Raw genomic sequence first — 56991 nt, forward strand, 5'->3', positions numbered from 1 at the left:
AAGGAAGTAAGATCCCTGAAAGATGATCAGGTTGATAGGTCTGAGGTGGAAGTGTGGCGACACATGGAGCTGACAGATACTAATCGATCGAGGACTTAACCAATTTGAATGTATGCTTTCTGTTATCTAGTTTTGAGAGAATTTTTTAAAAAAACTCTTGCTTTTTCTGAAATACATAGTATAATAATACATGTCACTAAAACGTCTGGTGATGATGGCGAAGAGGTCACACCCGTTCCCATGCCGAACACGGAAGTTAAGCTCTTCAGCGCCGATGGTAGTCGGGGGTTTCCCCCTGTGAGAGTAGGACATCGCCAGGCAGACTTCATTCCGCAGTAGCTCAGTGGTAGAGCTATCGGCTGTTAACCGATCGGTCGTAGGTTCGAATCCTACCTGCGGAGCCATTTATGGAGAGCTGTCCGAGTGGCCGAAGGAGCACGATTGGAAATCGTGTAGGCGGTAACCCCGTCTCAAGGGTTCGAATCCCTTGCTCTCCGCCACTAATTATCAATACATAACAAACGAAAAAATACCAGGGCCCGTTGGTCAAGCGGTTAAGACACCGCCCTTTCACGGCGGTAACACGGGTTCGAATCCCGTACGGGTCACTTATATGATGGAGGATTAGCTCAGCTGGGAGAGCATCTGCCTTACAAGCAGAGGGTCGGCGGTTCGAGCCCGTCATCCTCCACCATTATCATCGCGGGGTGGAGCAGTTCGGTAGCTCGTCGGGCTCATAACCCGAAGGTCGCAGGTTCAAATCCTGCCCCCGCAACCAAAAAAATGGTCCGGTAGTTCAGTTGGTTAGAATGCCTGCCTGTCACGCAGGAGGTCGCGGGTTCGAGTCCCGTCCGGACCGCCATTTATAAAAAGGCTCGGTAGCTCAGTTGGTAGAGCAACGGACTGAAAATCCGTGTGTCGGCGGTTCGATTCCGTCCCGAGCCACCATTTGCCGGTCTAGCTCAATTGGTAGAGCAACTGACTTGTAATCAGTAGGTTGGGGGTTCAAGTCCTCTGGCCGGCACTCTAAATGATGGAGGGGTAGCGAAGTGGCTAAACGCGGCGGACTGTAAATCCGCTCCCTCAGGGTTCGGCAGTTCGAATCTGCCCCCCTCCACCATTTTATAAATAGGGGCATAGTTTAACGGTAGAACAGAGGTCTCCAAAACCTCCGGTGTGGGTTCGATTCCTACTGCCCCTGCCACTATATTATTTATTCATCTTCAGATTATGGCGGTTGTGGCGAAGTGGTTAACGCACCAGATTGTGGCTCTGGCACTCGTGGGTTCGATTCCCATCAATCGCCCCATATTATCATTGGGCTATAGCCAAGCGGTAAGGCAACGGACTTTGACTCCGTCATGCGTTGGTTCGAATCCAGCTAGCCCAGTTGCATTTTTTAAAAAACAACAGCATAAGATGTAATAAGTTCTTTTTACATGTTGCGGAAGTAGTTCAGTGGTAGAACATCACCTTGCCAAGGTGGGGGTCGCGGGTTCGAATCCCGTCTTCCGCTCCAAATTACGGCGGCATAGCCAAGTGGTAAGGCAGAGGTCTGCAAAACCTTTATCCCCGGTTCGAATCCGGGTGTCGCCTTTCTATTGCCGGGGTGGTGGAATTGGCAGACACACAGGACTTAAAATCCTGCGGTAGGTGACTACCGTGCCGGTTCAAGTCCGGCCCTCGGCACCAATTTAACTTTGGACGCACCATGTTAAATTGGTCATCAATTTTCACATTATAAAACATATATGAGAGTGATTTGCATATTGCAGGTCACTTTTTTTATATAATAAAAGCGTGAAGACTATCAATATAAGTTTCTTGCTTGTATCGTATATACTGCATTACCATTTGAAAAAACTTTACTAAAACCATTGACACCTTATAAAATGCATGTTATATTTATATACGTCGGTTGAACACGACGCATTACATGCCGGTGTGGCGGAATTGGCAGACGCGCACGACTCAAAATCGTGTTCCTTCTGGAGTGCCGGTTCGACCCCGGCCACCGGTATACAAAGGCTTCTACATATTGTAGAAGCCTTTTTTTTGTATGAAAATATCCTCCAAGGCTTGTGAAAACATGATACCTGCAGCAGGAGGAGCTGGATTCGGCGCACCGTGCTTATATTAAGGAAACACCGATTCGGCCGTGGAGTTTAATCTTTCCGATCGGCTGCTTTTGCTATTAACACTGTTTCTCAGCTGGTGGGGCGGCCATTCAAAAGCGATATGCTTGAGGTCATGTTAATCGCATTATTGGCAGCGGTTATTGCAGCATTAGCTCTTTTTATGTTTCAGCGCTTTCCTGCAGGCGAGCTTGTTACCCATTTTATTAAGGGCGGAAACGAATTGGTCAACGTTATTATTATGTTATCGCTGATTTGAGCCGTAACAGCAGTAGCTGAAAATCTGGGATTCTCGAAATATGTTACTTCTCATTTAACATCATGGATCCCTCATATGTTTATTGCGCCGTCTCTTTTTATACTGGGGGCTGTTATATCCTATTTTATCGGGTCATCCTGGGGGACTTGGGACGCTGGCGGTTCAGTTACATACCAGCTTATTATTAGCGATCGGGGCCGTGTTTGCGAGCGGAACATTTGGTTTGCTTCTCCCCTCAGTGATAATACGGTGTTGGGGATCAATGTTGTGAAGTATGCCCGTTCGAAGCTTGTTCCGGCGATTATCGCCGCGGGGATCTCCGTTATGTTATACGGTGCGTATTTCAGATAATAAATACTTTTTGAAGGCGTTATCCGAAATTGGGATAACGCCTTTTTAATGAGCTGTTATACTTGAGAAAAAAGAGGTGATGACATTGAAGCAGATTATTACAATGGGCGGCGGGGGGTTTTCAATGGAGCCGGATCATCTTGTGCTGGATCAGTATATTTTAGAGCAGTCGGCGCGGTCAAAGCCGAAAGTTTGTTTTTTGCCGACGGCAAGCGGAGATTCGGAGAATTATATCAGCAGGTTTTATCAGGCCTTTCAAAAGCTGTGGTGTGAGCCGGATCACTTGTCGCTGTTTAAACCGCCGGGTTCTGATCTCAGATCCTTTCTCATGAAGAAAGATATTATATATGTCGGCGGCGGAAATACGCGCAATATGCTTGTCTTATGGAAAGAGTGGGGGCTTGACCTTATTCTTCGTGAAGCTTGGGAAAACAGCATCATCTTGGCGGGTCTCAGCGCCGGAGCGATTTGCTGGTATGAAGAAGGAGTGACGGATTCAGCGGGGGATTTGCGAGAGTTAAGAGCTTTAGGATTTTTGCCGGGCAGCTTTTGTCCGCACTATGACGGAGAAGCGGAGCGCCGGCCGGTGTATCACCGCCTGATTTCCGAAAAGAAACTCAGGGCGGGCTATGCCGCTGATGACGGCGCTGCGCTTCATTATAAAGACGGTCAGCTGTTCCGGGCTGTCTCTTCCCGGGAAACCGCAAAGGGTTATCGGGTTTTTAATACCGAAGAAGGCGTTCGGGAAACAGAGCTTATGACCGTCCCGTTATCTGAATTTTGATAATATGCTTTTTTTTGTACACAACTTATGTTACGATGAGAGCGAAATCAATAGTTACTGGGGGTGCCCGTCTGAGCGGGCTGAGAGAGAAGCGGCGGCTTCTTAACCCTTTGGACCTGATCTGGTTCGTACCAGCGTGGGGAAGTAAAGGTTTTATTATTGTTGATGAAAACAATAATAGTTTCTTTCTGACTGCAAAACCGGGTTCTTCTTTGAACCCGGTTTTTTTGTGCTGGTGCTGAGCTTGGTTCTGTTATTCAAATGATAAAGGAGAGATTTGTATGCAAAATCAATCAGTACAGCAAGCGAACATTTCCATTATGTCGAGCTTTTCCGGCAGTAAAAAGGTTTATGCAGAAGGTTCTTCGCCCGACATACGAGTGCCGATGCGGGAAATCAGCCTTAGTCCGACAACGGGGGCGTTCGGGGAAGAGGAGAATGCGCCGGTCCGTGTTTATGATACGAGCGGATCGTATACAGACCCGGATGTACAGATTGATATTCATGAAGGTCTGGGGGCGCTCCGCACAAAGTGGATTACCGGGCGTGGAGATGTAGAAGAATATAACGGCCGGACCGTGAGACCTGAAGACAACGGCTATAAAAAAGAGGGCCGTGCCGCCGAATACCCCGGCCTGCAGCGGAAACCGCTTCGGGCCAAGCCGGGGAAAAATGTAACACAATTGCATTATGCGAGAAAAGGCATCATTACGCCGGAAATGGAGTTTATCGCAATTCGCGAGCATGTGTCTCCCGAATTTGTCAGAGACGAGGTAGCCAGCGGCCGGGCGATTATTCCTTCTAACGTCAACCACCCGGAAAGCGAGCCGATGATTATCGGCCGGAATTTTCATGTGAAAATTAATGCCAATATCGGCAACTCGGCTGTTACATCTTCTATCGAAGAAGAAGTCGAAAAAATGACGTGGGCGATTCGCTGGGGCGCCGATACGATGATGGACTTATCCACGGGAAAAGACATTCATACGACGCGTGAATGGATTATCCGCAACTGCCCCGTGCCTGTGGGGACGGTGCCGATTTATCAGGCGCTTGAAAAAGTTAATGGCATTGCCGAGGATTTAACGTGGGACATTTATCGTGACACATTGATTGAGCAGGCGGAGCAGGGCGTGGATTATTTCACCATCCATGCCGGCGTATTGCTTCGTTACGTCCCGTTAACGGCCAAACGCACGACGGGAATCGTATCCCGCGGCGGGGCGATTATGGCGCAATGGTGCCTGGCTCATCATCAGGAAAGCTTTCTGTACACGCATTTTGAAGAAATTTGTGAAATCATGAAGACCTATGATATCGCTTTTTCACTTGGTGACGGGCTTCGTCCGGGTTCGATTGCGGATGCCAATGATGAAGCGCAGTTTGCGGAATTGGAGACTCTCGGAGAATTGACGGAGATTGCGTGGAAGCACGATGTGCAAGTGATGATCGAAGGACCGGGTCATGTGCCGATGCATAAAATTAAGGAAAACATGGACAAGCAGCTGGAAATTTGTAAAGAGGCGCCTTTTTACACGCTCGGCCCATTAACGACGGATATCGCTCCGGGCTATGACCACATTACTTCAGCGATCGGCGCGGCGATGATCGGCTGGTACGGGACGGCGATGCTTTGCTATGTCACGCCGAAGGAGCATTTGGGGCTGCCGAATCGTGATGATGTAAGAGAAGGCGTCATTACGTACAAAATCGCGGCACATGCCGCAGACCTTGCTAAAGGGCATCCGGGTGCACAGATCCGTGACGATGCTCTGTCTAAGGCGCGGTTTGAATTCCGTTGGCGTGATCAATTTCATTTGTCACTTGATCCTGAAAGAGCAATGGAATATCATGATGAAACACTGCCGGCTGAAGGCGCAAAAACGGCTCACTTCTGTTCGATGTGCGGCCCGAAGTTCTGCAGCATGAGAATTTCTCAGGATATTCGTGATTATGCGAAGGAAAACGGACTTACTGAAGACGAGGCCGTCAATGAAGGGCTGAAAGAAAAAGCAAAAGAGTTTGCAGAGAAGGGAAGCCGCTTATATCAATAAAAGAAAAGATGAAGATGGAGTGTGTCCATCTTCATCTTTTTTAGAAAAACGGTGAACGGCGAAGCGGCGGAATGCTCTGCTCGAAGCGGAATATATTTTCCGGATCATATTTCGTTTTGATTTGACGGAGGCGGTGAACATTTTCTCCGTAATACGTTTGCAGCCAGTTTCTGATTTCTCTATCAGGCCAATTCACATAATCTCCCATCGTTTCTCTTGATAGGGACGTTCTCAGTCCTTCGATCCAGCGGACATTTTGTCTTTCTTCTTCAGCAGATGTCCAAGTTGTAATATATTCTTGGGCAATGATTGCGTTGCGATAGTAGAATGCCGTTTGGTCCGGAGCGATCCGTCCGGCCGCCCCGCCGAGAGATTGCTGCCAGACACTGGCGTTTTCGTTCGGAGCGTGCTCTAAATAGCGCTTTAAAGTGGATATTGCGCGTGTTGATAATGGTTTTTCAATAAAGGATCCTGACCGCTTCATCTTTTGCGGCTGATTGCCTCCCGGGCTGTTAAAAAAGGCTGCCGCTTTAATAAATGGCACTGTCTTGACCATGCCGCTTGTCGGTTTTCCCGCTTTCATTAACGGAGCCAGCAGTTCTTTCAGCTCCTCTTTTGTCCCGGTAAATTGACCGAGCGCTTCTATGCGGTTGACTTCCTTAGGCCAAAACTGAATTGATGAGGTAAGCCGGTTGTCTGTAAATGGAGCCCAGCGCTGCCACGTGTTAAATACTTCCTCAAAATCATTCCAGCCCCAAGTGACAGAAAAAACAGACACGCACGAGATCGGCACGGCTTTAAACATCATGGATGTGACAATGCCGAAGTTGCCTCCCCCTCCGCCCTGAGATGCCCAAAATAGATCAGAGTGCTTTGAGCGGTTGACCGTGATCAAGTCAGCACCCGCTTTTTCGTCCGCTATGATCATTTCGAGCTGGAGGAGACGATCGCAAGTCAGTCCGGCAGTCCTTGTTAAATATCCGATTCCTCCCCCGAGCGTCAGCCCCGTGATTCCCACATTCGCAATGGTTCCCGCAGGAAGGGTCAAGCCGTACCGCCAGAGTGTCCGGTAGACTTCCCCCAATTCGGCTCCCGCTTCAATCGAGACCAGCCGCTTATCCTCATTTACTCTTATTTTCTTCATTTCACTGAGATCAATGACTAGTCCGTCATTTAGCAGAGAAAAATTTTCGTAGCTGTGTCTTCCGCCTCTGATACGGAAAGGCACATTGTTCTCACGCGCCCATCTCACCGCATTGAGGGCGTCATGTTTGTTTTGACAAAACACAATGATGTCTGGATATCTTTGCAGGCTTAAATTGATATTGGTTCTTGCAGCATTATAGTCCGGGTCATCTTTTTTGACGATGCGACCGGTCAATGTTGTCTTTTCCACATTCTCACTCACTTTCACTTGTAATCTGCTATGTTTTCTAGCATATGCGGAAAAATGAGAGAGTGTATGAGGAAAACCCCCGGAAGGACACGATATTTTAAATTATAGTTGACAGGTAGGGATTGTATGAATTAACATAATCATTACATATTTCCAAACGATGGCTGATCGGATCACCGAAGGCTCTTATCTATTAAACAGATAAGGGCCTTTTTTGCGTGAAAGTCATTAAATGAAAAGCGGAGGGATGAAAAGTGGCGTTAAAAAAGGTATCACATGTGCGCAAAAAGAGCAAAAAACGGAAAAAGTACAGAAAACACACATTGAATTTCGAACTGCTTGTAGAGAAAAACAAACGGGAGATTATGAGAAATGAGGAACAGATGGAGCAGATTTATATAAAGATAGATGAAAAGCATGCGGGGGTTCGATAAAGATGAAGGGAAAATGGAGGATAAAAACAACGGTACTCGCGCTGTCGGTATCCATCATGTTATCAGGGTGCGCGTTAGGGAGTTCCGGGGAAGAACCGTCATCTGCGGCTGATAAAAAGGAAGAAACACGTATCGCCCATGTCAAGACAAAGGAATTTAAAGCTTCTCATCCGGCGGCGATTCCCGCTAAATCGAAAGCCAGAACTGACACTTTTGTTGCTGGGATTTCCGCGCCGGGCGGCGTGTTTCTGCCGTACTTCTACGAAAACGGCTGGGATGGAAATGCGACAGATCCTATTTTTGAACCGTTAGTCAAACTGGATAAAACGGGGAAGCCTGCTCCGGCTCTTGCGGAAAGCTGGAAAATTTCCAAAGATCAGCTAACATACACGTTCCGTTTAAGAAAAAATCTCGTTTTCAGCGACGGTTCACCGTTGACCGCAAAGGATGCCGCATTCACTTTAACACTGCTGCATGATCCTGCATACGCGGGCTATGAAGATATCACCACGGCTTATATTAAAGGCGGTAAGGCTTACAAAGAAGGAAAGGCAAAGACGATAGAGGGCATTCGCGTCCTTGATGACAGAACCATTCAAATTACGACTGAGAAAGTCAGTGCGAAGTCGCTGCTTCTTTTGGGCGGGCAGGTGCTGTCAGAAGCTTACTACGGGAAGAAATATCAATTCGGCAAACTGGACTATTTAAAAGAGCTTTATGCCAAACCGCTCGGAGCGGGACCTTACCAATTTACAGAATACCTTCCGGGACAGGAAATACGCTATCAGGCTAATGAACACTATTATGCCGGAAAACCGAAAACGGAAAAGCTGATTTATAAAATTATCGATCCGTCAACTTCCCTTCAGCTGTTTGAAACGGGTGACCTTGATTACGCTTCTTTCTCACCTGATGATGATACGGTTCAGCATTTAAAAAGTCTCGGTTTTGCCAATATAAGCGTATCTGTCGTGAATGATTACGGGCTTGTATACGTCAATCACAAGCGTCCGCCTTTTCAAGATAAGAAAGTGTCCCAGGCGCTTATTTACGGACTTGACCGTCAAAAAATCGTCGATGTCCGCTTTAAACGCTACGGAGAGGTCGCGAATGTTCCGGTGTCTCCGGTTTCGTGGGCTTATGATGACAAGGGTGTCAATCGGTACGCGTTTAACCCTGAAAAAGCCAAAAAGCTTCTTGATGAAGCAGGCTGGAAAACGGGCAAAGACGGTGTACGTGAAAAAAACGGCAAAAAGCTTGAAATCAGCTATTACACATCTAAAGCGGATGATGATTTCATCCCGATAGCGAAAGAAAATTATGCGGACATCGGAATCTCATTAAAACCGGAAGTGATGGATTTTAATACAGAAGTAGCGAAAATCAATGACAAACAATATGACCTTGCCGCCGTTTCCACCTCGCAGATTCTTGATCCGAATGACACGGTGGAAAAGCTGGCTTCCGGCCATCCCAATAATGTGACGGGGTATTCCAATCCGAAAGCGGACCGGCTGATAGAGAAAGGAGCCGGCACGCTTGATATCAGCGAAAGAAAAGAGATTTATCACCAGCTGTACCGGGAGCTCGGGGAAAACCCGCCTTACATTCTGATTCATTACCGTCAGAGCGCAAGGGCGGTCAGCGGAAAAATAAAAGGGCTTGAGCCTGACAATTATTCTGGAATCAGTTCAAGTCTCTCAAATGTCTCAATTCGATAGAACGGTTGGGCAAAATACCCGATGCATCCTGGGGATTTTGCCCTTTCAGCGGAAAGGAGGGGCTTTTTATGAAACGGTATGCCGCAGAACGATTCATTCAAATGCTTGTGATCTTATTCGGTACGTCCTTTATTATTTTTTTCTTATTCGCCATGCTGCCGGGCGATTATATTGATTCCAATGTAAATCTGACTCCGGAAAGAGCGAAGGAGTTAAAAGCGCTTTACGGGCTGGATCAGCCGATTTGGAAGCGTTATGTGACGTGGCTCGGAAATGTGCTCAGCGGAGATTTTGGGTTTTCTTTGAAATATCAGGAGAACGTCCTGTCACTGCTTCGGAAATATGTCTGGAATTCGTTTTTTGTCGCCTTTTTGGCGTTGCTTGTCACATGGTCAGCCGCGATGATCACGGGTGTCATATCCGCTGTCAGGAAATACTCATGGTTTGACGGGATCGTGACGTTTCTTGTTTTTGCTTCCATGGCGTTTCCGTCTTTTTTTATCAGCCTTCTGTTTATTAAGTGGTTTGGGGTGGATTTGAAAATATTGCCTGCCGGCGGGATGATTGATACCGGAAGCACGAGTACAGGTTTTTCGTACGTGCTTGAAGCCGCCAGGCATATGATTCTTCCGGTCGTGATTTTATCTATGCTCGGCATCGGCTCGCTGACAAGGTATTTCCGCTCCGGCATGCTGGACGTGATCAGACAGGATTATATCAGAACGGCGAGAGCGAAGGGATTGAAAGAGCGCACCGTCATCTGGAAACATGCGTTGAAAAACGCGCTCATTCCGGCCATCACCCTGCTTGCTTTTGAACTGCCGGGACTGTTTTCCGGAGCCATCATTATTGAACAGATTTTCGGGTGGCCGGGTGTCGGCCGTATTCAGCTTGAATCTGTGCATTATCGTGATTATCCGGTTTTGATGGCGTTTACCTTGTTTTTGTCTTGTTTAACGATTGTGGGGAACTTCTTGGCGGATATCGCTTATGCCGCGGTTGATCCGCGGGTCAGGCTGAAATAGGGGGTGTTCGGAATGAAAAAACAAAAAGGGGTGCCGCCTTCTCTTTGGAAGCAGACGTACCGCCGCCTGCTGCAGCATAAGCTGACGGTCATCAGTCTTCTTTTCTTATGTTTTATGTTTTTATTGTGCTTTATCGGGCCGTCTTTTTCTCCGTACATAACAGATCGGACGGATATTTCAAATGCCAATCAGCAGCCGGGGGTTCATCATTGGCTTGGAACCGACCAGTACGGGAGAGATGTGCTGACGAGGCTGATGCTGGCGGGGCAGATTTCTCTGACCGTGGGGCTTGCTTCAATGGTGCTGTCGCTTGTCATCGGCTCTTTACTCGGGGCTGCGGCCGGGTTTTATCGGGGAGCCGCTGATATGATCATTATGCGCATTGCTGATATGCTCATGTCCATCCCGGGCCTGCCGCTGCTTTTGATTTTGGCTGCGGTGATGTCGGAGTGGAAAGTGCCTTCTGAATACAGAATGTACCTGATTATGATGATGTTAAGCCTGATCGGATGGCCCGGTTTGGCGCGGCTTGTACGCGGACAGATTTTGTCGCTGAAGGAGCAGCCGTTTATGATGGCCGCGGAAGTTTTGGGGCTTAGTGATAAACGGAAAATCCTCTATCATTTGCTTCCCAACACATTGCCGTTATTACTGGTAGCGGCGACTTTGCATGTGGCGGGAGCGATGCTGAGTGAATCTGCGCTGAGTTTTCTCGGGCTTGGCGTTGCTCCGCCGACACCTTCTTGGGGAAACATGATGGAAGCGGCGAATCATTTTATGGATTTTACACTCCGCCCGTGGCTGTGGATTCCGCCGGGAACGGCCATTTTTTTGACCGTTGTGGCGATTCATCTGCTTGGAGACGGTTTAAGAGACGCTTTTGATCCTAAGGTAAAACGGCAGGTGAAAATGAAATGAAAAAACCGCTTTTAGAAGTGAGGCATTTGGAAACGGCTTTTTATACAGAGGAGGGCGCGGTAAAGGCCGTGGACGATGTCAGCTTTACGATACATGAGGAGGAAACGGTTTGTATTGTAGGAGAGTCCGGCTGCGGGAAAAGCATGGCGTCATTGTCCATTATGCAGCTTATTCCCGAGACGGGGAGAATCGAACGGGGAGCGGTGCATTTTTCCGGACAGAATCTGTTGGAATTGAAACCAAAAGACATGCAGAAAATCCGCGGCAGCGAAATCGGGATGATTTTTCAGGAACCGATGACATCTTTGAATCCGGTATTTACAATCGGTGAGCAGCTGACCGAACCGATTCGCGAACATTTGTTGCTGAGTAAGAAAGAGGCATGGCGGAGGGCCGTTGAACTGATCACGTTAGTGGAGATCCCGCATGCCGAGCAGGTTATGCACCGATATCCTCATGAGCTGAGCGGCGGCATGCTGCAGCGCATCATGACGGCTGTCGCGCTAAGCTGCGAGCCGAAACTGATCATTGCCGACGAGCCGACGACAGCGCTTGACGTAACCATTCAGGCGCAGATATTGGATTTATTGCGGGATATGAAAAAGCAATTTCGCACGTCTATTTTATTCATTACTCATGACCTTGGCGTGGTTGCTGAAATGGCTGATTATGTGATTGTCATGTATGCGGGAAAAATTGTGGAGGAAGGACCGGTTGCAGAGCTGTTTTCTGATCCGAAGCATCCGTATACGAAAGGGCTGCTCGCGGCCAAGCCGGTTATCGGTCAAAAAAGGGAGACGCTTTACACCATTCCGGGGCAGGTCCCCGAGCTTGCGGACCTGTCCGGATCGTCTTGTTATTTTGCGGAGCGATGTGAACACAGCACAGAAATATGCCGGAGATCGAGCCCGCATTTTACTGAATTCGGGAAGGGGCATCAGGCGGCGTGCTGGCTTTACAGAGAGGAGAAAGCAGATGAGTGATGTGTTGCTAGAGGTCAAGGGGCTGAAAAAATATTACAAGGAGCATGGGGGGATGAGAAAGACTCATAAAAAACCCGTAAAAGCGGTCGACGGCGTCAGTTTTACGATAGGAAAGGGAGAAGTGTTCGGCTTAGCGGGAGAATCGGGCAGCGGCAAGTCATCAATCGGCAAGACCATTTTGAGGCTTCATGAGAAAACAGGGGGAGAGGTGTTTTTTCAGGGGCGTGATGTGTTTCGGATGAGCCGGCGCGAGCTCAAAACTTTCAGATCGGAAGCGCAGCTCATCTTTCAAGATCCGTTCAGTTCTTTAAACCCCCGGCGCCGGATCGGAGAAGCCATCGGTGAAGCGATGATCGAGCATCAATTGGCGGTGAAGCGGAACGCGCGTGATAAAGCGGCGGAGGTTCTTGAAGCCTGCGGACTTTCCGCAAACTTCATCGATCGTTATCCGCATGAATTTTCCGGAGGGCAGCGGCAGCGGATCGTGATTGCAAGAGCGATGGCGCTCAAGCCGCAATTTATCATTATGGATGAACCCGTGGCGGCGTTAGATGTCTCCATCCAGGCGCAGATGATCAATTTGTTCAGCAGCCTTCAAAAACAGCACGGGCTGTCATATTTGTTCATTTCTCATGATTTAAGCGTGGTGGAGCACTTATGTACGAAGGTCGCCATTATGTATTTAGGGACGATTGTGGAATACGCGTCAAAGGAGGAGCTCTTTTCACGGCCGCTTCACCCTTATACGAAAGCGCTGTTATCAGCCGTGCCTGTTCCTGATCCCGGAGCGAAAAGGGAGCGGATAATTTTAAAGGGTGATATACCGAGCCCCTCTGATCCGCCTTCAGGCTGTAAATTCCGAACGAGATGTCCGGCAGCCGAGAAGATATGTGCTGAGAAAAGTCCGCCGCTGTCAGAAAAAGGGCTTCATCATTTTGCGGCATGCCACTTCGTGTAATTGAGAAAAAAACGGTTTTATTGATAATAAACAGGAAAAACCTGCCGGGCAGACCGGCAGGTTTTTTGATGTTATTTTGGTGACGGCAGTCCGAGTCCTTCGGCAACGCGTCTGCCGTATTCAGGATCAGCCTTGTAGAAGTGGCCGATCTGGCGCAGCTTAATTTCTTCTTTTTCCACAGGTTTCATCGCACTGACGATATTGGCGACAAGGCGCGCGCGCTCTTCCTCGCTCATCAGGCGGTACAGGTCGCCGGCTTGTGTGTAATGATCATGATGATTATAGCTTACACTGTCAGCGAAACCTGATACAGGATATGCCGCCTGTTTATCTTCAGGTGACTCTTTCGGGCCCCCGAAGCTGTTAGGCTCGTAATAGACGGAGCGGCCGCCGTTATCATCAAAACGCATTTGTCCGTCACGCTGATAGTTTTTCACTTCATTGCGGGAACGGTTGATCGGCAGCGCCTGATGGTTCGCGCCGACACGGTAGCGATGCGCGTCATGGTATGCGAACAACCGGCCTTGAAGCATTTTATCAGGTGAGACGTCCACGCCGGGGACTAATGTGCCGGGAGAGAACGTCGCCTGTTCTACTTCCGCAAAGTAATTTTCCGGATTGCGGTTCAGAACCATGCGGCCGACTTCGATCAGCGGATAGTCTTTTTGAGACCACACTTTTGTGACGTCAAACGGATCAAAGCGATATGTGTTTGCATCTTCTAACGGCATGATTTGAACATATAATTTCCATGCGGGGAAATCGCCGTTTTCAATCGCATTGAACAAATCTTCCGTATGGTAATCGGGATTTTCGCCCGCGATTTTTGCGGCTGTATTAACATCAAGGTTTTTCACGCCTTGCTCTGTTTTAAAGTGATATTTAATCCAGACGCCTTCGCCTTTATCATTTGTCCATTTAAATGTATGGCTTCCGAATCCGTGCATATGGCGAAGAGTCGCCGGAATGCCCCGGTCTGACATCAGAATGGTTACCTGGTGCAGGGATTCGGGTGACAAAGACCAGAAATCCCAAACGGCCGTCGGATTTTTCAGATGTGTTCTCGGATCTCTTTTTTGTGTATGGATAAAGTCAGGGAACTTGATGGCATCGCGGATGAAGAACACGGGTGTATTATTTCCGACGATATCGTAGTTTCCTTCTTCTGTATAAAATTTAACGGCAAATCCGCGCGGGTCGCGCACTGTGTCACTAGAGCCCAGTTCGCCCGCAACGGTTGAGAAACGGATGAAAAGCGGCGTGCGTTTACCGACTTCTGACAGAAAAGCGGCTTTCGTATATTTTGTAACGTCATTTGTGACTTCAAAATAACCGTGTGCGCCTGCGCCTTTTGCGTGAACGACACGCTCCGGAACTCGTTCTCTGTTAAAGTGCGCCAATTTCTCAAGCAGATGGACGTCTTGTATTAAAGCAGGACCGCGATCGCCGGCCGTCATTGAGTTTTGGTTATCTCCGACAGGAGCGCCCCAGCTGGTTGTCAATTTATTTGAACTCATGTGATCACCTCTTTAGATTTATAAGAACATAATATCACCTATCAGTAAAAAGTCAATATTATTTTATAATGATTATAAAATAATTATTTTTATTATCGGAAAGAAAGTTTGGGTTTAAAAGACCACTTGACTGACAGGAATAATGGGTTTAATATGAGAAAAAATAGAAACCGCTGACTTGGACACAAGAGGCTCTTATTCTTCACTGGATAAGGGTCTTTTTTTATTGTCAGGCGGTAAGGGAGGCGGCGATTGTATGCTTTTCCGGCAGCATTTTAAACCTGTCGATATTCACGGTCATCTGCCGTACAGCCTTAATTTCGGCAAAAACGATAAGACATTTTCCGATTATAACCGGGAGCGGTCGGAAAGAATGAATCTCACTTGGGATTTTCCTGATCCGCATGAGGCTGATGACGGGGAAATCCCTTTGATGACAAGATGGGAGAAAGAATTAGATAAGTACGGCATTGACGTGCTGAATTTTTTAACAGCAGAGAGCAATGACCGGATGGCGGCGTTTATTCAAGCCAATCCCGCGAGGTTTACCGGATTTGCATATCATCCTTTGGAACAAAAGGATGCGTATGAGGAGCTGAAAAGAGCGGTTGAAGAGCTCGGTCTGAAAGGATATAAACTGTTCGGGCCGCTGACAGACATCGAGTTTCATGATCCGTCGCTGAAAAAGCTGTGGACGTATTTGGCTGACAAAAGACTGCCTGTATTAATTCACTTCGGACTTTTAGGGAGAGCGGGGGGCATTGTCAGCCATCGCAACATCAACCCGCTCTCCATCTATCGCGTCGCGAGAGAGTATGCTGATATACCGTTCATCATTCCGCATTTCGGCGCCGGATATTATCAGGAACTGCTGCAGCTGTGCTGGAGCTGCCCGAATGTGTATATTGACACGTCCGGCTCAAATCAGTGGATGAGGTGGATGCCGTACCCGCTTGATTTGGAAATTCTGTTTCGGAAGACATCTGAATTAATCGGTGCTGAACGAATCATCTTTGGGACGGATTCAAACGGATTTCCGAGAGGTTACGTATACAGATATCTTCAGGAGCAGGTCCGGACCTGCCGGGAAATCAATATGCGGGAAGAAGACATAGAGAAGATTTTCGGAAACAATGCGCGGACATTGCTGAAAATCGACCAGCCGCAAAAGGAAATAAATACGTGATACAGCTGATGCGCTCTTTGGCAGGTTTATGCCGGAGGGCGCATTTTTAATTCTTACAAAAAACAGTTGACAAGTCGGAATAATTTGAATTAACATGATATTCAAATTTAAAAACAAACGGGCAGCTGATCGGACCGCCGAAGGCTCTCATCTCTACAAGCAACGGAGATGGGGGCCTTTTTGTTTTTCGATCGCATAGGGCAGGAAGAGAGGGGAAAAGACAGATGGCTGTAACCATCAGCATACAAGAAAAAGTGTTTGAGCATGAAGGACGGAAAACACCGGTGCTGAATGATATTGAACTGTCAATTGCATCAGGAGAATTTTTGACTGTCATCGGGCCGAGCGGCTGCGGAAAAAGTACGCTTTTAAAATTGATTGCCGGGCTTGATACCGATTATAAAGGCTCTGTCGCAATAAACGGCCGCCATGTGTCGGGACCGGGCATCCGACAGGGATTTATCTTTCAGGAGCACCGGCTGTTTCCCTGGCTGACGGTGAAACAAAACATCGCTGCCGATCTCAATATAAACGACCCGGCCGTTCGTCAAAAAGTGGATGATCTGATTGAGGTTGTCAGGCTGCAGGGAGCAGAGGAAGCTTATCCGCGCGAATTATCCGGCGGCATGTCGCAGCGGGTCGCCATCGCCAGAGCCCTGTTGCGTGAGCCCGAGGTGCTGCTTTTGGATGAACCGTTCGGAGCGCTTGACGCTTTTACGAGAAAACACTTGCAGGATGTGCTGCTTGATATATGGCGCGAGAAAAAAACGACGATGATTCTGGTTACGCATGATATTGACGAATCTGTCTATTTAGGCGATAAGCTGGCAATTCTCAGGGCAAAGCCCGGCCGGCTGCACAGTCTGGTGCCGATTCAGCTTCCGCATCCGCGCAATCGGACGTCAGCTGATTTTCAGGCCGTCCGGCAGAAGGTGCTTGCTGAATTTGAGAAAACGGAAGATCTCCGGTTTGCGGATGGATCAGGGATATAGAAAGGACGAAGCAAAGTGAAAAAAACGATCATTCTTTTAGCCGCAGCAGTCATGATGTTAGCCGGATGCAGTGCCGACGGAGCAGGCGGGAGCGGGAAAACGGTGAAAGAAATCCGGATCGGCATCCAGCAGAGTTTAAGCCCGCTTCTCATTGCCAAGGAAAAAGGCTGGTTTGAAGAAGCCTTCAAAAAAGACGGAATAAAGGTAAAATGGGTCGAATTCCAAAGCGGTCCTCCGCAATTTGAAGGTCTTGCCGCCGATAAGCTTGATTTTTCCCAGGTCGGCAATTCACCGGTCATTTCCGGCCAGGCGGCAGGAATTGATTTTAAAGAGATCGGGCTGTCTCAGGACGGATTAAAGGCAAACGGCATTCTCGTAAACAAGGGTAGCGGGATTCAGAGCCTGAAAGAATTGAAAGGTAAAAAAATCGCCGTAGCCAAAGGCAGCAGCGGCTTTGATTTCCTCTATAAAGCTTTAGATAAAGCGGGGCTTTCCGCCGATGACGTCACCCTCATCCAGCTTCAGCCTGATGAGGCGGTTTCCGCTTTTGAAAATAAGTCAGTTGACGCATGGTCCATTTGGGAGCCGTATTTGTCGATTGAAACGCTGCAGCACGGGGCGGAAATATTGGCGAACGGAGAAAGCACAGATTTATATTCTCCCGGTTTCACATTAGTCAGAACGGGATTTTCCAAAGAACACCCGGATGAGGTTGTCCGTTTTCTGAAAGTGTTCAATAAAGCAGTTACATGGCAAAAGGAACACAAAGATGAAGCCGTCTCCTTATATGCGAAAATCAAACATCTTGATCCGAAAGTCGTCAGAAACGTGCTTAACAATACTGAGCCTCTCAATGAACCGATCAATGATGATATTGTCAAAGCCCAGCAGGAAACCGCTGGTTTTCAATATCGAACAAAAGCGATTCGTAAGAAAATTCATGTAAAAGACGTTGTCGACAATTCATTTATTAAAAAAGCGCGTGAAACGGGGGATGGCAAGTAATGAAAGCAGAAGCACCAACGGCTGCCGGCGCAATAAGCCAATCAGAAAAGAAAGCTCTGGCAAGATCCCGGAAGTATTCATACCAATGGATGAAAGGGATTGTACTCCCGGCTGCGGTCATCGCAGTATGGCAGTTTATCGCAAGTCTGGGCATCGTCTCTGCAACGGTGCTCCCGTCACCTGTCGTCATCTTGCAGACGTTTCAGGAACTTCTTCTTTCAGGTGAGCTGTGGGGTCATTTAGAGATCAGTTTATACCGGGCGGCTGCAGGATTTCTGCTTGGCGCGGGCCTCGGACTTGTTTTCGGGCTGCTGGTCGGTTTCTCAAAGCGGACGGAAGCGTATCTCGATCCGTCTCTGCAAATGCTCAGGACGGTTCCGCACTTGGCGGTGACCCCGCTGTTTATTTTGTGGTTCGGATTTGATGAGACATCAAAAATTCTGCTGATCGCATTGGGGGCTTTTTTCCCTGTATACATTAATACGTTTCTCGGAATCCGCAGCGTGGACGCAAAGCTGTTTGATGTCGCCCGGGTGCTGGAGTTTAACTGGTATCAGCAGATGGCGAAATTGATTCTTCCGGCGTCTCTGCCGAATATCCTGCTCGGCATCCGGCTCTCTCTCGGTATTGCGTGGCTCGGCCTTGTGGTGGCGGAACTGATGGGATCGAGCGCGGGCGTCGGCTATATGATTATGGATGCGAGACAATTTTCACAGACAAATAAGGTGTTTGTCGGCATTATCATTTTTGCGGCTGTCGGCAAGCTGACAGATGCATTGGTCAGAATGCTCGAGCGGAAACTATTAAAATGGCGGAACAGTTATGAAGGGTAACCTATTAAAAAAGGAGAGATTCATATGGAGATTCTTTGGTTTATTCCGACGCATGGTGACGGCCGGTATTTAGGGACGCAAACGGGAGGGAGAACGGCGGATCATCTTTATTTTAAGCAAGTGGCACAGGCGGCGGACAGACTCGGGTATACGGGGGTTCTGCTGCCGACGGGGAGATCATGTGAAGACCCGTGGCTGACGGCTGCCGCTTTAGCGGGGGAAACGAGTGACTTGAAATTTTTAGTGGCGGTCCGGCCGGGACTGATGCAGCCGTCTGTCGCCGCGAGAATGGCGTCGACAATGGACCGGCTGTCAGACGGCCGTTTGCTCGTAAATGTCGTAGCGGGCGGAGATCCTTATGAACTGGCGGGAGACGGCATGTTTATCAGCCACGATGAACGTTATAAGGCGACTGAAGAATTTTTAACCGTCTGGCGCGGACTCATGCGGGGCGAAACGGTGACATATGAAGGGGACCATATCAAGGTGGAAAACAGCAACCTCCTGTTCCCGCCAAAACAGTCTCCGCATCCGCCATTATATTTCGGCGGTTCATCACAGGCGGGAATTGAGGCTGCGGCGAAACATACAGATGTCTATTTAACATGGGGAGAGCCGCCGGAGCAGGTAAAAGAAAAGATTGAAACTGTTAAAAAACAGGCTGCCAAGGAAGGAAGGACGATGCGTTTTGGCATCAGACTTCACGTGATTGTCCGGGAGACTGAGGAAGAGGCATGGGAAGCGGCTGAACGATTAATCAGCCATTTAGACGAAGAGACAATTGCGAAAGCGCAGGCTGCGCTCCGGCGCGCTGATTCATCGGGACAAAAACGGATGGCCGATCTTCATAACGGTGACCGCTCGAAGCTTGAGATCAGCCCGAATCTCTGGGCCGGCATCGGACTGGTCAGAGGCGGAGCGGGCACGGCGCTTGTCGGTGATCCGCAGACTGTCGCTGATCGAATTTTAGAGTATCAAGCACTCGGCATTGAGTCGTTTATCTTTTCAGGCTATCCGCATCTTGAAGAAGCTTATTATCTGGCTGAACTCGTGTTTCCGCTTCTGCCGTTTCAGAATGAGCGGACTAAAAAGCTTGAGCGCAGATTGGGTGAAGCAATGGGAAACGACCATTTTGCAAGAGGAAATAAAGCGACAGTCTGATGACGTCGCAAGGCGGATCATTGACGGCGGGTGCTTTCTGCGGATTCATTTCCGGGGAAATGCCGGCAGTGACGGCGGGTATTCACCCGCCTTTTTAAGCGCTTAGCTTGCACGATGCTCATCTGGATGATATGATACAAAGCGTAATTATTACGATTTGTAAGGGGTGCTGAAATGGCAAAAAAATCAAAAGTGATCAAAGAGCTCAAGCGGCAGAAGCTTGTTGAACAATATGCGGACATCCGAAGAGAATTAAAGGCGAAAGGCGACTGGGAAGCGCTGAGCAAACTGCCGCGTGATTCTGCTCCGGCCAGGCTTCATAACCGCTGTACGGTGACGGGGCGGCCCCGCGGATATATGAGAAAATTTAAACTGTCCAGAATCGCATTCAGGGAGCTGGCCCATAAAGGCCGGGTTCCCGGGGTGAAAAAAGCGAGCTGGTAACATAAAAAACTCCGGATCTGTCATGAACCGGAGTTTTTGCCGTGCTTATGAAAAGTGAAAACATAAGCCAAATGCTGAATCATCATCAGAATGAAAATCAAAAGAATCGGAAAAAAAGGAAGATGCGGCTGAATCAGCGGATAAAACAAAAGCAGAACGGCTGCGGCCGGCAATGAGAAGTAAACGGCGATATAAGAGGAACGGCAAGCTTTAGCCGTCATCATTCGTTCTCTTTCATCCTGTTCCTCAAATTCATCGGGCACAAGCCTGTGCTTTTTGCCGTTTCGTTTTTTCTTTTCGGCATAGATATACAATGCGGCACAAATGATAAACAGCAGAAACGGAGTGATATTCAGCTCAAATGAACTGCTCCCCTCCGTTTGGAAAAACTGAGCGATCCGCGGTGCCGCTTCCATAAAGGAAATAAGCGTCCAGCAGGCCAATCCGTAGAGTGCAAGGTGAAAACACGCTTTTCTTTTCAAACTCATTTTTTCTCCTCCTCCAGCCAGAAAACTTCCTCCATCGGCAGTGAGAAAGCCCGGCAGATGTTAAGAGCCAATAAGAGTGAAGGCACATAATCTCCTTTTTCAATCGCTGCAATCGTCTGTCTGGTGGCTCCGGCTTCTTTTCCGAGCGTTTCCTGAGAATAGCCGAATCTGGCTCTCAGCTCTTTTACTTTATTTTTCATCATCAGGGCGTACCTCAAGTTTTCTTCTTTTTTATATTGTATGAGATTCTTAACAAAATGTAAACCTAACTTAACATGTGGACAAAAAAAGAATTTTTTTCGACAAATTTTTTAACATTCCCTTGACGAAAAAAAAATATACATGTAATATTAGAAACATCAAATCGGTACTGACAAAAAAACTTTGATGCGGGTGTAGTTTAGTGGTAAAACCTCAGCCTTCCAAGCTGATGTCGTGAGTTCGATTCTCATCACCCGCTCCATACATACGTTATTAACGCAGTGTTTCGTTTCTCTGATAAACGAAGTATTGCGTTTTTTTATGTGAAAAAAGACACGAAGGCGTGTCTTTTTATGAAAGCCAAGAGACGGTATGCGTGCCTCCGTGAATTTGTTCAAACATTTTGGTTAAAGATGATAGCAGCTCATCCGCCGCGTCGGCATGAAATGAAGGCGGGAAAAAGATCAGCTGCAGCATTTTCTTTGTGCCGGTTGTTACAGGGCGGGTGTTGATATGTCCGGTAAGGCCGCCGAAAATGCCGCCAGAGTCGGAGAAAGCAAGTACGTGTTCTTTTTCTCCGATTGTAATCGAAATCGGTTCATCTATTTCTGCGGCGTCATACGCCATGATGGGCAATGAATATTTCAAGGAGAAAAAAAGTATGGTATCATGGGCTGAATTCACACTTTCAATGAATCGTTCCCGGGAAATATCGCCGAGCATAAGCTCCATCGGCGTTTTTTGTCCTGAAAAGGCGGGACTGAGCTGTTCCATCATACGCGCCCACTCTTTAACAAAAGGCTGCTCATCTATACCGCCGTCAGCATAATCAAAGTAAAGAGATTCTTGAAATAAACGGAGGCGGCCTTTCAGCATTTGCGGAGCAGGCCCGACTTCGATCTGTTCATATAAGACGGCTGCCGCTTTGATCCCCGGCACCCGTTCAGCAATAAGTGGATCTAAACTGATGTTCAAGTGTGTTCACTCCATTTCGGGATGATAAAACTCTATTATACCCGTGCGGGAGCCTGATCACAAAGAAAGGAGGCTGTGCAAAAAATGAATATTCATAAACTGAAAGAGGAATTAATCGAATACGCCAAAAGCATCGGAGTTGACAAAATCGGGTTTACAACGGCTGATACGTTCGACAGTCTGCGGGACCGGCTGATTCTTCAGGAATCACTCGGCTATTTATCCGGTTTTGAAGAGCCGGATATTGAAAAACGGGTTACTCCGTCTTTGCTTCTCCCGAAAGCCAAATCAATCGTCGCCATCGCCCTTGCTTATCCTTCCAAAATGAAAGATGCGCCGAGGAGCACGAGGGACGGGCGGCGCGGCATTTTTTGCAGAGCTTCCTGGGGGAAGGATTATCATGATGTGCTGCGGGAAAAGCTTGATCTGCTGGAGAATTTTCTCCAAAGTAAACATGAGGATATCCGCACAAAGTCAATGGTGGATACAGGAGAATTGTCCGACAGGGCCGTGGCTGAACGGGCGGGAATCGGCTTCAGCGCCAAAAACTGCATGATCACCACGCCTGAATACAGTTCTTACGTCTATCTGGCTGAAATGATCACCAATCTGCCCTTTGAACCGGATGTGCCGATTGAAGATATGTGCGGTACGTGCACAAAATGTCTAGACGCTTGTCCGACCGGCGCACTCGTCAATCCCGGACAGCTTAACGCCCAGCGCTGTATTTCGTTCCTGACCCAGACAAAGGGATTTTTGCCGGATGAGTTCCGCACGAAAATCGGAAACCGTCTGTATGGCTGTGACACGTGCCAGACGGTCTGTCCGATTAATAAGGGGAAAGATTTTCATCTTCATCCGCAGATGGAGCCTGATCCGGAAATCGCAAAGCCGCTGTTAAAGCCGCTTTTGACCATAAGCAACCGCGAATTCAAAGAAAAATTCGGACATGTATCGGGATCATGGCGCGGCAAGAAGCCGATACAGCGGAATGCGATTTTAGCTTTGGCTCATTTTAAAGATGCCTCGTCTCTTCCGGAATTAACGGCCTTGATGCACCAAGATCCGCGCCCCGTCATCAGGGGTACGGCCGCCTGGGCCATCGGGAAAATCGGTGATCCTGATTATGCGGAGGAATTAGAAAAAGCGCTTCAAAAGGAGCAGGATGAGGACGCCATACGGGAAATTGAAAAGGGACTGGAGCTGTTATCGGTTTCTGAGAAGACTAAAACCGGCCGGTCCTGACATATGTATAGAGAAAAAGCACTTGGCCGGAGTTCAAGTGTTTTTTCTTTATAAAATCGTATGGGGTGGAGCGCTTGAAGCATATTATTGAAGATTTAGCGGAGGCCCGGCTTCATTATTTAATCAACGGAACCGAGATGAGGCAGAATGGGCAGGCCGTCGATCTTGAGGTCCTGACGAGAAAAAAAGAGCTGTTTGAAAAACGGAAAGTTGACATCGTGAAAGCGAAGGCAAAAGCCGTCATTGTCAAAAGCAGTCTTGAGGACGACGGCACGTTATGCGTCATGTACACGATTCATTTCGAATATTTGTGCAAGGAGCATGACGGACACCTTTACTTAGAAGAGCAGATTGAGGAACGGACTGCATTTCTCTATGATGAGCTTTTGATTAAAGACCGGGAAGTAAAGAAAAAACCGGCGGGATTTTCTGACGGAAACAGCGTAATTGAATATGAGCGGAGTGAACGGGAAGATTTCGGGCGGGCGTTTCAATACGACCGTCTGGCTGCCGTGCAGTACGCGGAGAAGTTTTGGAATAAACGAAATCCCGCTTATAAAAATTTCAGCGATAATTGCACCAATTTTATTTCCCAATGTTTACATGCCGGAAAAGCACCGATGCGGGGGCATCCGAACAGAGGCTCAGGCTGGTGGATGAAGGCAAGCTCGTGGAGCTACAGCTGGACGGTCGCGCATTCGATGAAGATGTATCTGGCCCAATCCAAGGCAGGGCTCCGCGCATTGCAAGTATCAAGAGCTGAAGAACTGATGCCCGGAGATATCATTTGCTATGATTTTGAAGGAGACGGCCGTTTTAATCATACGGCGATCGTGGTCGCAAAAGATAAAAGCAATATGCCGCTCGTCAATGCCCAAACGTATGACAGCAGAATGAGATATTGGTCATATGAGGATTCAACGGCGTATACTCCTTCCATCAGATATGCGTTTTTTCATATTACGGATGATACGACAAAAGAGTAATTAATGATATAATGGTGGGCGGAATAAAAAACAGAGGTGAACATCGTGGCATTACATGTCGTTTTATATCAACCCGAAATCCCGGCCAATACGGGAAATATCGCACGTACTTGTGCGGCAACAGACACAACGCTTCATTTGATCCGCCCGCTCGGATTCTCAACCGATGATAAAATGCTGAAGCGAGCCGGACTCGATTATTGGGAGTTCGTCAACGTCGTATATCATGATTCATTGGAAGAATTATTTGAGGCATATGAGAACGGAAAGTTTTTCTTCATTACAAAATTCGGCCAAAAGCCGCACACATCATTTGATTACTCAAATACAGAGGAAGACTTTTTCTTCGTATTCGGCAGAGAAACGAGCGGACTTCCGAAAGAATTGATCGAAAACAATATGGACCGCTGCCTGCGTCTGCCGATGACCGAGCATGTGAGATCATTAAACCTGTCCAACACGGCCGCGATTCTTGTATATGAAGCGCTGCGCCAGCAAAATTACAGAGATTTGACGTGAGAAAAAACGCCCGCATCCGGGCGTTTTTTTATTGAATAAAAAAGACGGGCAGCAGCGGTTCACGGCATTTTTATATTTTCAGGCTTAACAACGTAACAGTGTTATGTTACAATACATTCATCGAAGGAGCTGGATTCATGGAGGAACAACTGATTTCTAAAAAAGAATTGCTGGAAGAAACATCAATTTCATACGGGCAGCTGTACCGGTGGAAACGGAAAAATTTAATTCCTGAAGAATGGTTTATCCGAAAATCGACGTTTACAGGCCAGGAAACATTTTTTCCGAGAGCGGAAATATTAAAACGTATCTCAAAAATACAGAAAATGAAAGAAAATCTGTCTCTGGATGAAATGAGAGAAATGCTGTCTCCGCAAATGACTGATGTCAATATAACGTCTGCGGAACTGCTTCAAAAGGGACTGATTTCAAAAGCCGCGCTGCAAGTTTATGGCGAAGACGGCGTGACATTCACGTCCCGCGCGCTGCTGTCTTTATATGTGCTTGAAGGGCTTTTGCAATCGGGCAATATCAGCCTTGAGGAAGGAAAATTGGCGGCAGGGGTGCTGAAAACGTATGAGGCTACCGAGCTGAAAGCGAATACGGAGCTTGTCATGCTCCGAAAGCTTGGCGTAACGACGTGCTTCATCGCAGACGCGGAACATATTTTATTTGAACCGACTGTCAAAGTGGTTGAACGGGTGGCGCTTGCTGCGGCATCGGAAGAATTAAAAACGAAATGGATGCAGGAGGACCATCAATGGAAGTAACAGATAAATTAGTCATCAACGGTTCGGGAAGTTCAAAAGGAGGCCGTTTTCATACAGTGGAGATCAACGGAAGCGGCACGGTGTCAGGTGATGTGGAGTGCACGAGCCTTTTGTTTAACGGCAGCGGAAAAACAGACGGACATGTCAAGACGCAAACGCTGACGATCAGCGGTTCGGGGAAAATTTCCGGCAGCGCCGAAGCTGAATCCATCCGTATCAACGGAACGGGTGTCATTAAAGGTGATGTCAAAACGGAGCGGCTGAACGTCGCGGGATTTTCATCTTTCGGCGGCGGTGTGAAAGCTGATGATATTTTCATATCCGGGAAAGCCGGGATTGAAGGCGATTGCGAGACAGAGACGTTCCGTTCGGAAGGCAAATGCAAGATCGGCGGCCTGCTGAATGCCGATGAAGTCAGTATTAAGCTGGCGGCGGGAGAAAGCCATGTGAAAGAGATCGGCTGCCGCCATTTGAAAGTGATGAGCAGAAAGAGCGTGCTTACGCGTTTTAAGCTGATGCCGGCCCCGGTGCTGACAGCAGAGCTGATTGAAGGTGACATCATTGAATTGGCGGACACGAACGCGAAGACAGTCCGCGGAAATCATGTGCGGATCGGCGCAGGCTGCACCATTGGGACTGTGGAATACAGCGGCGATTTTACATGTGATCCTTCCGCTTTGGTTAACAAAGTCGTGAAACGATAGGAGGAGCTGCGATGGAAACGACAAAAAAATTGAGTCATTTAAAAATGTACGGAGCCGGACACGCCTCCGGCGGTTCCTACCAAAATGTAAGTATAAAAGGGGAAGGAACTGTCGGCGAAGGACTTCAAAGCGAACGCTGCCGGATATTCGGTACGGGACTTTTTCTCGGAGATGCCGAGATCAGCAGGCTGAAAATTTTCGGAGAGCATGAAGTTGCAGGAGATTTATCAGCACATTCAGCAAATGTGATCGGCACATTGAAAGTCGGCGGCTCCATGCGTTTCGCCAGGATGGGGCTGAAAGGACTTGCTGAAATTGGCGGCGGGGCCGCGGGAGAGCAGTGTCATATAAAAGGCAGTCTCACCGTCAACGGCAATTGCGAGACGGAGCTGCTTCATGTAACAGGATGTATCAATGTGGCGGGATTGTTAAACGCAGGGGACGTAAACATCCATTTGCGTTATGACCGAAGCCGTGTGAAAGAAATCGGCGGCACATCGATCACCGTCAGACGGAAACCCGGTTTTCTTAAACGGAAAGCCGGCATGCTTTCTGCTGAATTGATCGAAGGAGACGCAATTTACCTCGAATACACGGAAGCGGACATTGTCAGAGGGAAGCGTGTGGAAATCGGCCCGGGGTGCAAAATCGGAAAAATCGAGTATCAAACAAGCTGCAAGTCTCATGAAAAATCAACTGTCCAAGAACATATTCAAATATGAAACATTGTTATGTTGTACAGGAAAGGGTGCTCTCCATAAAGAGCACCCTTTTGCCGTTATTTGTTTTCAGGTTTGCTGTCGTAACCCGCCGTAAAAATGGATACTAAAAAAGTGAGAATGACCCCAAGTAAAATGATCGTTTTCATCATGTCTCCTCCTCTTTGCTTTTCCATTTGATGTCCGAGTCTGGATGAAACTGTATTTCTTTCATTATGAACGGTGCACCGGACCCTTGTCAATGACGGCCTTATAACGTCTTTATTTTTAAGAAACGAAAAGCATGTATTATCACGTCACCGCATAGATTGTAACAAAGTACCTTATTTCTAGTGCATTAACCATGATAGAGGAGGTTCTTATGGATATATTAAAGAAAATTGAAAAGTACAGAGAGGAAGAGCAGCGTCTCAAATGGGAAGGGACGTTCGCTGATTATTTGGAGATCATAAAAGAAAATCCATTGGTCGCGCAGTCTGCTCATTCTCGCGTTTTTAATATGATAAAAGACAGCGGAATCGAAGAGGATGACGGGAAAAAGACATACAGCTTTTTCTCGAGGGAGCTGTTCGGCCTTGAGGAATCTCTGGAACGGCTCGTGGAGGAATACTTTCACCCGGCCGCCAAGCGGCTCGATGTAAGAAAAAGGATTTTACTATTGATGGGACCCGTCAGCGGCGGAAAGTCAACTCTTGTCACCATGCTGAAAAAAGGGCTTGAAGCCTACTCATTGACAGACAACGGAGCTGTTTACGCTATTAAAGGCTGCCCGATGCATGAAGATCCTCTCCATCTCATTCCCCATCATCTGCGCGACGACTTCTACAGAGAATACGGCATCAGAATTGAGGGCAGCCTTTCTCCGCTTAATGTCATGCGGCTTGAAGAAGAATACGGCGGCAGAATTGAGGATGTAAAAGTTGAACGTATATTCTTTTCGGAGGATAAACGTACCGGAATCGGAACCTTCAGCCCGTCTGATCCGAAATCACAGGATATCGCCGACTTGACGGGGAGCATTGATTTTTCGACGATTGCCGAATACGGCTCAGAATCAGATCCGCGCGCTTATCGGTTTGACGGTGAATTAAATAAAGCGAACCGCGGAATGATGGAGTTTCAGGAAATGCTGAAATGCGATGAAAAATTTCTGTGGCACCTTCTGTCACTCACGCAGGAAGGGAATTTCAAAGCCGGACGGTTTGCGCTCATCTCCGCCGACGAATTGATTGTTGCGCATACGAACGAAACGGAGTACCGCTCGTTTATCGCCAATAAGAAAAATGAAGCCCTTCACTCCAGAATCATCGTGATGCCTGTTCCTTATAATTTAAAGGTGTCAGAGGAAGAACGGATTTATGAAAAAATGATTTCTGAAAGTGATGTTTCTGACGTACACATCGCCCCCCATACATTAAAAGTGGCCGCGATGTTTTCTATTTTGACCCGGCTGAAGGAACCGAACCGCTCTGATATTGATCTCGTCAAAAAAATGAGGCTTTATGACGGAGAAAGCGTTGAAGGTTACAATTCCGTTGATCTGGAGGATATGAAGAAGGAATTCCATGATGAAGGAATGAGCGGAATTGACCCGCGCTATGTCATCAACCGCATTTCCTCAACGATTATCAGAAAAAATATGGAATCCATCAATTCGCTTGACGTGCTGCGTTCCTTAAAAGAAGGACTCGACCAGCATCCGTCCATCTCCGCCGAGGACAAAGAGCGGTATATGAATTTTATTTCCGCCGCCAGGAAAGAGTACGATGACATCGCCAAAAAGGAAGTGCAGAAGGCGTTCGTCTATTCATATGAAGAATCCGCGAAAACTCTTATGGACAATTATTTAGATAATGTGGAAGCGTACTGCAATAAAAATAAGCTTCGCGATCCGCTGACGGGTGAAGAAATGAATCCTGACGAAAAACTGATGAGATCCATTGAAGAGCAGATCGGCATTTCAGAAAACGCCAAAAAAGCGTTCCGCGAAGAAATCTTAATCCGCATATCCGCCTATGCAAGAAAAGGAAAACGCTTTGACTATAATTCGCACGAAAGACTCCGCGAAGCGATTCAGAAAAAGCTGTTCGCAGACTTAAAAGATGTAGTGAAAATTACGACCTCCACCAAAACGCCGGATGAACAGCAGCTTAAAAAGGTCAATGAGGTAGTGGCAAGGTTAATAGATGAACACGGCTATAATTCGACAAGCGCTAATGAACTGCTGAAGTATGTCGGAAGCTTGTTAAACCGCTGATATTTGATTTCATCGAGAGGCCCGTCTGTAAAAGGACGGGTTCTTTTGTCTGTTTTTCGCAATTGTTTGTCAATTGGAGAGTCCGGCCGGCATAAGATAAAAATAAATCTTTTCGCCGGACTTGTTTCATAAACAGGACCAAGCCGGAATACACATGTAAAACGACCATAACGGTTAAGGAGGGGAATTCATGTCCCGTAATGACAGCGGAAATTTTTTGATTTCAGAGGAAGACTGGTCCCTCCATCGCAAAGGCTTTGACGACCAGCAGCGCCACCAAAAGAAAGTGCAGGAAGCGATAAAAAACAACCTTCCGGATCTTGTCACTGAAGAAAGCATTATTATGTCCAACGGAAAAGATGTCGTGAAAATCCCGATTCGTTCGCTTGATGAATATAAAATCCGTTATAACTATGATAAAAATAAACATGTCGGCCAAGGCGACGGCGACAGCGAAGTCGGCGATGTCGTCGCAAGAGACGGCGCAGATAAAAAGCAGGGTGCCGGAAAAGGCCAGGGAGCAGGCGATCAGGCAGGCGAGGATTATTATGAAGCGGAAGTTTCATTGATGGATCTGGAAGAAGCGCTGTTTCAGGAATTAGAACTGCCGAATCTGCAGCAAAAGGAAAGGGACAATATCGTCCATACCGATATCGAGTTCAATGATATCCGGAAAACCGGGCTGACAGGGAATATCGATAAGAAAAGGACGATGCTGTCGGCCTATAAACGAAACGCCATGACAGGCAAGCCGTCGTTTTACCCTATTTATCCGGAAGATTTGAAATACAAAACATGGAATGATGTGACGAAGCCGGAATCGAAAGCTGTCGTTTTAGCCATGATGGATACAAGCGGTTCGATGGGCGTATGGGAAAAGTATATGGCGAGGAGCTTCTTTTTTTGGATGACACGATTTTTACGGACAAAGTATGAAACGGTTGATATCGAATTTATCGCCCACCATACGGAAGCGAAGGTTGTGTCGGAAGAAGATTTTTTCTCGAAAGGCGAGAGCGGAGGCACCATCTGTTCCTCCGTTTACCGGAAGTCTCTTGAATTAATTGATGAAAAATATGACCCCGCCCGCTACAACATCTATCCGTTTCATTTTTCAGACGGAGATAACCTGACTTCGGATAACGCCCGATGCGTAAAGCTCGTCAATGACATCATGAAAAAATCGAATCTGTTCTGTTACGGTGAGGTCAATCAATATAACAGGCATTCCACCCTCATGTCCGCCTATAAAAATGTCAAAGATGATAAATTTAAATACTACATCCTGAAACAGAAATCGGACGTATTTCAAGCGCTGAAAAGCTTTTTTAAAAATGAGGAAGCCGGTATAAGCAAAGCATCGTATTAAATATAAAGCCGAGTGAAGAATCGTGCGGCCGCGGTTCTTCACCCGGCTTTTTTAAATTAAAAATAAAGAGAAAAACCGGCATAAAAAAAATCCTTAAAAAATGAAACTTTTCTCTTTACAAACCTTCTTTCATTTATTAATATTTTATCTTGTGAACTATTATTAAGGGAATGAGGTGAAAATACGGTGATTGAATCAGAGCTCGCTTTGCTCAGTTTTGAACAACTGTTTGATACTTCCAGATCGATTTACAAAAAGCAGAAAATGATTCTGGAGACAGTGCTTGAACCTTTTGATATTACAGTGCTGCAGTATCTGCTGATGTTCAAAATACATAAGAGCAAAAGCACGCAGCTTTCAAGGCTGGCTTTGTCGCTTGATCTGAAACCGGCGTCTGTCACGAGAATGACCGATATTCTGTATAAGCGCCGCCTAATGGTTCGGAGCGACTATCACGACGACCGGCGTGTTGTTATGATTCAGTTAACCGAAGAGGGGGAAGAACTTCTAAAGAAAGCTGCTGTTCAATATGCCGAAAAAGCGGCGGTCTTATACCGGCAGCTCAATACCGCTGAACTGCAGTACCTGCGCAAGCTGGCGGAAAGTTTAACGAAGCTTGCAAACGGCTGTGCAGTGAAAAACGGAAAATAAAAAAATCCCCACATATTTTTATCATCATTCCACAAAATGATAGAGGAAGAAACGAAAGGAGAAAACAAAATGAACAGAGGACGTTTAATTCTGACCAACATTATCGGTTTGATTGTTGTTCTTGCAATTATAGGCGGAGGTGCTTACTACTATTATCAAAGCACACACTATGTAAAAACCGATGAAGCGAAAGTTGCCGGCGACATGGCTGCTATCACAGCTCCTGCTGCGGGTAAAGTAACTGACTGGAACCTTGATGAGGGGAAAGAAGTAAGTAAAAACGACGTTGTTGCAAAAATTAAAGGACAGCAAAATGCTGACGTAAAAGCCATCATGGATGGAACAATCGTGAAAAACGAAGTGAAAAACGGCCAAATGGTGCAAGCCGGTACGACAATTGCCCAAGAAATTGACATGAAACACCTTTACATCACTGCAAACATTAAAGAAACAGACATTAGAGACATTGAAGTAGGAAACAAAGTAGACGTAATTGTTGACGGCGATCCTAATACAACATTTGACGGAACAGTAGAAGAAATCGGTTATGCGACAAATTCAACATTTGATATGCTGCCTTCTTCAAACTCAAGCGGCAACTACACAAAAGTAACGCAAAAAGTTCCTGTTAAAATTTCACTCAGCAACCCATCTGACAAGGTGCTTCCTGGTATGAACGCATCTGTAAAAATCTCTGAATAATACAGATCAGTCATCAAACCATGAAGGGAGGTTGTCTTAGGTGGCTAAATCAGATAATCAAGTAAAAAGTCCTAAAACATTGCTTATTGTGCTTATGGCCGGGTTATTCCTGGCGATCTTGAACCAAACGCTTCTTAACGTGGCAATGCCGCACTTAATGACCGAGTTCGGTGTGAGTGCGACGACGATTCAGTGGCTTACGACCGGATACATGCTGGTCAACGGTGTTTTGATTCCGTTATCTGCGTTCTTAATTACCCGGTTCGGACAGAGAAGCCTCTTTCTCGTAGCCATGTTCTGTTTTACAGCGGGAACGTTAGTCTGCGGAATCGCGCCTAACTTCTCAACCATGCTGATCGGCCGGTTAATTCAGGCGGTCGGCGGCGGTATCCTGCAGCCGCTGGTCATGACAACCATTCTGCTTATCTTCCCGCCTGAAAGCAGGGGGAAAGGAATGGGGATTTTCGGTCTTGCGATGATGTTTGCTCCGGCGGTCGGACCGACTCTTTCCGGCTGGATCATCGAGCATTACACATGGCGCATTATGTTCTACGGCCTTGTTCCGATCGGGGCAATCGTTATTATCATAGCGTTTTTCCTCTTTAAGAACTTGGTGGAACCGCAAAAAATCAAACTCGACAGCTTGGGTGCGATTCTATCTATTGTCGGATTCGCCTCATTGCTTTACGGAGTCAGTGAAGCGGGCAGCGACGGCTGGGGAGATCCGATCGTGCTGTCTACCGTCATTGTCGGTGTCATCGCGATTGCCGCGTTTGTCATTCAGCAATTGCGCTCTGAAAAACCGATGCTCGACTTCCGGGTATTTAAATATGATATTTTCTCACTTTCCAGTGTCATTAATATCATTATTACCGTTGCGCTTTACACAGGAATGTTCCTGCTTCCGATTTACCTGCAGAACTTAGTCGGCTTTACGGCGCTGCAATCGGGTCTCTTGCTATTGCCGGGCGCGATTGTCATGCTGATCATGTCGCCGATTTCCGGTATTCTGTTTGACAAAATCGGTCCGAGACCGCTTGCGATTATCGGGCTGGTCATCACGGTCGCAACGACATTCCAGTACACAAAATTGACAATTGACACACCTTACACGCACATTATGCTTGTCTATGCCATCCGCGCATTCGGTATGTCACTGTTAATGATGCCTGTTATGACAGCCGGAATGAACCAGCTTCCGGCACGGTTGAACAGCCACGGCACGGCGATGAGCAACACGCTCCGCCAGATCAGCGGATCAATCGGAACAAGTTTGATCACAACGATTTATACGAACCGTACGACAATGCATTATTCGCAGATTGCGGATAAAACAAGCACGGCTGATCCAAGCTTCATGCAGTCGTTCCAAAGCGCGGTTTCGAATTTAATGGTCAACATGAACATGTCGCTTGATGCGGCGAAACAAACCGTTTATTCATATCTCTACAAAACAGCTTCACTTAATTCCAACGTTATGGGGATTAATGACGCGTTTATGTGGGCGACGATCTTTGCGGTTATCGGCGTAGTCCTGAGCCTGTTCTTGCGTGACGTACGGAAAGACAAACAGCGGGCGAAGAAAAAAGAGGAGCTGTCATTGCTTCCGGCCCCTAAAGAAGTGAAGGAATCTTAATCATCTGAATGGGAGGTTTCCTGAATGAAAATTTACGTAGTGTACGATAGTGAAGGCGAACACACAAAACACCTTGCTGAAGCCATTGCCGAAGGAGCACGAGAAAACGCTGAGGCTGAAGTCCTGATCGACCATGTCGATCAAGCAGACATCCGCAAGCTGAAAGACATGGATGCCATTATCTGGGGATGCCCGGGACATTTTGGCACCATCAGTTCAGGCTTAAAAGCGTGGATCGACAGACTCGGCTATCTGTGGGCTGAAGGCGAGCTGATTGATAAAGTCGGCGCTGTATTCTGTACGACGGCGACAACACACGGCGGATTAGAAATGACAATGCACAATCTGATTACTCCTATGTTTCACCAAGGCATGATTGTTGTCGGTCTTCCCGGCAACGTTCCTGAAAACGCGCTGTACGGCTCTTACTACGGCGCGGGCGTCACATGCCCGGTTGACAGCGATGTGCTGATGACGGAAGAAGGCCTTCAATTAGGCCGTGCGCTTGGCAGACGTGTCAGCCAGGTCACTGGTAATCTAACTGCCGGACGACAGTAAGGAGAGGGTTATATGGCCATTATTATAGCGGTTATTGCTGCTGTCATTGTGATTGCACTTCTTATCACATTCAATGTCCGCAGCACTTCTGCAGGACAGGATGTCAAAGAAGAAAAGAGAGAAGCGATCGGCACTACAGCCGAACAGCCGGAAAAGCATGATCCGGCCGAGGAGCGCTCAGCCGAGCATGCTCCCGTCGTTGTAAAATCTGAATCTCCCCGTGAGAAAAAGAATACAATGGGCGATGATGTGTACCGTCAGGCGCTTCAGAAGTTTAAGACTTCTGAGACGGATCAGGAACCAAACGATCCTGATAGCGGCGGCAAAATGCAGGATAGCAGCTATCGTGATGCGCTGCTCTCCTTAAAAAACAAAAAGAAGTAATTGAAAAGGCAAATCCGCGTAAGAGCGGATTTGTCTTTTTTTTATTGAAGATATTGTAATACATGATGATCTAGTGTACTATGTTACTCATACACTTGATCCGAATGGAGAGAGAAAGAATGACATCGTTTTTAGGTTTGCTGAAAAAAGATGCGAAAGTTTCATGGATTTGGCTCGCGGTGTGGCTTTGCGGCATGATTTGCTGGGCGTTTGCAGCCCACATCATCGCTGCCCGTCAGAAAGAACCGCTCGTCATTTTCGGCTTTTTTACGGCAATGGGGTTTTTTCAATTTCTTGTAGCGCCGCTTTTTATGTACTATCACCTTCATAAAGAAGGAAAAAATCAGCTGTGGCTTTACAATCCGAATGGGGGATTTTATCTGCTGGCTTCCAAACTGACGGCCTCACTGCTGTATCAGTTGATCGGGCAGCTGGCGCTGACCGGTTACGGCATTTGGATGTACCGGATGCTTTCTGCAAAAGGAGTGCTGGAACACACCATTCCCCTGGCCGGCACATTAACCGGGCTGAATGCTTACCTGCTGATCAGTTCAGCGTACTTATCTGTGATCGTGGCCGTATTTTGGACTGTTTTTCACTCATTAAAACATTTTCCCGTCCTCCGTTGGGTGATCTGCATCGTGCTTGCGTTTGTCTGGACCTATATTGACGATAAAATCATTACGCCTTTCACTTCATCTCAACATGATTTATGGCCGGTAAAAGTGTATGCGAATTTTCATTTTCATTATACAAAATTGACCGGATGGACGATGGAGCTGAAAGCCGTCCACATTTCGCTTTTCAGCTTCCTGGCAGTGATCGTGCTTGCAGCGCTCTGTCTCGCGCTGGCCTCTATGCTGCTGAATCGAAAGGTTGAGGTGTAATGATGGAGAATGAATTTCGGTCATCCAAGCCGATTTATCTGCAGATTGCCGATCGTATATATTACCGGCTGATCAGAAGTGAGCTTTCACCGGGGGACAAACTGCCGTCCGTAAGGGAGATGGCCGTACAGATGAAAGTGAATCCGAACACGATACAAAGAACGTACAGTGAAATGGAAAGGCTGGGGATCGTGGAGACGAGAAGAGGACAGGGAACCTTTATAGCGGAAAGATCCGATCTGAAAGCAGAGCTGAAAGACAGGCTGACAAAAGACGTTTTCAAACGCTTTATTCAGGAAATGGCGGAGCTGGGGTTATCTCCTGAGGAAATGCTCGACGGGATCAAACAATATGCGGAGGAAGCAAACGATGAATCTTGATTTTGAACGCGTAACAAAAAAATACGGCCGCAGGATCGCGGTCAGCGATGTATCATTTTCATTGTCTCCGGGTAAAATCTACGGAATTTTAGGGCCGAACGGAAGCGGTAAATCAACAACGCTTAAAATGCTTGCCGGGCTTGCGTTCCCGACATCGGGCGCCGTCCGGATGGGAGACTGCGCAGTAAGCAGGAACATGCTGTTTCGTACGGCTTATTTAACCGAACATGATATGTTTTCCGCCCGGACGACTGTCGGTGATATGCTCACATTTTATCATTCGCAATTCCCGGATTTTCAGCTGGAAAAAGCACATAACCTATTAGCGGAAATGAATCTTTCAGCGGAGCAGAAGATAAAAGAGCTGTCCAAAGGCAGCCGGGGCAGGCTGAAAATCGTTTTGGCCCTGTCGAGAAAAGCATCGGTCATTCTGCTGGATGAGCCGTTTTCAGGTCTTGATCCGGCGGTCAGGGAGTCGATTGTCAACAGTCTCGTATCTTATATTGATTTTGACAGCCAGATCGTCGTCATCGCCACGCATGAGATCGGCGAGATTGAGACGCTGTTAGACGAAGTGATGGTTTTCATAAAAGGGAAAATCGCTGAACGGCGCGAGGTCGAAGAAATTCGGGAACAGGAAGGAATGTCTGTGCTGCAATGGTATAGAAGCGTCATGCAGGCGCACGAAATAGAAGGGGGATTCTAATTGGAAACCGTATTAGAACTGCAACAGGTAAAGAAAACGATAAAAGGACGAACGATTATTCATGATCTGAGCTTCTCCGTCCGGGCGGGCGAAGTGTTTGGATTTTTAGGGCCGAACGGAGCGGGGAAAACCACTACGATCAGAATGATGGTCGGATTAATGAAACTGTCTCAGGGAGACATCGTAATCTGCGGGGAATCCATTACGAAAAACTATGCAAAAGCGGTCAGGCACGTCGGAGCCATCGTGGAAAACCCGGAGCTGTACAAATTCCTGAGCGGCTATAAAAATTTACAGCAGTACGCAAGGATGGTAAAAGGCGTTACGAAAGAAAAAATAGATGAGGTCATCGAGCTCGTCGGGTTGCAGGATAGAATACATGACAAAGTAAAAACCTACTCTCTCGGAATGAGACAGCGTCTCGGCCTCGCCCAAAGCCTGCTGCATAATCCTAAGGTGCTGATTCTGGATGAGCCGACAAACGGCCTCGATCCCGCTGGCATCAGAGAAATCAGGGACCATCTGAAAAAGCTGACACGTGAAAAAGGAATGGCTGTCATCGTCTCAAGCCATCTTCTGTCAGAAATGGAGCTAATGTGCGATCGAATCGGCATTCTGCAAAAAGGAGAGCTTGTCGATATTCAAAAAGTAAGGGATGAAGGAAAAGAGGATAAAGATACATACTTCTTCCATATTGAACAAAGAGAAGAGGCTCTTGCCGTTTTGAGTCAGTTTGACTGTGTGAAGAAGACAAACGGCATTGAGATCCAGCTGTCCAAACAGGAAGTGCCTGATGTGATATCACTGCTCGTCCGTGAAAACATCCGCTTATATGAAGTGAAAATCATGACAAAATCTTTGGAAGACCGCTTCTTGGAAATTACCGGCGGAACGAAAGAGGAGGTTCAATATGTTTAAGCTGATCTATAATGAATGGATTAAAATTTTCAGCCGCGTCGGGACGTGGGCTATGATTGTGATTTTAGGCGTTTCGATGATCGGTTTTGCGCTTTTGTCAAACCATTTCACCTCGAGTGAAGCCAATCCGAATTGGAAACAGGAGCTCCAGGCCGAAAACAAAGAAATGAAACAGCAGATGAAGGAAACCGGAAATCAGACGCTCATTGATAACCTGAAACAGAATGTCGCGATAAATCAATACCGTATGGATCATAACATCCCCGAGGATACAGGGTACACAGTGTGGTCATACGTAGCTGATTCTTCGATGATGACTGTTTTGACCGGGCTGTTTACGATTATCATTGCCGCAGGCATCGTGGCGAATGAGTTCAACTGGGGGACGATCAAGCTGCTGGCCATCCGTCCGCTCAGCCGTTTTCAGATTTTGCTATCTAAATATATGACGGTGCTGCTGTTCGGACTGCTGATGCTTGTGATTTTATTTGCCGGCTCCGCTCTGTTGGGATTGGTCTTTTTCGGTACAGGCGGAGATACTGCGGCTGATGTTCATCTCGTATACAAAGACGGCCATGTTTTTGAGCAAAATATCATCGCTTTCCTCGCTAAAACATATGTCTATGAATCTGTCTCCGCTTTTATGCTTGCGACGATGGCGTTTATGCTGTCTGCGGTATTCCGGAACAGCTCATTAGCGGTCGGATTTTCTATTTTTCTATTGGTTATGGGGAACACGGCGACGGTATTTCTTGCTGCGAAATTTGAATGGACCAAATATATTTTATTTGCGAACACGGATTTGTCGCAATATATGAACGGGACTCCTTTAGTAGAGGGGATGACGATGACATTTTCGGTTGTGATGCTTGTGATTTACTTCGTTATTTTTCTGGCGCTCGCATTCGGCGTCTTCTTAAAACGGGATATTGCCACCTGATATAAAAAAGCTGTTTTGCCTTTGCAAAACAGCTTTTCGTTTTAGATGAAAAAAACCTGCCGGCGTACACCGGCAGGTTTTTTAAAACAATTTATGCTTTTGTTACGTTAGCAGCTTGTGGTCCGCGGTTTCCTTCAACGATTTCGAAAGAAACAGATTGGCCTTCTTCTAAAGTTTTGAAGCCTTCGCCTTGAATAGCAGAGAAGTGAACGAATACATCGTCTTGACCTTCTACTTCGATGAATCCGAATCCTTTTTCAGAGTTGAACCATTTTACTTTACCTTCTAACATGAAATTTCCTCCTAAAGCGACATAACGCTTAAATTCACTATTCTTGCTCTAAAACAAACTTCCAAGACGAAAACTCTTACAAAACTTTCTTCTTAAAGATAGTTCGAACAAAAATAATTACCTTTACTCTACCAGCAATCCGAAGAAAAAACAACTGCTAAATGTAACTTTTTTCGAAATAACATGTTTTAAGAGGAAAATGCTCTGATACGGAAATCTGATTTGAGACCAGAACGGCCCATTTTCAGCTGATAAAAACCGCATTGCAGCCTCTTAAGGAAGCAATTGACAACCCTTTTTTTAATCGGTATTGTATGTAATCATGAGCCCGAATACCATGGTGCAGCCTCTGTACATAAAAATAGATAGGGAGTAGGTCAACTTGAATCTGCGGCTTATAAACAGTCTGTTTCTTTTCATTTTGATCATGTCACTTACTTCATGCCATTATCCTGATGGGAACCGGACCATTACTATCGGAATCAATGAATCTGATCAATCGATCTGGGAGTTTGTCGCGAAAAAAGCCGGTGAGGAAGGATTGCAGCTTTCTTTGGTAACGTTTTCGGATTATGCCGAGGCCGATTTGGCACTTGCCGGCGGGGATCTCCACGCCAATGCGTTTCAATCCGTTACTAATTTTAAATCTTTGCCGCCTCATGTGAAAAAGAAGCTGGCTCCTTTAGGAACGACATATGCGGCATCGCTGGGGGTGTATTCCAAGCAACATAAACGGCTGAAGGATATACCGGACGGAGCGGTCATTGCCGTGCCTGATGAAGCGGCGGCCTTCGGCAGGGCGCTTTTTCTCATGCAGGAGGCCGGACTGATTACATTGAAAAAGGGATTCAGCGGTACGGGGTCAACGGATATGATCAAGGACAACCCGAAGCATCTGACCTTAAAAACGGAAACAAAAAAGAACGCCTATCAGGCGGCGGAACATGCTGACGCAGCAGTTCTCAGTCAAAGCGAGGCGAAAAAAGCAGGATTTCATGCGGAGAAGGACGCACTGATCCGATCGGCTCAAATGAAAGAAGCGTATATTCATCTGATCGCCGTCAGAGCTGAGGATAAAGATGATGAACGGATGCAAAAACTCCTGTCTTTGTATCAATCAGACGATACCGCGGCGTTGATTGAAAAAGAATATGAGGGCAGCCTGATTCCCGTTTTCCTGAGGGGCGGCTTTCTCACTGAAAAGAAAGAATGATTTCCTCTTCGGGCGATCATTCTTTTTTTTCAGTGCTGCACACTTGATTGCGCCCTGATGTTTTCGCTTTGTACAGCATCCGGTCCGCGATCAGGGGCAATGTCTGAGGATCCGGTGTATTTGTCGGATAATGCGCGATGCCGAGGGAAACGGTCACGGGAATTGTATCTCCGCTCGTCAGCAGAATCGGGTTCGCGTCAATCGTGTGCCTGATTTCCTCTGCGAGGTGAAGCCCTTTTGTATAGGTGCAATTGGGCATAAGCACGGCAAATTCTTCCCCGCCGATGCGGGCTGACGTATGAGAACTGCTGAGTAAGAACCTCAGGCGCGCCCCCAGTTCCTTCAGCACTTGGTCCCCTTCATAATGGCCGTATTGATCATTGATCTGCTTAAAGTGATCAATATCCAAATAAATAAGAGCGAGCTGAGACGAGGGGGATTGAGACGTCCGATCGTACAGAACGCGCGAGACTTCCTCGAATTTTCTCTTATTAAAAATCCCCGTCAGAAAATCATAATTCGCTTGAAACTTGTATTGCTTGAACAAAACGCGGGCATCGGCTTCGTGTTTGATGATATACAGTGACAGCATTCCGCCCAAGATGGAAATGAGCCAATAATAAACGAGGGCCCCGGCAGGCTGTTCAGGCATAAGAAACAGCAGCGTCAGGGTGAAAATAACATTTGAAAAAAGCAGCATAACGAACGCCTTTTTGTGATCCGGCTTTTTTCCTCTGAGGACGGCTGCCGAAAGTATCGCAATAACCCCGACGGCGGCGATGGAAAAAATGGCGCTTGCATTGAAATTGATCAGGATACGGCCTGCGACGATAATCGCAAAGGCGGCTGCCGTAGACACCCAGCCTCCGTAAAGAGCGGCGATGATAATGGGGATATTTCTGAGATCAATGATGGAATCGGAGTAAGAAAAGCCGAAAACAATCAGAAAAACCCCTAAAAGCCCGCAGACCGTTCCCTTCAGTAATTGAAACATCGGACGGTCTTCTTTATACGAAAGCGACTCTTTAAAAAGAAGGGTGAACAGATAATTAAATGTGATTAAAATCGTTAAATTAAGAAACAGTTCCTTCAGCATAACAATCACCCTTATATAAGTTACTAGAGAAAGGGTGGAAAGAAAAGAGAAAAATCAATAAAAATACATATATTGTCAATCCTTACTTGACCGATCGGAATTGATATAATATAGTGTTAAAGGATAATGAGCAAGGGAGTGTTTACCTGTTTTGGAGAATTTATTTGTAGTCTTACATGTTTTTATTATGCTTTTGCTTATAGCAGGTCTGTTTGTCATGCAAAAAAAACACGTTTCCTTTTCTAAACGTGTCTTTACCGCGCTCGGACTAGGCATTGTATTCGGTTTTGCACTGCAATTGATTTACGGGCCGGCTTCACATATCGTGACACAAACGGCTGATTGGTTTAATATCGCCGGCGGCGGTTATGTCAAATTGCTTCAGATGATCGTCATGCCGCTAGTCTTTATTTCTATTCTCGGCGCATTTACGAAGCTGAAACTGACCCATAACATCGGGAAAATCAGCGGACTGATCATCGGAATTTTGATCGCTACGACAGCAATTGCCGCGGCAGTCGGAATTGTTTCGGCGCTTTCCTTTGATCTGAAAGCCGTCCATATCGACCAGGGAAGCACCGAGTTATCAAGAGGCCAGGAGCTGCAGCAAAAATCTGAGGATATGACGGCCAAAACGCTGCCTCAGCAAATCGTTGAGCTTCTGCCGGGAAATCCGTTTCTTGATTTCACGGGAGCCAGACCGACTTCCACCATCGGAGTCGTTATTTTTGCCGCTTTCCTCGGCATCGCTTTTCTGGGCGTGAAACGGAAGCAGCCGGAGCACGCTGCGACATTCAGCGGAATTGTCGATGCGGTATACGCGATTATTATGCGCGTCGTGACATTAATTTTAAGACTGACGCCTTACGGGGTATTGGCGATTATGACAAAGACGATCGCGACAAGCGACATCGACAGCATTGCGAAACTGGGGATGTTTGTGATCGCTTCATACGCCGCGCTTATCGTCATGTTTATCATTCACTTGCTGCTGATTACGTTCAGCGGTTTAAATCCGATCACATACGTGAAAAAAGCATTTCCTGTCATGGTGTTTGCGTTTACGTCCCGTTCAAGCGCAGGGGCTTTGCCGCTTAATATTAAAACGCAAAAAAGCATGGGCGTCCCTGAAGGAATTGCGAACTTCGCCGGTTCATTCGGTTTATCGATCGGTCAAAACGGCTGTGCCGGCATTTACCCGGCGATGCTCGCGATGATGATTGCGCCGACAGTAGGGCAAAACCCGTTTGAACCGGGATTTATCATCTCCGTCATCGCCATCGTGGCAATCAGTTCATTCGGTGTAGCAGGCGTGGGAGGCGGCGCGACATTTGCGGCTCTGCTCGTCCTATCCGCTTTGAACATGCCTGTCGCGCTTGCCGGGCTGCTCATTTCAATTGAGCCGTTAATTGACATGGGGCGCACCGCCTTAAATGTGAGCGGCAGTATGACCGCAGGGCTGTTAACAAGTAAAATGACGAAGGAAACCGATACCGCGGTGTACAATGATTCCTCAATCGTCATTGAAGCTGAAGAAGCTTAATAAAAAAGCATTTAGCGCTAAAACAAAAAAATCCTTCATCGTTGAACGAATGAAGGATTTTTTTGTTTCTAATGATTTCCGGGTTCAATTTCTTCCAGCATATTCATCACGGTGCTGTCATTTAAAACATTCACCGCGCTTTCTTCGAAGTGAATCGGCTCGGTATAGTGAGGCTTCGGCGAAGTTTTTTTACTGCGGTCTGCCTGTCCGTCCGTATGGGATGAGCCGGAGCCGGAGTGGTTGCGGGAAGTCTGCTCATGCTGCTGTCCGCCGGATTCCCCGCCGAAAGCCTGTTTGATCAGCTCGGCAGGCTGCACGGAGCCTGTTTGTGAATGCCGTGCTTTGTCCGTGTGCTGCTGCCCGCCGGATTCCCCGCCGAAAGCCTGTTTGATCAGCTCAGCAGGCTGCATGGAGCCGGTTTGTGAATGCCGTGCTTTGTCCGTGTGCTGCTGCCCGCCGGATTCCCCGCTGAAAGCCTGTTGAATCAGGTCAGCAGGCTGCATGGAGTGTGTACCATCTTTATGCTGCATTCGGCCTGAAACCATTCCGGAGATTTTCCGGCGGATTTCGGGTGATAAAGCTGCAATCAGAATCGATGATCCGATCAGCAGCGCTGTCGGGCTGATGCCGCTTTTTTGTCTGAACAAGTTAAATCCCTCCTCATTCAATTGATTACGCTTACCTTTCCCTATCCTTCTGATATTTATCCAAACCGCTCAGAATGCAAACGGCGTGCATAAATCCCGCCGAATAGAAAAACCTATACGTAAAGTGAGAAAGGAGGAATTCACATGATAAAAAAACAAGCAGTTATTTCTGCCCTTCTTCTGCCGATGCTGATTACCGCAGGGTGCAGTATGGGGAACCAGGGAGAAGGAAAACGAAATGACAACCGCACCCAGAATGTAAATTACCGCAACACACCTAACGACGGTGCGACAAATATGAATACAGTGAACCGTCATAACCAAAACACCGATCACAATGACAACCGTAACCTGAGAGTGGCTGATAAAGCCGCCGACAAGGTGACTGATTTAAAAGAAGTTAAAAATGCGACTGTGATCGTTGCCGGAAACAGCGCTTATGTAGCCGTTGTTCTGACAAACGGACAAAAAGGCGCCATCGCCAACCATTTGAAAAATAAGATTACCGATAAGGTGAAATCAGCCGATAAACATGTCCGGACTGTATATGTATCAGCAAACCCGGACTTCGTTGAACGTATGCAAGGCTACGGAAAACGAATCCAAAACGGCCACCCGGTATCCGGACTGTTTGATGAATTCGGCCAAATGGTGCAGCGTGTATTCCCAAACCCCAATAAATAAATGAATGGAAAAGCCGCATTTGCTGCGGCTTTTTTATTTTATCTCCGTCACGACCCAGCGCTCCTGAGCATAAAGTAAAGAATGAGATGAAAATTAAAGGATCGGGGAGGGGAGCTTGTTTGCGTGACGGCATGGGGAAACGGGCGGCATTCACTCTGATCCTGTGCGGAGTCCTTGTCATATTGGCTGTCAGTTCAGCCGTTTCAGTAAGTATGATGTACGTCCTGTCAGGCCAAAACAGCCGCTCTGTTCCGACGAAGGAACAAGTGACTGAACACATGAATAAAGAAATTTACAAACATACAGCGATTTATTATACGGCGGATGAAAAGCCGCTCTTGGATCTGACCAAGCTTACGCTGGACCACGCAAAGCGTATCAACCAAATCATTGTCGGCTATAAAGGAGCGGCGCCTCTTGAACTCATTTTCTTTTCAGATGAAGCTGAAATGGAGCAATACTCAGGATTGAAAAATGTAGTCGGTTTTTATTCAGAGCAGGAGCAGATGATGGGGCTTTTGCCTGAAGAGAAAAAACAGCTTTTGAAAAAAGATGAGCTGGCCGTTTTCATGTATAAGCAATTGATTATACATGAATATACACACTACGCGTTTCATCAAAAAACGCGGCAATTGGGGACGGATACGTCTGTATTTCCGCTTTGGTTTCATGAGGGGCTGAGCGAGTGGGTTGCGCATTATGATGTGGTCATTGATCCGATTGCATTTTCCGTCGTGCCGTTTGATCAATTAACGACCGACCGAAAATGGCAGAAATCGCGTATGGAATATGAAACGGATGTCTATTTGCAAAGCTTCTATATGATAAAGGATTTAACCGAAACATTCGGAGAAGGCATTATCTTAACCATTATCAATAAAACCGCCGAAACACAGGATTTTGAAAAAGGCTTTGAAGCGGCTACGAAAGAAAGCCTGAAACGATTTGAACATGATTTCACAAAAGCATATGAAAAAAAGAAAACGGCATTGGAGAGTCAGGATTCCAACGCCGTTTTTTTCATTAATGGAGGTTTTGCTGCTGTTGTCCCATTTGTCCTTTAATCGGAGGCATTTGCGGCTGTCCCTGCGCCGGCGCAAATGAATTCAGCATGGTCTGCATATCTTGTGCATTGAGCTGAGGAACCTGATAATAACCGTGTTTGTTTTGGTATAAGAAGATTTCATACGCCATTTCGACATATTGCTGAATTTGGGCGGAGAGCACTCTTCTTGTGACGGGATTGGTCATTTCAAGCGAGCTCATCGTCAAGAGAGAAGCTTGAGCTTTAATCAGGCCGAGCATATGGCCGCTTATTCCGAGATCTTTGACATCATTTAATGATTGATTCGGTTTTTTCGGCTGAGTCGGTTTTATACCGTAGACGGCCTGGTTCTGTTCCTCCATCATATATGTCGACGTTTCCTGAGAAGGTTTTTGGCCGGTCTTAAAGCATTCTGCCGTCAGATTATAGAGTCCGAGAATGAATTGATACTGGCGGTCAAGAATGTCGGCCAGCTGCTGATCCTGAATAAACTGTCTGAGCATCATAAATTGATCCAAAACGCCGACTGTTCCGGCCAGCACTTCATGCATATCGAAAAGCTCATGTCCTCCGTGATTCACTTGCGGTGAACCCGGAATCCCCTGATTTACTGGCGGCTGCTGCTGATTCTGCTGCTGTTCCACTGGTTGTTTTCCTCCTTCATGTCAAATCACATTTAAGATGTGAAAAAAGCCGATCCGTTATACATCAAGACATATTTCGTTACATGGGGATTATTTACTATTTTGCGCCAGCGAAGACAATCTTTACAAAAAAGTGATGTGATTCTTAAGAAAATAAGCTAACGTATTTCTTAGAAGACAAGGGGGGAAATGAATGAAGAAAAAAAGGGGTTTGCGTCTTTCGTGCTGTTTGCTGACGGTTTGTTTTATGATGTCCAGCGTGAAAGATGCGGAAGCAATCGGGCAAGCCGGATCACTGAATGAAGCTGGAACGGATAAAGCGTATAAAGAACGGCAGACTGAAGACTCCGGCCGTGTCCCGCTCAGAATCATCAGCATGAATGATCTGCACGGAAAAATTGATCAGCAATATGAGCTTGACCTTAACGGAGACGGTAAACCGGATGGCACTTTCGGGCGGATGGACTACGCCGCCGCGTACATTAAAAAGGCGAAAGCCGAGAAAGAACACGCCTTTGTCGTGCATGCGGGCGATATGATCGGGGGCAGCTCTCCCGTGTCAGCCCTTTTTCAGGATGAACCGACAGTAGAACTGATGGAAGACATCGGTTTTGATGTCGGAACTGTCGGCAATCACGAATTCGATGAAGGAACGAATGAGCTTAAACGGATCATCAATGGAGGAGATCATCCGGACGGTAAGGGGACAAACGGTTATGACGGCCAAAATTTCCCGCTCGTCTGCGCCAACTGTAAATTGAAGTCAGGGGAGCCCTTTCTGCCGCCGTATGAAATCAAATACGTTTCCGGAATTCCGGTCGCATTTATCGGGGTTGTAACCAGATCTGCGGCAGGCATGGTCATCCCGGACGGAATTAAAAATATTACGTTTACGGATGAGGTAAAGGCCGTCAATGACGCCGCCGCTGACCTGAAGAAAAAAGGAATTAAAGCAATCGCCGTGCTCGCCCATATGTCTGCTGAACAAAATGGCTCAGCCATCACGGGAGAATCCGCAAAGCTTGCAAGCGGAACAGACTCAGAGATTGACGTGATTTTCGCCGCGCACAATCATAAAGTCGTAAACGGAGAAATCAACGGCAAGCTGATCGTGCAGGCATTTGAATACGGAAAAGCAATCGGAATCGCCGATCTCGAACTTGATAAAGAATCGAAGGATATCGTGAAAAAATCAGCGGAAATCCAATATATCGATCAAAGTAAAATCAAGCCTGATCCGGATGCGGCAGGCATATTAAGCAAATATGAAGAGAAAGTGAAACCGATTATCAGCGAAACGGTCGGGGAAGCGGCCCGTGATATAACGGGCGGATATTCAAATGACGGCGACACAGCGCTCGGAAATCTGATTGCCGACGGTATGAAAGCGAAGATGAAATCCGATTTTGCGCTTATGAATGGGGGAGGCATCCGGGACGGCATAAAAAAAGGGACGATCACATGGGGAGACCTATATAATGTACAGCCGTTCGGCAATGTGCTGACGAAGCTTGAAATCAAAGGAAAAGATTTGCGGGAGATCATCAACGCGCAAATATCTCCGGTGTACGGACCGGATTACAGCATCAGCGGATTTTCCTATACATGGAACCCGGAAACCGGACAAGCGGTGGATATGAAGATGGCGGACGGCACAGACATACAGCCCGAAAAAGGATATACAGTAACAGTCAATCAATTTATGGCGACGGCATCGGGGGCAAAATACGGTCCGATCGGGAAACTCGGCAAGAATCCGGTGACGGGGCCTGAGGATTTGGAAGCGACAGTAGACTATGTCAAAAGCTTTTCCGCACCGATTTCTTATCAAACCGACGGCCGCATCCGCACGGCATCAGCCGCCGAAACACCTGATGACACCGGCAATCAGCCGGGAAGCGGGGAACCACCGGGCAGCACCGGGCCTGATAAAGGAGAAAAACCTCAAGTGGAAAAACCCGCTAAAAAACCGGATGCAGCAGAACAGCCTGATCAAGCCAAAAAACTTGAACGTCCTGTCGCAGAAGAAACAGCATCTGATACAGTGCAGTCAATTCCCGAATCCCGTCCGGCGTCTGCCGCAGATTCGGAACAAAGCACAGAACAGACTGAAAGCGGCACACAAAAAGGCCGCCCATTGCCTGATACTTCAGCGGGCAGCCATCAGACGGCATTGGCCGGCCTGGTGATCACGGGTGCCGGCGTATATTGGCTTTTCAGAAAGAAAAGGGGAGCCCGCACACGATGAACAAACTGAAACATATTCCGCTTCTCGTCATCATCGCAGGTGTTATCATCACATGTTACGGAAGCTGGAAGATCATTGATTCACATATGAAAACGAACCAATCGCTTGAAGAAGCAAAAAAAGCAACAGAACGTGTCTTGGAAAAGAACGAAACAAAAAGCGCTGTGCTGACACAGCGCAAAAAAGAATTTCACCCCAAAACGGGTGAGGCAAGCGGCATTTTAGAAATCCCTGAAATCGACGCTGAGCTCCCGATCGTCGAAGGGACTGACGCAGATGATTTAGCAAAAGGCGTCGGACATTATAAGGACAGCTATTATCCTGGCGATCACGGCCAAATTGTGTTATCCGGCCACAGGGACACGGTGTTCCGCCGGACCGGCGAACTGAAAAAAGGAGACAGACTGAACGTGATTTTGTCTTACGGCACGTTTTCTTATAAAATCAGCCGCACAAAAATCGTCAGCCGGGATGATACGTCTGTCATCACCCTTCAACACGAGAGGGAGGAACTGATCCTGACCACTTGCTATCCGTTTTCTTACATTGGAAATGCGCCGAAACGATATATTATATATGCCGACCCGGTTTAAGAAAAATACGTTTCGGTAAAATGAGCCAGATCAGCCGGCATCGGCGCCTCGGCAACGATTTCTTCTCCTGAGATCGGATGGACGACACTGACTTTTCTGGCGTGAAGCGCCTGCCTGTGAAACAGCGCCCTGCTTCCGCCGTACAGGTCATCGCCCGCCAACGGATGGCCGATGCTTGCCATATGCACCCTGATTTGATGTGTTCTCCCGGTTTCCAGTTCAAGCTCTGCCAATGTAAGCTGCGCACCGGGATGATAGCCTTTCACTTTGTAATGGGTGACGGCGGCTTGTCCGCCGGGTGAGACGCGCCGTCTGACGGAATGTGACCTGTCGCGGCCGATCGGCGAGTCAACCGTGCCTTTTTTCGGCGTGACTTTTCCTTCCGCCGCGGCGATATAGGTGCGTTTTAATGTTTTGGTTTCGAGCTGACGGTCAAGGATTGCATGGGCCAGGCGGTGTTTCGCAAAAACGACCGCGCCTGACGTGTCACGGTCAAGACGGTGAACGTGGCGCACTTTCGCCTGTTCGCCGTTGATTTGAAAATGATAAGCGATCAGGTTGCTGAGGGTTCCGGTCTGACCCTCTTCATTTGGATGAGTCGGCATTCCCGCCGGCTTATTTGCAATCAGCATATGACTGTCCTCAAATAAAATGTCCGGCTCTCCGTATTCAGGAATCACCGAAGAACCCGTTTTTTCCTGAAGATCAATGAATAAGCGGTCTCCGGTTTTCAGTATGATGTTGTTTTTCGGGGATGTCCGATTCACCTGAATGCTTTCTTGGTTCATCCATTCCGTAATCACGGGTTTTGACGCCTGGAATTCAGATTTCAGGACTGAAAACAGCCATTGTCCGGCGTGTTTTTCCGTAATCAGGAGTTCCAGACCGCGGTCATTTTGTTTCATATCATAAAGCTCCTTTTCAAGCGGAAAGCGGCTGTTTCAATAGGAAACACTTACCTTAGCTTTCGCGTTTTTTTCTATGCTATTCTTGATAAAGATTAAGGATATTCACATGGCAAGAAAGGTGATTGATGTGAGAATTGTGAACGCAGCGACTGACGGACAAGAAAGCGCGATACAAGAGCTTTCCTCTGAATTGTTTCAAAATGTCTTTCCTCTTTATTTCTCCGAACTGGAAATTCAGCGCTTTAAAAAAAGGGGCGTATTGTCTTTACAAAACCAACGTTACCAAGGAACTTTAAAAGAAGCGTTTCAAATTATGGCTTGTCTGCAAACGGTACATATCATGCTGTCAAAGCCGCACCCCGTATATGACGTCAAAGAGCGGGCGATGTTTGATAAAAATTGCGCTTTGCTGAATGAATGCGGAATGAATTTTCCCTTTACCTATGATGATTTCGAGACAGGGGCCGGATCAGAAGCCTGCGGTCACAGAAGGCTGATCTGACGGGTATAAAGAGCCTTTTGACAGGCTCTTTTTTGCTTCCTTGACATGATACCACAATTTCTTTCCTCTAACTCCCTTTATAATGAGTCAAATCCCCGAGCATAATAAAATGCGAAAGGGGTGCTTTACAATGAGTTCAATCAAACAATCAATGACTACCCACGTGGCTACCGTTTCTCCCAACCAAACGATCCAGGAAGCGGCTGAGCTGATGCACCAGCATAATGTCGGAGCAATTCCCGTCGTTGACGGAGGGGAATTAAAAGGAATGCTGACAGACCGTGATATCGCATTGAGAACAACGGCTCAAGGCCGCGACGGCCAAACACCTGTTTCACACGTGATGTCTTCTCAAGTTGTATCCGGAAACCCGGAAATGAGTCTTGAAGAGGCGTCACATCTGATGGCCCAACACCAAATCCGCCGCCTTCCCATTGTCGATCAAAATCATCTGGTCGGGATCGTTGCGCTTGGAGACTTAGCGGTCGATCAGCGTTCAAATGAGTCTGCGGGAGCGGCTCTTTCTAATATTTCCAGTCAAAACACACAGTAACGGATGAAGAGAGCTTGCACTCATGCAGGCTCTTCTTTCCGTGAGAATGTTACATTTTGAATGCAAAAGAAATTCACGGTATAGTGTATACATAGGTCAGTACGTTTAGCTAAAGGAGCTGTAACCATTGATAAAAGCATTAATCTTTGATTTTGACGGGTTAATTTTAGATACAGAAACCCATGAATATGAAGTGCTGCAGGAAATGTTTGAGGAACACGGTTCAACATTGCCTTTATCCGTCTGGGGAAAGGTGATCGGAACGGCGGCGGGGTTTAAGCCGTTCGCATATTTAGAGGAGCAGCTGGGAAGAAAGCTCGATCATGATGAACTGACGGCGATCAGGCGCGGGCGCTTCGAACAGCGGATGAAGACGGAAACGGCGCGCCCCGGGGTGGAGGCTTATTTAGCCGCGGCAAAAGAATTAGGATTGAAGGTGGGGCTCGCTTCCAGCTCAGATTTTAAATGGGTGTCGGGCCATCTGAAGGAATTAGGCCTGTTTGATGAATTTGAAGTGATTCAGACGGCTGACGACGTAGAAGAAGTGAAGCCCAATCCGGAGCTCTATCTGAAAGCTGCGGAACATTTAGGCGTTGAACCTTCTGAATGTCTTGCCTTTGAGGATTCGGTCAACGGCTCAATCGCAGCCAAACGCGCCGGCATGAAATGTGTCATCGTGCCGAATAAGGTAACGAGCGCCCTGTTATTTGAAGAATACGATCACAGACTGGAATCGATGGCGGAAATGGAACTTGAATTACTCTTACAGCGATTGAACGATCAAAACGAACCGGCAGGGGGAAGCAGCATTGTCTGAGAAACTTGATCTGACCCGTTTTGAAAAGAAAATGGTCATACGGAATATGGAAGAGAAAGATATCAACAAAATTATTGAGCTGCAAAAGGATTGTTTTCCGGGGATGGAGCCGTGGGAGCCTGAGCATTTAATCAGCCATCTCGCTCACTTTCCGGAAGGTCAGTTTTGCGCCGAGTATGAAGGGGAAATTATCGGTTCATGCTCAAGCCTGATCATCAATTTCGATGAATATGATGACCGCCACACGTGGCAGGACATTACAGACGACGGTTATATCACGAACCACAACCCGGACGGATTGAATCTGTACGGGATTGAGGTAATGGTTCACCCGGAATACAGACGGATGAAAATCGGACACCGGCTGTATGAGGCGAGAAAAGACTTGGCGAGACGATTGAATCTGAAAAGCATCATTATCGGCGGGCGGATTCCGAATTATCATAAGTATGCGGAAGAAATGACGGCGAGAGCCTATGTCGAACAGGTGACGCGCCATCAGATTTATGATCCGGTGCTTTCTTTCCAGCTGATGAACGGATTTACGCTCATGCGGATTAATCCGAATTATCTCCCGGATGACACCGCGTCCATTAAATATGCGACATTAATGGAATGGAACAATGTCGATTATCTGCCGCAGTCAAAGCGCTATTACAAATCGGCATTTCCGGTGCGCATCTGCGTCATTCAATATGAAATGAAAAAGATTTACTCCTTCGAGGAATTTGCCAATCAGGTTGAATATTATGTCGATGTGGCTTCAGATGCGAGATCTGATTTCGCGGTATTTCCGGAGATTTTCACGACGCAGCTCATGTCATTTCTCGAGGAGCGTTCTCCGAGTCTGGCCATTCAGAGGATTACCGAATATACCGAGGACTATATCAGCCTCTTTACAGATCTCGCGGTGAAATATAATGTCAACATCATCGGCGGCTCCCACTTCGTTGAAGAAGAGGGGAAAATTTATAACATCGCCTACTTATTCAGACGTGACGGCACGATTGAAAAACAATATAAGCTTCACATTACGCCGAATGAGCGGAAATGGTGGGGCATCAGCGCCGGAGACAGGGTGCGCGTATTTGATACGGACTGCGGAAAGATCGCCATTCAGATCTGTTACGATATCGAATTTCCGGAGCTTGCGAGAATTGCCGCGGATCAAGGGGCGAAAATTATCTTTACGCCGTTCTGCACTGAAGACCGCCAAGGCTACTTGCGCGTAAGGTACTGCTCTCAGGCGAGAGCGGTTGAAAACCAAATTTACACCGTCATCTCAGGTACGGTCGGAAACCTGCCGCAAACAGAAAATATGGATATTCAATACGCGCAGTCAGCCATTTTTGCTCCGTCTGATTTTGAATTCGCCAGAGACGGAATCGTCGGTGAAACGAATCCGAATATCGAAATGGTCGTGATCGGGGATGTGGACCTTGAAATCTTAAGAAGGCAGCGTGAAAACGGAACCGTGCGCCAGCTGAAAGACCGGCGCAAAGACATTTACCGGATTACGCATCTGAAATAAAAAAGCGCCCGCTCCGCTTAAGGGCGGGTTTTTTTATAAAAACACTTGCACCGGCCCCGGTTTCGGGATATGCTCTTGTAGCCCTTTCGCTTTCTGGGAGAAAGCGTTTTTTTAATTGCCGCCGCTTTATTGACTCGCCCATGCCGCGCCTTTATATTCTTATTAAGAGGAAAACTTCACCATGAGAATCGGCGTCAGAAGCCGGGCAGCTTTCGATACAGTGCAATGATATTGAAAGGGAGATGAGCGGTGTGGAACATGTACAAAAAAATCAGTCACTCAAACAAAAGGATAAAGAGCTGATTTGGCACGCGATGAAAGGGGCGGAGCCGGATGACAGCATAATCGTCCAAAAAGGGGAAGGCGCCTGGGTTACGGATATTGACGGCAGGCGGTATTTGGACGGCATGTCAGGACTGTGGTGCGTCAATATCGGATACGGGAGAAAGGAGCTTGCCGATGCGGCTTACAGCCAATTGAAGGAGCTTCCTTATTATCCGCTGACCCAAAGCCATCAACCCGCGATTGAGCTTGCGGAAAAACTGAATGAATGGCTCGGCGGCGATTATGTAATCTTCTTTTCCAACAGCGGATCGGAAGCAAATGAAACCGCGTTCAAAATTGCCCGCCAATACCACATTGAAAACGGCGATCACAGCCGCTTCAAATTCATCTCCCGGTACAGAGGCTATCACGGCAATACGATGGGGGCGCTCGCCGCTACCGGTCAGGCGCAGAGAAAATATAAATATGAGCCGCTCTCACAAGGTTTTTTGCACGCGGCGCCGCCTGATCTCTATCGGAATCCCGGCGATGCCGTCACATTGGAAAGCGCGCATGAAATCGACCGGATCATGACGTGGGAGTTAAGCGAAACGATTGCCGGCGTTATTATGGAACCGATTATTACAGGCGGAGGGATACTGATGCCTCCGGACGGGTATATGGCAAAGGTAGAGGACATTTGCCGCCGCCACGGCGCGCTTCTGATCAGTGATGAAGTCATTTGCGGTTTCGGCCGCACGGGAGAGCCGTTCGGATTTCAGCATTACGGCGTTTCACCGGACATCGTCACAATGGCAAAAGGCATTACGAGCGCTTATCTGCCGCTGTCGGCAACGGCAGTAAAACGGGAGATTTTTGAGGCGTATTCAGGCGGTGAGCCGTACGGCCGCTTCCGGCACGTGAATACATTCGGAGGCAATCCGGCAGCCTGCGCCCTTGCTTTGAAAAACCTGCAATTGATGGAGGACGAAAATCTGATCGCCCGTTCCCGGGAGCTTGGAGAACGGCTGCTCCGTGAGCTTGAGCCGCTCAAAGAACATCCGGCGGTCGGCGATGTACGGGGCAAAGGCCTTCTTGCCGGCATTGAGCTCGTCAAGGACAAAATCACGAAGGAACCCGCTGATGCCGCTCTTGTGCAGCACGTCATCACCGCGTGCAGAGAAAAAGGCCTGCTTGTCGGGAAAAATGGTGATACTGTAGCGGGATATAATAATGTCATTCAGCTGTCTCCGCCTTTTTGCCTGTCCGACGAGGAGCTCTCTTTCATCATTTCGACCGTCAAGGAAAGCGTGCTGAGCATTGATTTTTAATGTAAAGGAGTAAAACATGAGTTTTCACAACCAGAAGATTCTACCGGCTATCCGGAACATGAAGCAATTCGATGCATTTTTAGAGAGTCCGTTCTTATACGGCGTCATTTTAGATATCCACCTCGGTCAATTAAAAGGTGTTGTGAATGAAGCGAAAAAACACGGAAAACTTCTGATGGTTCACGTCGATTTAATTCACGGCATTAAGCATGACGAATACGGTGCGGAGTTTATTTGTCAGGATATCCGGCCCGCGGGCATCATTTCGACGAGATCCGCCGTCATCGTCAAAGCGAAACAAAAGAAAATATACGCGATCCAGCGTCTGTTTCTCTTGGATACGAGCGCCATGGAGAAAAGCATGGAATTCGTCGGAAAGCATAAGCCTGACTTTATCGAGGTTCTCCCGGGCATCGTTCCGACTTTAATCAGAGAAATTAAAGAAATGACGGGGATTCCGATTTTTGCCGGCGGCTTTATCCGCACGGAGCAGGACGTTGAAAACGCCTTGCAGGCAGGAGCCACGGCCGTGACGACTTCAGACACCGAACTATGGGCTAAATATGAACATTCTATGACAAAAAAAGATTGACACCGCTTACACCCATTGTTACAATAGACCTAGGTTAATACTATGTGATGGAGATCCGGAGACCCACAACAGCTCTTTACGGAAGCAATAAAGCGTAAAGCGGTTTGTTGTGGGTTTTTTATTCTCTATAACTCTGTCAAACCTGCTATTTTGTCATTTAGGAGGAATGGTGATGACAGCATTTTGGGGAGAAGTAATCGGTACAATGCTGCTTGTTATTTTCGGCGGCGGCGTTTGTGCGGGAGTCAATTTAAAGAAATCGCTTTCATACCAATCCGGATGGATTGTTATTGTATTCGGCTGGGGATTGGGAGTAGCCATGGCGGCATATGCCGTCGGCAGCATCAGCGGCGCTCACTTGAATCCGGCTTTAACGATAGGCCTTGCGCTTGAAGGCAGCTTTCCTTGGAAAGACGTCCCTGTTTATATTACGGGACAGATGATCGGAGCAATGATCGGTGCGGTTGTTGTGTACCTTCATTATCTGCCGCATTGGAAGGCGACGGATGATCCGGCCGCTAAACTGGGCGTTTTCTCGACCGGCCCGAGTATTCCTCATACATTTGGGAATATGATAAGTGAAGTCATTGGTACGTTTGTGCTTGTGCTCGGCATTTTGGCAATCGGAGCGAATGAATTTACAAAAGGGCTGAACCCGCTGATTGTCGGATTCCTCATCGTTGCCATCGGGATTTCTCTTGGAGGGACGACCGGATATGCGATCAACCCTGCGCGGGATTTGGGGCCGAGAATCGCTCACGCCTTTCTGCCGATCCCGAAAAAAGGGCCGTCAAATTGGAAATATGCCTGGATTCCCGTAATCGGTCCGATCATGGGCGGTGCGTTCGGCGGCGTATTTTACAATGCCGCGTTTAAAGGAAATGTGACACCTAGCTTTTGGTTTGTAAGCGTTATAATGGTTGTAGTGCTTTTCATACTCTATATTTATACCAAGAAATCTCAATCACAGAAAACATTATCAAATTCTGAATATATTTAAAAAGGAGAGCGGCATCATGGAGACCTATATTTTATCAATTGACCAAGGCACAACAAGTTCAAGAGCGATTCTTTTTAATAAAGAAGGAAAAATCGTGCATTCCGCTCAAAAGGAATTCACACAGCATTTCCCTCAGCCGGGCTGGGTGGAGCACAATGCGAACGAAATCTGGGGATCGGTGCTCGCCGTTATCGCGACTGTGATCTCCGAGTCCGGAATCAGCGCTGATCAAATTGCCGGCATCGGCATCACGAACCAAAGGGAAACGACGGTCGTATGGGATAAAGATACCGGAAAGCCGGTATACAATGCGATTGTGTGGCAATCGAGACAAACATCCGGCATTTGCGAAGAGCTTCGTGAAAAAGGATATAATGATACATTCAGAGAAAAAACGGGACTTTTGATCGACCCTTATTTCTCAGGAACGAAAGTCAAATGGATTCTTGACAATGTAGAAGGCGCGCGGGAAAAAGCGGAAAACGGAAATCTTCTGTTCGGAACGATTGATTCATGGCTCATCTGGAAAATGTCCGGAGGCGCGGCGCACGTAACGGATTATTCCAACGCTTCAAGAACGCTGATGTTTAATATCCATGAATTAAAATGGGATGACGAGCTTCTTGATATTTTAGGCGTGCCGAAATCAATGCTGCCGGAAGTGAAACCGTCTTCTCATGTGTACGCGAAAACGGTTGATTATCATTTCTTCGGTAAGAACATTCCGATTGCGGGAGCGGCCGGAGACCAGCAGTCTGCGCTGTTCGGTCAGGCGTGCTTTGAAGAAGGCATGGGGAAAAACACATACGGCACAGGCTGCTTTATGCTGATGAATACCGGAGAAAAAGCCATCACTTCTGATCACGGCCTTCTGACGACAATCGCCTGGGGATTAGACGGAAAAGTCGAGTATGCATTGGAAGGAAGCATCTTTGTCGCAGGTTCTGCCATCCAATGGCTGAGAGACGGCATGCGGATGTTCCAGGATTCGAAAGAAAGCGAGACATACGCAGAGCGTGTGGATTCCGCTGACGGTGTTTATGTCGTGCCCGCTTTCGTCGGATTGGGCACGCCGTACTGGGACAGTGACGTGCGCGGCTCAGTTTTCGGCCTGACACGCGGAACGACGAAGGAGCATTTTATCCGTGCCACGCTTGAATCTCTCGCATATCAGGCGAAAGATGTGCTTGATGCCATGGAGGCTGATTCAGGCATCTCTTTAAAAACATTGCGTGTAGACGGCGGAGCGGTAAAAAATAACTTCCTCATGCAGTTCCAGAGCGACTTGCTTGATGTGCCGGTCGAACGTCCGGAAATTAATGAAACGACGGCGCTCG

General features: G+C 47.3%; 57 protein-coding genes, 17 tRNA genes, 2 rRNA genes and 1 riboswitch (2 of these 77 only partly in view). Of the genes, 66 read left to right on the plus strand and 10 right to left on the minus strand.

Annotated elements, in window-relative coordinates; genetic code table 11:
• From ACWJJS_RS05435 to thiC, 21 genes are all read left to right on the plus strand, one after another.
• Window positions 1-103, plus strand: a 23S ribosomal RNA gene (locus ACWJJS_RS05435); its annotated part reaches 2500 nt to the left of the window's first position; the annotation flags it as partial.
• Window positions 104-204: 101 nt separating this feature from the next.
• Window positions 205-320: ribosomal RNA gene (gene rrf, locus ACWJJS_RS05440) — 5S ribosomal RNA — on the plus strand.
• Between the two features lie 9 nt (window positions 321-329).
• Window positions 330-404: transfer RNA gene (locus ACWJJS_RS05445), tRNA-Asn, on the plus strand.
• Between the two features lie 5 nt (window positions 405-409).
• Window positions 410-500: transfer RNA gene (locus ACWJJS_RS05450), tRNA-Ser, on the plus strand.
• Between the two features lie 36 nt (window positions 501-536).
• Window positions 537-608, plus strand: a tRNA-Glu gene (locus ACWJJS_RS05455).
• A 10-nt stretch (window positions 609-618) separates the two neighbouring features.
• Window positions 619-694 (plus strand) — tRNA-Val (locus ACWJJS_RS05460).
• Window positions 695-701: 7 nt separating this feature from the next.
• Window positions 702-778 (plus strand) — tRNA-Met (locus ACWJJS_RS05465).
• A 7-nt stretch (window positions 779-785) separates the two neighbouring features.
• Window positions 786-862 (plus strand) — tRNA-Asp (locus ACWJJS_RS05470).
• A 10-nt stretch (window positions 863-872) separates the two neighbouring features.
• A tRNA-Phe gene (locus tag ACWJJS_RS05475) sits at window positions 873-948 on the plus strand.
• Between the two features lie 3 nt (window positions 949-951).
• A tRNA-Thr gene (locus ACWJJS_RS05480) sits at window positions 952-1024 on the plus strand.
• Window positions 1025-1035: 11 nt separating this feature from the next.
• Window positions 1036-1120, plus strand: a tRNA-Tyr gene (locus ACWJJS_RS05485).
• Between the two features lie 10 nt (window positions 1121-1130).
• A tRNA-Trp gene (locus tag ACWJJS_RS05490) sits at window positions 1131-1204 on the plus strand.
• Between the two features lie 29 nt (window positions 1205-1233).
• Window positions 1234-1309: transfer RNA gene (locus ACWJJS_RS05495), tRNA-His, on the plus strand.
• Window positions 1310-1318: 9 nt separating this feature from the next.
• A tRNA-Gln gene (locus tag ACWJJS_RS05500) sits at window positions 1319-1390 on the plus strand.
• Between the two features lie 54 nt (window positions 1391-1444).
• A tRNA-Gly gene (locus ACWJJS_RS05505) sits at window positions 1445-1519 on the plus strand.
• A gap of 6 nt (window positions 1520-1525) precedes the next feature.
• Window positions 1526-1596: transfer RNA gene (locus ACWJJS_RS05510), tRNA-Cys, on the plus strand.
• Between the two features lie 7 nt (window positions 1597-1603).
• Window positions 1604-1692, plus strand: a tRNA-Leu gene (locus ACWJJS_RS05515).
• 246 nt (window positions 1693-1938) lie between these two features.
• A tRNA-Leu gene (locus ACWJJS_RS05520) sits at window positions 1939-2020 on the plus strand.
• 440 nt (window positions 2021-2460) lie between these two features.
• Complete coding sequence (locus tag ACWJJS_RS05525; protein ID WP_230014526.1) at window positions 2461-2745, plus strand: hypothetical protein; 285 nt, start codon at window positions 2461-2463, stop codon at window positions 2743-2745.
• A gap of 85 nt (window positions 2746-2830) precedes the next feature.
• Window positions 2831-3529 (plus strand): Type 1 glutamine amidotransferase-like domain-containing protein, encoded by a 699-nt coding sequence (locus ACWJJS_RS05530; RefSeq protein WP_172424415.1) that lies wholly within the window; start codon window positions 2831-2833, stop codon window positions 3527-3529.
• Between the two features lie 49 nt (window positions 3530-3578).
• A riboswitch (TPP riboswitch) is annotated at window positions 3579-3689 on the plus strand.
• Window positions 3690-3810: 121 nt separating this feature from the next.
• The gene (gene thiC, locus ACWJJS_RS05535; protein WP_454023389.1) at window positions 3811-5583 is read left to right on the plus strand and encodes a phosphomethylpyrimidine synthase ThiC; all 1773 of its coding nucleotides are present in this window, start codon (window positions 3811-3813) and stop codon (window positions 5581-5583) included.
• A 40-nt stretch (window positions 5584-5623) separates the two neighbouring features.
• Here the strand turns inward: thiC and ACWJJS_RS05540 are convergent, their stop codons facing one another.
• On the minus strand, window positions 5624-6979 hold the full coding sequence (locus ACWJJS_RS05540; protein WP_454023390.1) for an FAD-binding oxidoreductase: 1356 nt from the start codon (window positions 6977-6979) through the stop codon (window positions 5624-5626).
• A 254-nt stretch (window positions 6980-7233) separates the two neighbouring features.
• Here ACWJJS_RS05540 and ACWJJS_RS05545 point away from each other — a divergent pair, with 254 nt between their 5' ends.
• The 6 genes from ACWJJS_RS05545 (at window position 7234) to ACWJJS_RS05570 (ending at window position 13018) form a co-directional block, all read left to right on the plus strand.
• Window positions 7234-7413: an FbpB family small basic protein gene (locus tag ACWJJS_RS05545; RefSeq protein WP_003155431.1), complete on the plus strand. Its 180-nt coding sequence runs from the start codon at window positions 7234-7236 to the stop codon at window positions 7411-7413.
• A gap of 2 nt (window positions 7414-7415) precedes the next feature.
• Window positions 7416-9134 carry an ABC transporter substrate-binding protein gene (locus ACWJJS_RS05550; RefSeq protein WP_454023391.1) on the plus strand — a complete coding sequence of 573 codons (1719 nt, stop codon included), beginning with the start codon at window positions 7416-7418 and terminating at the stop codon, window positions 9132-9134.
• 68 nt (window positions 9135-9202) lie between these two features.
• Window positions 9203-10159 (plus strand): ABC transporter permease, encoded by a 957-nt coding sequence (locus tag ACWJJS_RS05555; protein WP_369719095.1) that lies wholly within the window; start codon window positions 9203-9205, stop codon window positions 10157-10159.
• Window positions 10160-10171: 12 nt separating this feature from the next.
• Window positions 10172-11077: an oligopeptide ABC transporter permease gene (opp4C, locus tag ACWJJS_RS05560; protein ID WP_058906657.1), complete on the plus strand. Its 906-nt coding sequence runs from the start codon at window positions 10172-10174 to the stop codon at window positions 11075-11077.
• Window positions 11074-12060 carry an ABC transporter ATP-binding protein gene (locus tag ACWJJS_RS05565; RefSeq protein ID WP_454023392.1) on the plus strand — a complete coding sequence of 329 codons (987 nt, stop codon included), beginning with the start codon at window positions 11074-11076 and terminating at the stop codon, window positions 12058-12060. Before opp4C ends, ACWJJS_RS05565 begins: the two co-directional genes overlap by 4 nt.
• Window positions 12053-13018: an ABC transporter ATP-binding protein gene (locus ACWJJS_RS05570; protein ID WP_454023393.1), complete on the plus strand. Its 966-nt coding sequence runs from the start codon at window positions 12053-12055 to the stop codon at window positions 13016-13018. Before ACWJJS_RS05565 ends, ACWJJS_RS05570 begins: the two co-directional genes overlap by 8 nt.
• 71 nt (window positions 13019-13089) lie before the next feature.
• Here the strand turns inward: ACWJJS_RS05570 and katA are convergent, their stop codons facing one another.
• Window positions 13090-14535, minus strand: a complete 1446-nt coding sequence (gene katA / locus ACWJJS_RS05575) for a catalase KatA (protein WP_003155420.1) — start codon at window positions 14533-14535, stop codon at window positions 13090-13092.
• Between the two features lie 256 nt (window positions 14536-14791).
• Here katA and ACWJJS_RS05580 point away from each other — a divergent pair, with 256 nt between their 5' ends.
• The 6 genes from ACWJJS_RS05580 to rpsN all read left to right on the plus strand — a co-directional run bounded on the left by ACWJJS_RS05580 (window position 14792) and on the right by rpsN (window position 20156).
• On the plus strand, window positions 14792-15721 hold the full coding sequence (locus ACWJJS_RS05580; RefSeq protein WP_167860003.1) for an amidohydrolase family protein: 930 nt from the start codon (window positions 14792-14794) through the stop codon (window positions 15719-15721).
• A gap of 224 nt (window positions 15722-15945) precedes the next feature.
• Entirely contained in the window at window positions 15946-16713 is a 768-nt protein-coding gene (locus tag ACWJJS_RS05585) for an ABC transporter ATP-binding protein (RefSeq protein WP_454023394.1), read from the plus strand.
• Window positions 16714-16728: 15 nt separating this feature from the next.
• Window positions 16729-17718 (plus strand): aliphatic sulfonate ABC transporter substrate-binding protein, encoded by a 990-nt coding sequence (locus tag ACWJJS_RS05590; protein WP_454022638.1) that lies wholly within the window; start codon window positions 16729-16731, stop codon window positions 17716-17718.
• A complete protein-coding gene (locus tag ACWJJS_RS05595) occupies window positions 17718-18551 on the plus strand; it encodes an ABC transporter permease (RefSeq protein WP_146276391.1) in 834 nt (277 codons plus the stop codon). Before ACWJJS_RS05590 ends, ACWJJS_RS05595 begins: the two co-directional genes overlap by 1 nt.
• A 24-nt stretch (window positions 18552-18575) precedes the next feature.
• Window positions 18576-19712, plus strand: a complete 1137-nt coding sequence (ssuD, locus tag ACWJJS_RS05600) for an FMNH2-dependent alkanesulfonate monooxygenase (protein WP_048368061.1) — start codon at window positions 18576-18578, stop codon at window positions 19710-19712.
• 174 nt (window positions 19713-19886) lie between these two features.
• Window positions 19887-20156: a 30S ribosomal protein S14 gene (gene rpsN, locus ACWJJS_RS05605; RefSeq protein ID WP_014417259.1), complete on the plus strand. Its 270-nt coding sequence runs from the start codon at window positions 19887-19889 to the stop codon at window positions 20154-20156.
• A 20-nt stretch (window positions 20157-20176) separates the two neighbouring features.
• Here the strand turns inward: rpsN and ACWJJS_RS05610 are convergent, their stop codons facing one another.
• A complete protein-coding gene (locus ACWJJS_RS05610) occupies window positions 20177-20644 on the minus strand; it encodes a hypothetical protein (protein WP_172614547.1) in 468 nt (155 codons plus the stop codon).
• On the minus strand, window positions 20641-20844 hold the full coding sequence (locus ACWJJS_RS05615) for a helix-turn-helix transcriptional regulator (RefSeq protein WP_003155407.1): 204 nt from the start codon (window positions 20842-20844) through the stop codon (window positions 20641-20643). Before ACWJJS_RS05615 ends, ACWJJS_RS05610 begins: the two co-directional genes overlap by 4 nt.
• A gap of 189 nt (window positions 20845-21033) precedes the next feature.
• Here ACWJJS_RS05615 and ACWJJS_RS05620 point away from each other — a divergent pair.
• Window positions 21034-21107, plus strand: a tRNA-Gly gene (locus ACWJJS_RS05620).
• A gap of 89 nt (window positions 21108-21196) precedes the next feature.
• Here the strand turns inward: ACWJJS_RS05620 and ACWJJS_RS05625 are convergent.
• The gene (locus ACWJJS_RS05625) at window positions 21197-21820 is read right to left on the minus strand and encodes a hypothetical protein (RefSeq protein WP_022552809.1); all 624 of its coding nucleotides are present in this window, start codon (window positions 21818-21820) and stop codon (window positions 21197-21199) included.
• A gap of 84 nt (window positions 21821-21904) precedes the next feature.
• Between ACWJJS_RS05625 and queG the strand changes: the two genes are divergently transcribed.
• From queG to ACWJJS_RS05715, 18 genes are all read left to right on the plus strand, one after another.
• Complete coding sequence (gene queG, locus ACWJJS_RS05630) at window positions 21905-23065, plus strand: tRNA epoxyqueuosine(34) reductase QueG (protein ID WP_454023395.1); 1161 nt, start codon at window positions 21905-21907, stop codon at window positions 23063-23065.
• A 74-nt stretch (window positions 23066-23139) separates the two neighbouring features.
• On the plus strand, window positions 23140-24051 hold the full coding sequence (locus tag ACWJJS_RS05635) for an amidase domain-containing protein (RefSeq protein WP_454022639.1): 912 nt from the start codon (window positions 23140-23142) through the stop codon (window positions 24049-24051).
• Between the two features lie 36 nt (window positions 24052-24087).
• Window positions 24088-24570, plus strand: a complete 483-nt coding sequence (gene trmL, locus ACWJJS_RS05640; RefSeq protein WP_007610253.1) for a tRNA (uridine(34)/cytosine(34)/5-carboxymethylaminomethyluridine(34)-2'-O)-methyltransferase TrmL — start codon at window positions 24088-24090, stop codon at window positions 24568-24570.
• A gap of 137 nt (window positions 24571-24707) precedes the next feature.
• Window positions 24708-25340 (plus strand): YhbD family protein, encoded by a 633-nt coding sequence (locus ACWJJS_RS05645; protein ID WP_070081540.1) that lies wholly within the window; start codon window positions 24708-24710, stop codon window positions 25338-25340.
• A complete protein-coding gene (locus ACWJJS_RS05650) occupies window positions 25331-26044 on the plus strand; it encodes a polymer-forming cytoskeletal protein (RefSeq protein WP_070081541.1) in 714 nt (237 codons plus the stop codon). Before ACWJJS_RS05645 ends, ACWJJS_RS05650 begins: the two co-directional genes overlap by 10 nt.
• Before the next feature lie 11 nt (window positions 26045-26055).
• Window positions 26056-26766 carry a hypothetical protein gene (locus ACWJJS_RS05655; RefSeq protein ID WP_070081542.1) on the plus strand — a complete coding sequence of 237 codons (711 nt, stop codon included), beginning with the start codon at window positions 26056-26058 and terminating at the stop codon, window positions 26764-26766.
• A gap of 358 nt (window positions 26767-27124) precedes the next feature.
• Window positions 27125-29020, plus strand: a complete 1896-nt coding sequence (gene prkA / locus ACWJJS_RS05660) for a serine/threonine protein kinase PrkA (protein ID WP_069473222.1) — start codon at window positions 27125-27127, stop codon at window positions 29018-29020.
• Between the two features lie 190 nt (window positions 29021-29210).
• Window positions 29211-30389 (plus strand): sporulation protein YhbH, encoded by a 1179-nt coding sequence (gene yhbH / locus ACWJJS_RS05665; RefSeq protein WP_014417268.1) that lies wholly within the window; start codon window positions 29211-29213, stop codon window positions 30387-30389.
• Between the two features lie 186 nt (window positions 30390-30575).
• Entirely contained in the window at window positions 30576-31040 is a 465-nt protein-coding gene (locus ACWJJS_RS05670) for a MarR family transcriptional regulator (RefSeq protein ID WP_003155389.1), read from the plus strand.
• A gap of 36 nt (window positions 31041-31076) precedes the next feature.
• Window positions 31077-31742 carry an HlyD family secretion protein gene (locus ACWJJS_RS05675; RefSeq protein WP_007610259.1) on the plus strand — a complete coding sequence of 222 codons (666 nt, stop codon included), beginning with the start codon at window positions 31077-31079 and terminating at the stop codon, window positions 31740-31742.
• Between the two features lie 40 nt (window positions 31743-31782).
• A complete protein-coding gene (locus ACWJJS_RS05680) occupies window positions 31783-33378 on the plus strand; it encodes an MFS transporter (protein WP_003155387.1) in 1596 nt (531 codons plus the stop codon).
• A 24-nt stretch (window positions 33379-33402) separates the two neighbouring features.
• Window positions 33403-33936 carry an NAD(P)H-dependent oxidoreductase gene (locus ACWJJS_RS05685; protein WP_003155386.1) on the plus strand — a complete coding sequence of 178 codons (534 nt, stop codon included), beginning with the start codon at window positions 33403-33405 and terminating at the stop codon, window positions 33934-33936.
• Between the two features lie 12 nt (window positions 33937-33948).
• The gene (locus ACWJJS_RS05690) at window positions 33949-34320 is read left to right on the plus strand and encodes a hypothetical protein (protein ID WP_003155385.1); all 372 of its coding nucleotides are present in this window, start codon (window positions 33949-33951) and stop codon (window positions 34318-34320) included.
• Between the two features lie 119 nt (window positions 34321-34439).
• A complete protein-coding gene (locus tag ACWJJS_RS05695) occupies window positions 34440-35207 on the plus strand; it encodes a hypothetical protein (RefSeq protein WP_069473224.1) in 768 nt (255 codons plus the stop codon).
• A 2-nt stretch (window positions 35208-35209) separates the two neighbouring features.
• Entirely contained in the window at window positions 35210-35587 is a 378-nt protein-coding gene (locus ACWJJS_RS05700) for a GntR family transcriptional regulator (RefSeq protein ID WP_069473671.1), read from the plus strand.
• On the plus strand, window positions 35577-36293 hold the full coding sequence (locus tag ACWJJS_RS05705; RefSeq protein ID WP_070081545.1) for an ATP-binding cassette domain-containing protein: 717 nt from the start codon (window positions 35577-35579) through the stop codon (window positions 36291-36293). The genes ACWJJS_RS05700 and ACWJJS_RS05705 overlap by 11 nt, the downstream gene beginning before the upstream one ends.
• Entirely contained in the window at window positions 36294-37211 is a 918-nt protein-coding gene (locus tag ACWJJS_RS05710; RefSeq protein WP_003155379.1) for an ABC transporter ATP-binding protein, read from the plus strand. It begins immediately after the preceding gene.
• A complete protein-coding gene (locus ACWJJS_RS05715; protein ID WP_003155377.1) occupies window positions 37204-38151 on the plus strand; it encodes an ABC transporter permease in 948 nt (315 codons plus the stop codon). The genes ACWJJS_RS05710 and ACWJJS_RS05715 overlap by 8 nt, the downstream gene beginning before the upstream one ends.
• 91 nt (window positions 38152-38242) lie before the next feature.
• On the opposite strand, the gene cspB is transcribed toward ACWJJS_RS05715, so the two are convergent.
• Window positions 38243-38443 carry a cold shock-like protein CspB gene (cspB, locus tag ACWJJS_RS05720; protein ID WP_003155376.1) on the minus strand — a complete coding sequence of 67 codons (201 nt, stop codon included), beginning with the start codon at window positions 38441-38443 and terminating at the stop codon, window positions 38243-38245.
• 382 nt (window positions 38444-38825) lie between these two features.
• Here cspB and ACWJJS_RS05725 point away from each other — a divergent pair, with 382 nt between their 5' ends.
• Window positions 38826-39656, plus strand: a complete 831-nt coding sequence (locus tag ACWJJS_RS05725) for a MetQ/NlpA family ABC transporter substrate-binding protein (RefSeq protein ID WP_454022642.1) — start codon at window positions 38826-38828, stop codon at window positions 39654-39656.
• Between the two features lie 16 nt (window positions 39657-39672).
• On the opposite strand, the gene ACWJJS_RS05730 is transcribed toward ACWJJS_RS05725, so the two are convergent.
• A complete protein-coding gene (locus ACWJJS_RS05730; protein WP_454023396.1) occupies window positions 39673-40752 on the minus strand; it encodes a GGDEF domain-containing protein in 1080 nt (359 codons plus the stop codon).
• 151 nt (window positions 40753-40903) lie between these two features.
• Here ACWJJS_RS05730 and ACWJJS_RS05735 point away from each other — a divergent pair, with 151 nt between their 5' ends.
• Entirely contained in the window at window positions 40904-42295 is a 1392-nt protein-coding gene (locus ACWJJS_RS05735; protein ID WP_003155366.1) for an L-cystine transporter, read from the plus strand.
• A 68-nt stretch (window positions 42296-42363) separates the two neighbouring features.
• Here ACWJJS_RS05735 and ACWJJS_RS05740 read toward each other — a convergent pair whose 3' ends face one another.
• Window positions 42364-42942 carry a hypothetical protein gene (locus ACWJJS_RS05740; RefSeq protein ID WP_454023397.1) on the minus strand — a complete coding sequence of 193 codons (579 nt, stop codon included), beginning with the start codon at window positions 42940-42942 and terminating at the stop codon, window positions 42364-42366.
• Between the two features lie 144 nt (window positions 42943-43086).
• On the opposite strand from ACWJJS_RS05740, the gene ACWJJS_RS05745 reads away from it, so the two are divergent.
• Both ACWJJS_RS05745 and ACWJJS_RS05750 read left to right on the plus strand, forming a co-directional pair.
• On the plus strand, window positions 43087-43626 hold the full coding sequence (locus tag ACWJJS_RS05745) for a YhcN/YlaJ family sporulation lipoprotein (RefSeq protein ID WP_003155362.1): 540 nt from the start codon (window positions 43087-43089) through the stop codon (window positions 43624-43626).
• Between the two features lie 119 nt (window positions 43627-43745).
• Entirely contained in the window at window positions 43746-44690 is a 945-nt protein-coding gene (locus ACWJJS_RS05750) for a hypothetical protein (RefSeq protein ID WP_071392062.1), read from the plus strand.
• Here the strand turns inward: ACWJJS_RS05750 and ACWJJS_RS05755 are convergent.
• A complete protein-coding gene (locus ACWJJS_RS05755) occupies window positions 44650-45315 on the minus strand; it encodes a spore coat protein (RefSeq protein ID WP_014304688.1) in 666 nt (221 codons plus the stop codon). The genes ACWJJS_RS05750 and ACWJJS_RS05755 overlap by 41 nt on opposite strands.
• 193 nt (window positions 45316-45508) lie before the next feature.
• On the opposite strand from ACWJJS_RS05755, the gene ACWJJS_RS05760 reads away from it, so the two are divergent.
• Together ACWJJS_RS05760 and ACWJJS_RS05765 are read left to right on the plus strand one after the other, a co-directional pair.
• Window positions 45509-47563, plus strand: coding sequence for a 5'-nucleotidase C-terminal domain-containing protein (locus ACWJJS_RS05760; RefSeq protein WP_454023398.1), 2055 nt, complete (start codon window positions 45509-45511; stop codon window positions 47561-47563).
• Complete coding sequence (locus ACWJJS_RS05765) at window positions 47560-48156, plus strand: class D sortase (protein WP_070081553.1); 597 nt, start codon at window positions 47560-47562, stop codon at window positions 48154-48156. Before ACWJJS_RS05760 ends, ACWJJS_RS05765 begins: the two co-directional genes overlap by 4 nt.
• Here the strand turns inward: ACWJJS_RS05765 and ACWJJS_RS05770 are convergent.
• Window positions 48153-49061, minus strand: a complete 909-nt coding sequence (locus tag ACWJJS_RS05770; RefSeq protein WP_146283684.1) for an RluA family pseudouridine synthase — start codon at window positions 49059-49061, stop codon at window positions 48153-48155. The genes ACWJJS_RS05765 and ACWJJS_RS05770 overlap by 4 nt on opposite strands.
• Window positions 49062-49170: 109 nt before the next feature.
• On the opposite strand from ACWJJS_RS05770, the gene ACWJJS_RS05775 reads away from it, so the two are divergent.
• The 8 genes from ACWJJS_RS05775 to glpK all read left to right on the plus strand — a co-directional run.
• On the plus strand, window positions 49171-49566 hold the full coding sequence (locus ACWJJS_RS05775; RefSeq protein ID WP_454023399.1) for a DUF5365 family protein: 396 nt from the start codon (window positions 49171-49173) through the stop codon (window positions 49564-49566).
• A gap of 130 nt (window positions 49567-49696) precedes the next feature.
• Window positions 49697-50119 carry a CBS domain-containing protein gene (locus tag ACWJJS_RS05780; RefSeq protein WP_063174151.1) on the plus strand — a complete coding sequence of 141 codons (423 nt, stop codon included), beginning with the start codon at window positions 49697-49699 and terminating at the stop codon, window positions 50117-50119.
• Between the two features lie 127 nt (window positions 50120-50246).
• The gene (locus tag ACWJJS_RS05785; protein ID WP_003155347.1) at window positions 50247-50936 is read left to right on the plus strand and encodes an HAD family hydrolase; all 690 of its coding nucleotides are present in this window, start codon (window positions 50247-50249) and stop codon (window positions 50934-50936) included.
• Complete coding sequence (locus tag ACWJJS_RS05790) at window positions 50929-52467, plus strand: bifunctional GNAT family N-acetyltransferase/carbon-nitrogen hydrolase family protein (RefSeq protein WP_003155346.1); 1539 nt, start codon at window positions 50929-50931, stop codon at window positions 52465-52467. Before ACWJJS_RS05785 ends, ACWJJS_RS05790 begins: the two co-directional genes overlap by 8 nt.
• 242 nt (window positions 52468-52709) lie before the next feature.
• Window positions 52710-54062 carry an aspartate aminotransferase family protein gene (locus ACWJJS_RS05795; RefSeq protein ID WP_088005354.1) on the plus strand — a complete coding sequence of 451 codons (1353 nt, stop codon included), beginning with the start codon at window positions 52710-52712 and terminating at the stop codon, window positions 54060-54062.
• 16 nt (window positions 54063-54078) lie between these two features.
• The gene (locus tag ACWJJS_RS05800) at window positions 54079-54654 is read left to right on the plus strand and encodes a glycerol-3-phosphate responsive antiterminator (protein ID WP_003155344.1); all 576 of its coding nucleotides are present in this window, start codon (window positions 54079-54081) and stop codon (window positions 54652-54654) included.
• 172 nt (window positions 54655-54826) lie between these two features.
• Window positions 54827-55654: an MIP/aquaporin family protein gene (locus ACWJJS_RS05805; RefSeq protein WP_077721989.1), complete on the plus strand. Its 828-nt coding sequence runs from the start codon at window positions 54827-54829 to the stop codon at window positions 55652-55654.
• 16 nt (window positions 55655-55670) lie between these two features.
• Window positions 55671-56991, plus strand: the 5' portion of a protein-coding gene (glpK, locus tag ACWJJS_RS05810) for a glycerol kinase GlpK (protein ID WP_007610291.1). 170 nt of this gene lie beyond the right edge of the window; the window shows 1321 of its 1491 coding nt (coding positions 1-1321); its start codon is at window positions 55671-55673; its stop codon lies beyond the right edge, outside the window.

It is taken from the genome of Bacillus sp. JK106, assembly GCF_053663355.1.

Bases quoted from the DNA above. Each gene is read 5' to 3' on its own strand.
- opp4C (WP_058906657.1), top strand. From the start codon at position 10,172: ATGAAAAAACAAAAAGGGGTGCCGCCTTCTCTTTGGAAGCAGACGTAC.
- ACWJJS_RS05585 (WP_454023394.1), top strand. From the start codon at position 15,946: ATGGCTGTAACCATCAGCATACAAGAAAAAGTGTTTGAGCATGAAGGA.
- ACWJJS_RS05645 (WP_070081540.1), top strand. From the start codon at position 24,708: ATGGAGGAACAACTGATTTCTAAAAAAGAATTGCTGGAAGAAACATCA.
- ACWJJS_RS05780 (WP_063174151.1), top strand. From the start codon at position 49,697: ATGAGTTCAATCAAACAATCAATGACTACCCACGTGGCTACCGTTTCT.
- ACWJJS_RS05650 (WP_070081541.1), top strand. From the start codon at position 25,331: ATGGAAGTAACAGATAAATTAGTCATCAACGGTTCGGGAAGTTCAAAA.
- ACWJJS_RS05730 (WP_454023396.1), bottom strand. From the start codon at position 40,752: ATGCTGAAGGAACTGTTTCTTAATTTAACGATTTTAATCACATTTAAT.
- ACWJJS_RS05550 (WP_454023391.1), top strand. From the start codon at position 7,416: ATGAAGGGAAAATGGAGGATAAAAACAACGGTACTCGCGCTGTCGGTA.
- ACWJJS_RS05580 (WP_167860003.1), top strand. From the start codon at position 14,792: ATGCTTTTCCGGCAGCATTTTAAACCTGTCGATATTCACGGTCATCTG.
- ACWJJS_RS05570 (WP_454023393.1), top strand. From the start codon at position 12,053: ATGAGTGATGTGTTGCTAGAGGTCAAGGGGCTGAAAAAATATTACAAG.
- yhbH (WP_014417268.1), top strand. From the start codon at position 29,211: ATGTCCCGTAATGACAGCGGAAATTTTTTGATTTCAGAGGAAGACTGG.
- ACWJJS_RS05675 (WP_007610259.1), top strand. From the start codon at position 31,077: ATGATAGAGGAAGAAACGAAAGGAGAAAACAAAATGAACAGAGGACGT.
- ACWJJS_RS05655 (WP_070081542.1), top strand. From the start codon at position 26,056: ATGGAAACGACAAAAAAATTGAGTCATTTAAAAATGTACGGAGCCGGA.
- queG (WP_454023395.1), top strand. From the start codon at position 21,905: ATGAATATTCATAAACTGAAAGAGGAATTAATCGAATACGCCAAAAGC.
- ACWJJS_RS05800 (WP_003155344.1), top strand. From the start codon at position 54,079: ATGAGTTTTCACAACCAGAAGATTCTACCGGCTATCCGGAACATGAAG.
- ACWJJS_RS05685 (WP_003155386.1), top strand. From the start codon at position 33,403: ATGAAAATTTACGTAGTGTACGATAGTGAAGGCGAACACACAAAACAC.
- cspB (WP_003155376.1), bottom strand. From the start codon at position 38,443: ATGTTAGAAGGTAAAGTAAAATGGTTCAACTCTGAAAAAGGATTCGGA.
- ACWJJS_RS05765 (WP_070081553.1), top strand. From the start codon at position 47,560: ATGAACAAACTGAAACATATTCCGCTTCTCGTCATCATCGCAGGTGTT.
- ACWJJS_RS05705 (WP_070081545.1), top strand. From the start codon at position 35,577: ATGAATCTTGATTTTGAACGCGTAACAAAAAAATACGGCCGCAGGATC.
- ACWJJS_RS05615 (WP_003155407.1), bottom strand. From the start codon at position 20,844: ATGAAAAATAAAGTAAAAGAGCTGAGAGCCAGATTCGGCTATTCTCAG.
- ACWJJS_RS05770 (WP_146283684.1), bottom strand. From the start codon at position 49,061: ATGAAACAAAATGACCGCGGTCTGGAACTCCTGATTACGGAAAAACAC.
- ssuD (WP_048368061.1), top strand. From the start codon at position 18,576: ATGGAGATTCTTTGGTTTATTCCGACGCATGGTGACGGCCGGTATTTA.
- thiC (WP_454023389.1), top strand. From the start codon at position 3,811: ATGCAAAATCAATCAGTACAGCAAGCGAACATTTCCATTATGTCGAGC.
- ACWJJS_RS05555 (WP_369719095.1), top strand. From the start codon at position 9,203: ATGAAACGGTATGCCGCAGAACGATTCATTCAAATGCTTGTGATCTTA.
- ACWJJS_RS05715 (WP_003155377.1), top strand. From the start codon at position 37,204: ATGTTTAAGCTGATCTATAATGAATGGATTAAAATTTTCAGCCGCGTC.
- ACWJJS_RS05745 (WP_003155362.1), top strand. From the start codon at position 43,087: ATGATAAAAAAACAAGCAGTTATTTCTGCCCTTCTTCTGCCGATGCTG.
- ACWJJS_RS05690 (WP_003155385.1), top strand. From the start codon at position 33,949: ATGGCCATTATTATAGCGGTTATTGCTGCTGTCATTGTGATTGCACTT.
- ACWJJS_RS05595 (WP_146276391.1), top strand. From the start codon at position 17,718: ATGAAAGCAGAAGCACCAACGGCTGCCGGCGCAATAAGCCAATCAGAA.
- ACWJJS_RS05775 (WP_454023399.1), top strand. From the start codon at position 49,171: ATGGCAAGAAAGGTGATTGATGTGAGAATTGTGAACGCAGCGACTGAC.
- ACWJJS_RS05795 (WP_088005354.1), top strand. From the start codon at position 52,710: ATGAGCGGTGTGGAACATGTACAAAAAAATCAGTCACTCAAACAAAAG.
- ACWJJS_RS05610 (WP_172614547.1), bottom strand. From the start codon at position 20,644: ATGAGTTTGAAAAGAAAAGCGTGTTTTCACCTTGCACTCTACGGATTG.
- ACWJJS_RS05805 (WP_077721989.1), top strand. From the start codon at position 54,827: ATGACAGCATTTTGGGGAGAAGTAATCGGTACAATGCTGCTTGTTATT.
- prkA (WP_069473222.1), top strand. From the start codon at position 27,125: ATGGATATATTAAAGAAAATTGAAAAGTACAGAGAGGAAGAGCAGCGT.
- ACWJJS_RS05700 (WP_069473671.1), top strand. From the start codon at position 35,210: ATGGAGAATGAATTTCGGTCATCCAAGCCGATTTATCTGCAGATTGCC.
- rpsN (WP_014417259.1), top strand. From the start codon at position 19,887: ATGGCAAAAAAATCAAAAGTGATCAAAGAGCTCAAGCGGCAGAAGCTT.
- katA (WP_003155420.1), bottom strand. From the start codon at position 14,535: ATGAGTTCAAATAAATTGACAACCAGCTGGGGCGCTCCTGTCGGAGAT.
- ACWJJS_RS05760 (WP_454023398.1), top strand. From the start codon at position 45,509: ATGAAGAAAAAAAGGGGTTTGCGTCTTTCGTGCTGTTTGCTGACGGTT.
- ACWJJS_RS05565 (WP_454023392.1), top strand. From the start codon at position 11,074: ATGAAAAAACCGCTTTTAGAAGTGAGGCATTTGGAAACGGCTTTTTAT.
- ACWJJS_RS05695 (WP_069473224.1), top strand. From the start codon at position 34,440: ATGACATCGTTTTTAGGTTTGCTGAAAAAAGATGCGAAAGTTTCATGG.